Genomic DNA, 57376 nt, shown 5'->3' on the forward strand with positions numbered 1-57376 from the left:
CGACGGTCCTGTCCTACACGGCCAACGCCACGGTTGGCGGCAAGCTGGCGCAGATCGGGTCCCGTCTGGTCGACGCCACGGCGCGCAAGATGGCGGACGACTTTTTCAACCGCTTCACGGCGGTGGTCGGCGGGCCGCCGCCGGAACCGGTTGTCGGGCCGGCGTCCGAGAGCGTCGCTGCAGCGGTCTCCGCACCGGTCTCCGAAGCCGTTGCGCCGGCGGCCCGGAGCGCCGCCGCTCCGCAACCGGTGACGCCCGCCGTGGCGGCCCCGGCCCCGGAAATTCCCATTCCGCTGCCCGCCGCCCGGGGGCGGGGCGGCTTCTATGTTCCCTGGGCGGCGCTTGGAGTCGTGGCTGTTCTTGTGCTTCTTCTCGCCTGGATGAAATAACCCGTATTTGGTGTTTGTGTTTTGGGCGCGACACGTTGGGGGTTTGGCCTTAACCACAGAATGTGTATGCTGCGCCCGAACCTGCCGGCATCCGAATGCCGGCCTCATCCGGAAGGGGGAATCTGACCAATGAACAAGCATATCCTGGGCGCCGCCTTGATCGCCGGCATTGCCATGGGCGCGGGCGCCGCGCAGGCCGCTGACGCCGCCGCCGGTAAGGACGTCTTCAAGCAGTGCATGGCCTGCCACACCGCCGAGCAGGGCAAGAACAAGGTCGGCCCGTCGCTGTTCGGCGTCGTCGGCCGCCCGGCCGCCTCGATCGACGGCTTCAAGTATTCCAAGCCGATGCAGGAGAAGGCCGCCGGCGGTCTGGTCTGGACCCCCGACAACCTGAAGTCCTACATCACCGCCCCGAAGGAAGTCGTCCCGGGTGGCACGATGGCCTTCGCCGGGATCAAGGACGCCGGCAAGGTGGACGATCTGGTCGCCTTCCTGAGCGAGCAGAAGTAAAGACGCCCGCGTTTCGGCGCGGGGGTATGGACGGGCCGGAGGGGAAACCCTCCGGCCCTTTCCTTTTGCACCGGATTTTTCCGGTCAGCCCGCCGCCTCCAGGCTCTTGCTCGCCACTTCGAAGACGTCCGGCGACAGGCCCGGCGTGGCGACGATGCGTTCCAACTCGGCCTTCATCAGGGCACGGCGCGGCGCGTCGTAGCGGCGCAGGCGCGAGAAGGGGCCGACCATGCGGGCGGCCACCTGCGGGTTCATCGGGTCGAGCCGCAGGACCTGATCGGCCAGGAAGCGATAGCCCGCCCCGCTGGTGTCGTGGAAGCGCACCGGGTTGCCGCCCGCGAAGCCGCCGATCAGGGCGTAGACCTTGTTCGGGTTGCGGATCTCGAAGGCGGGGTGGGCGAGCAGCTCGGTTACCCGCTCCAGCGCGTCGGGCCGGTGCGAGGTCGCCTGCACGCCGAACCACTTGTCCACGACCAGCGCCTCGCCCTTCCAGCGCTCGTAGAAGCTGGCGATGGCCTCGTCCCGCTCCGGCGCGTTGGAATTGCTGAGGAACTGCAGCGCCGCCATCACGTCGGTCATCGCCTGGGCGCCACGATACTGGCCGAGGCAGAGGCCGAGCGCCTCCTCGTCCTCCAGCGCCATCAGATAGGCGAGGCAGAGATTCTTCAGCGCCCGCCGGCCGATGGCCGCGGCGTCGACCGAGAAGGGCTCGTTGCCCGCGTTGCGGCGGTGGGTCTCCAGCCAGCCGGGCCGCAACGCCTCGGCCAGCCGGCGGCGGGCGAACTCGCGCACGGCGTGGATGGCGTCGGGGTCGATCACCTCCATCTGCGTGCCGAGGTAGCTCTCGGTCGGCAGCACCAGGGCCTGCGCGGCAAAGGCCGGGTCCTGGTTGGCGTCCTCGAGGACGGCGCCCACCGCGTCGATGAAGCTCTGCGGCAACGCCAGTTCCCGCCCGGCCTGCCGGTCGGCGACCAGCGAGAGCAGCAGCCGGGTCGCCAGCGTCTGCCCGGCCTCCCAGCGGTTGAAGGCGTCGCTGTCGTTGGCCATCAGGAAGGTCAGGTCGCCGTCCGTCAGGTCGGCCCGCAGCTTCACCGGGGCGGAGAAACCGCGCAGCAGCGACGGCACCGGGCGGCCCGGAATGTCGGTGAAGGTGAAGGCCTGTTCGGCCTCGGTGATGTGCAGCGTGCGGCTGGTCCCGGCGGCTTCCGCCTCGCCGGTCAGGCGCAGCGGCAGGTCCGCCCCGTCCGGACCGAGCAGGCCCATGACCAGCGGGATGTGCATCGGCTCCTTCACCGGCTGGCCGGGGGTGGGCGGCACGGTCTGCTTGACGGTCAGCCGGTAGGTCTTGGCCGCCTCGTCATAGGCGCCGCTCACGTCCAGCTCGGGCGTGCCGGCCTGCCGGTACCAGCGCTTGAACTGGGTCAGGTCCACGCCGGTCGCGTCGGACATCGCCGCGGCGAAGTCGTCGCAGGTCACCGCCTGCCCGTCGTGGCGCTGGAAATACAGGTCCATGCCCTTGCGGAAGCCCTGCGGCCCCAGCAGCGTGTGGTACATGCGGATGACTTCCGACCCCTTGTCGTAAACGGTGGGGGTGTAGAAGTTGTTGATCTCCACATAGCTGTCCGGGCGGACGGGATGCGCCATGGCGCCGGAATCCTCGGGGAACTGCACGGTGCGCAGGCGCTGCACGTCGGCGATGCGCTTGACCGCCCGCGAGTTCATGTCGCTGGAGAATTCCTGGTCGCGGAAGACGGTCAGCCCTTCCTTCAACGAGAGCTGGAACCAGTCGCGGCAGGTGACGCGGTTGCCGGTCCAGTTGTGGAAATACTCATGCGCCACCACCGCCTCGATGCCGAGGAAGTCCTGGTCCGTAGCGGTCTCCGGCTTCGCCAGGATGTACTTCGTGTTGAAGACGTTGAGGGACTTGTTCTCCATCGCCCCCATGTTGAAGTCGCCGACCGCGACGATGTTGAAGATGTCCAGGTCGTATTCCAGACCAAACACCTCCTCGTCCCAGCGCATCGACTTGATGAGCGAACGCATGGCGTGGTCGACCTTGTCCTCGTTCCCCGGCTCGACATAGATGCGCAGGGTGACGTCGCGGCCGGACGCGGTGCGGAAGCGGTCCTCCTGATGCACCAGCGTGCCGGCGACCAGGGCGAACAGGTAGCAGGGCTTGGGGAAGGGGTCCTCCCACACCGCGCGGTGGCGTCCGTCGGGCAAGTCGCCGGATTCGATGAGGTTGCCGTTGGACAGCAGCACCGGATAGCGCGCCTTGTCCGCGGTGATCGTGGTGGTGTAGCGGGCCATCACGTCGGGCCGGTCGGCGAAGTAGGTGATCTTGCGGAAGCCCTCCGCCTCGCACTGGCTGCAGAAGTTGCCGGAGGACTTGTAGAGCCCCTCCAGCGCGGTGTTCTCCTGCGGCTTGATGCGGACGACGGTTTCCAGCGTGAAGCTCTCCGGCACGCTGTGGACGGTCAGATGGTCCGGCGTGACGGTGTAGTCGGCATCGCCCAGCGGCCGCCCGTTCAGCGCCACGGACACCAGTTCCAGCCGCTGCCCGTCCAACGTCAGCGGCAGCGCCGCCGCGTCGTCGCGCGCCGGGTTGCGTCGCAGCCTGAGCTGTGCGCGGACCGTGGTCACGTCCTCGCCGAGGTCGAAGAACAGATCGACCGTGTCGATCAGATGCGCGGGCGGGCGGTAGTCCTGCAGGCGGATGGCCTTGGGCGTGCCTTTGTCCATGGGGCTTTTCTCTAACCTTGTTTTGGCCGTGTCGGCGTCGCGGGGACGGACTCTAACATGGAGAGTGGGGACGCGGAGTGCCGTTGGACAGGGCCACCGTCACTCTCAGACGATCCATGAAAAAAGCCCCCATCCGTCAGGAAGGGGGCTTTCGTGGCTCGGTACGCCGCGTCGACCTCAAACGTGGAAGCTCTCGCCGCAGCCGCAGCGGCCCTTCTCGTTCGGGTTCTTGAAGACGAAGCCGGTCTGGAACTTGTCGTCGACGTAGTCCATCTCGCTGCCGATCAGGAACATCACGGCGGCGGGGTCGATCAGGACGGTGACGCCCTTGTCCTCGACCACCTCGTCGAACTTCATTTTTTCCTTGGCGTACTGCACGTCGTAGCTGAGGCCGGAACAACCCTTGGCCTTCACGCCGATGCGCAGGCCGATGTAGTCGTCGGTCGCCTTTGACATCAGAAGCCGCACGCGCTCCGCGGCGGCGTCGGTGATGGAAAGGGCCTTGGGGAGAGAAGCCGTAGAAGCCGTGGCCATGGGGATCTTCGCCTCCTTAAAACATGTCCAGTTGGACCCGCGCGACCTCGGACATCATGTCCTGGCGCCAGGGCGGTTCCCAAACCAGTTCCACCTTGCATGTGGTGACGTCCTCGACGGACTCAACCGCTTGCTGCACCTGCATCGGCAGTTCGCCGGCCACCGGGCACATGGGGCTGGTCAGCGTCATGTCGATCTCGACCTCGTTGTTCGGGCCGATGTCGACGCGGTAGATCAGCCCCAGCTCCCAGATGTCCACGGGGATTTCCGGGTCGTAGCAGCTCTTCAGCGCCGAGATCACCGCCTCGCTCAGCGCGGCGCGCGGGTCGTAGGCGGCCTTGGCCGCGGCCATGTCCGCTTCGGTCTGGTTCATCGGCCTGGCCTCCGCGGCGTCGGCGTCCTTGGAGATGGCGTCAGTGGGGGAGATCGCGTCATCGGGCATCGCGTTTCACCGTTTCCTGCAACTTACTCGCTGCTCGCCTTGTCCTCGCCTTCGATGGCCGCGTTCATCGCGTGCCAGGCGAGGGTGGCGCATTTCACGCGCACCGGGAACTGACGGACGCCGGACAGCACCATCAGCCGTTCCATGGCGTCCTCGTCCACCGGGCCGTGGTCGCCGTGGTCATGGTCGTCCTTGGTGCAGAGGTCGTGGAAGGTCTCGAACAGGGCCTTGGCTTCCGCCTCGGTCTTGCCCTTAACCACCTCGGTCATCATGGACGCGCTGGCGGTGGAGATGGCGCAGCCGCGGCCCTGGAAGGCCACATCCTCGACCACCCCGTCCTTCAGCTTCAGGTAGACCATGAAGCGGTCGCCGCACATGGGGTTCTCACCCTTGGCCTCCCGGTTGGCATCGTCGGGATGCCGGAAGTTCCGGGGGTTCTTGCCGTGGTCCAGGATCACTTCCTGGTACAGCTCGCGCAGTTCGTCCATCATGCTCCGAAGAACTCCTTCACCGCGATCACCGATTCGACCAGAGCGTCGGCTTCCGCCCGCGTGTTGTAAAGGGCGAAGCTGGCCCGCGCCGTGGCGCCGACCCCGAAACGCTCCATCAGCGGTTCCGCGCAGTGGCGGCCGACGCGGACGGCCACGCCGTACTGATCCACGATGGTGCCGAGGTCGTGCGGGTGCACGCCCTCCAGCGTGAAGGAAATGATCGGACCCTTGCCCGGCGCGGTGCCGTAGACGCGCAGGCCGTCGATCTGGGAAAGCTGCTGCGTGGCGTATTGGAGCAGGTCATGCTCGTGCGCCGCGATGGCCTCGCGACCCAGGGACTCCATGTAATCCAGCGCCACGCCCAGCCCGATCACCTCGGTGATCGCCGGGGTACCGGCCTCGAAGCGGGCCGGCGGGGCCTTGAAGGTGGTGCCTTCGAAGCTGACGCTCTCGATCATGTCGCCGCCGCCCTGATAGGGGGGCATCTTCTTCAGCAGATCGTACTTGCCGTACAGCACGCCGGTCCCGGTCGGGCCGTACAGCTTGTGGCCGGTCATGATGTAGAAGTCGGCGTCGATGTCCTGGACGTCCACCACGCCGTGCACCGCGGCCTGGCTGCCGTCGAACAGCACCGGCACGCCGCGCTCGTGCGCCATGCGGGCGATGAGCTTGGCCGGCGTCACCGTGCCCAGCACGTTGGAGCAGTGGGTCATCGCCACCAGCTTCGTGCGGTCGGACAGCAGGTCCTCGTAGGCGTTCAGGTCCAGCACGCCGTGCTCGTCCACCGGGACGACGCGGATGCGGATGCCCTTGTCCATCTGGAGGAGTTGCCACGGCACGATGTTGGCGTGGTGCTCCATGACCGAGACGATGATCTCGTCGCCTTCCGACAGGAAGGTCCGGCCATAGCTGTGGGCGACGAGGTTGACGGCCTCGGTCGCGCTGCGGGTGAAGACGATGTTGCGCTCCGACGGGGCGTTCAGGAAGCGGGCGACCTTGCGGCGGGCCTCCTCGAACTGGTCGGTCGCGGTCTGCGACAGGAAATGGACGCCCCGGTGGATGTTGGAATAATCCTCCTCCAGGAAGCGGGTCATGGCGTCGATGACCTGCCGCGGCTTCTGCGCGGAGGCGGCGCTGTCCAGATAGACGAGCGGCTTGCCAGGCTTGCCCTTCCGCTCGTGCACGGTGCGCGACAGGATGGGGAAGTCGGCGCGGACGCGCTCCACATCGAAGGTGGGGAGGGTGATCTGGGTGTCCATATCCGGGTCCCTCCTCAGCGCGCGTTCTGCCAGTCGGCAACGTAGCTCTGGAAGGCGTCGCGGACGCTTTCCTCGGCGATCTCCTCCAGCGCTTCGGACAGGAAGGCGCCGATCAGCAGGCCGCGGGCGGCCGCCTTGTCGATGCCGCGGGCGCGCAGGTAGAAGAGCTGGTCGTCGTCCAGTTCGCCCACCGTGGCGCCGTGGCTGCACTTCACGTCGTCGGCGTAGATCTCCAGCTCCGGCTTCGCGTCGATCTCCGCGGTGTCGGAAAGCAGGAGCGCGCGGTTCTGCTGGTAGCCGTCGGTCTTCTGGGCGTCGGGACGGACAATGATCTTGCCCTGGAAGACGGCGCGGGCCTGATCGTCGATCACGCCCTTGTAGACCTCGCGGCTGGTGCAGCAGGGCTTGGCGTGGTCGATGAAGGTCGTGGTGTCGACATGCTGGCCGCCGCGCACCATGTAGGCGCCGCTGACATGCGTGTCGCCTTCCTCACCGTCCAGGACACTGTTCACCTCGTTGCGCGACAGCTTGGCACCGATGGTGAGGATGAAGTTGTCGTACACGCCCTTGCCGGCCACCTTCGCCGTGGTGTGCGACAGGTGGAAGGACTCCGCGTGCTCGCGCTGGACCTTGTAGTGGTGGACCGACGCGCCCTCGCCGACGAAGACCTCGGTCACGCCGTTCGACAGGGTGGTGCAGGAGCCCAAGCCCACGTGATGCTCGACAATCACGGCGCGGGACTCCGCCTCCGCGACGATCAGGCCGCGCGGGTGGAAGGCGGTGGGTTGCGCCTCGGAACCGACGGAGACGAAGACCAGCTCGATGGTCTCCTCCACCGTGACGCCGCGCGGCACATGCAGGACCGGGCCGTCCGCCAGGAAGGCGGTGTTCAGCGCGACCAGCGGCTGATCGTCCGGGGCGGCGATGCGGCCCAGATGCTCGGCCACCAGATCGGGCTTGCGCGCCAGGGCGTCGGCGAGGTTCAGCAGTTCCACCCCCGCCGGCAGCCCGGCGGTGGAGGACAGCTCCGCCCGGAAGCGCCCGTCCACGAAGACCAACCGCGGGCCGGTCGCGCCGTCCGCGCGCACGGTCGGCAGCACGTCGAAGCGGGCGTCCGCCACAGAGGCGGGCTGGAAGGCCAGCTTGTCGAGCGCGCGCAGGTTCGTGTAGCGCCAGGACTCATTCTTGACGGTCGGCAGGCCCAGATCCGCAAAGCGGGCGCGGCCCTGGTCGCGCAGCCCGTCCAGCCAGGACAGGCCGGCGCCGGGCAGTCCGCCCTTCACGCGGTCGAGCTGCTCCAGGAAGGGCGTGGCCGCCGCCGGGTCATAGCCCCGCGGCGCCTTGGTGAGGGTCGTCGTCGCCATGATCAGGCCGCCTCGTTCACGCCGAACTCGGCGTAGCCGTTCTTCTCCAGTTCCAGCGCCAGTTCCTTGCCGCCGGAGCGCTGGATCTTGCCGAAGGCCAGCACATGGACATGGTCCGGCACGATGTAGTCGAGCAGGCGCTGGTAGTGGGTGATGACCAGCATCGACCGCTCCGGCGAGCGGAGCGCGTTCACGCCTTCGGCCACGATCTTCAGCGCGTCGATGTCCAGGCCGCTGTCCGTCTCGTCGAGGATGGCGAACTTCGGCTGGAGAACGGCCATCTGGAGCGTCTCGTTGCGCTTCTTCTCGCCGCCCGAGAAGCCGACATTGACCGCGCGCTTCAGCATCTCGTCGGTCATGCTCAGCGCCTTGGTCTTCTCGCGCACCAGCTTCAGGAACTGCATGGCGTCCAGCTCCGGCTCGCCGCGCTGCTTGCGGATGGCGTTCAGGGCGGACTTCAGGAAGGTGGTGTTGGCGACGCCGGGGATCTCGACCGGGTACTGGAAGGCCAGGAACAGGCCGGCGGCGGCGCGCTCCTCCGGCTCCATCTCCAGCAGGTCCTTGCCGAAGAAGCTCACCGAGCCCTCGGTGATCTCATAGCCGTCGCGGCCGGCCAGCACGTAGCTGAGCGTACTCTTGCCCGAGCCGTTCGGCCCCATGATGGCGTGCACCTCGCCCGGGTTGATCGTCAGGTCGATGCCCTTGAGGATTTCCTTGCCGTCCACCGAGGCGTGCAGGTTCTTGATCTCGATCATCGTTTCTTCTTCCTTCGCGATACGGTGGGCGGTCAGCCGACGCTGCCTTCGAGGCTGATGCCGACGAGCTTCTGGGCTTCCACGGCGAACTCCATGGGCAGCTCCTTCAGCACTTCCTTGCAGAAACCGTTGACGATCAGCGACACGGCGTCCTCTTCCGACAGGCCGCGCTGGCGGCAGTAGAAGAGCTGGTCCTCGCTGATCTTGGCGGTCGTCGCCTCGTGCTCGACGCGGGCGGTGCGGTTGCGGTTCTCGATGTAGGGCACCGTGTGGGCGCCGCACTGGTCGCCGATCAGCAGGCTGTCGCACTGGGTGTGGTTGCGCGCACCCTCCGCCTTCGGCAGGATCTTGACCAGCCCGCGGTAGGTCTGCTGCGCCCGCCCGGCGGAGATGCCCTTCGACACGATGGTCGAGCGGGTGTTCTTGCCGATGTGGATCATCTTGGTGCCGGTGTCGGCCTGCTGGAAGTTGTTGGTGATGGCGACCGAATAGAACTCGCCCACCGAATTGTCGCCCTGGAGGATGCAGCTCGGGTACTTCCAGGTGATGGCGGAACCGGTCTCCACCTGCGTCCAGGAAATCTTGGAGTTGCGGCCGCGGCAGGCGCCGCGCTTGGTCACGAAGTTGTAGATGCCGCCGACGCCCTCCGCGTTGCCGGGATACCAGTTCTGGACCGTCGAGTATTTGATTTGGGCGTCATCGAGGGCCACCAGCTCGACCACCGCGGCGTGAAGCTGGTTCTCGTCGCGCTGGGGCGCCGTGCAGCCTTCCAGATAGCTGACGTAGCTGCCCTCGTCGGCGATGATCAGCGTCCGCTCGAACTGGCCGGTGTTGGCCTGATTGATGCGGAAGTAGGTGGACAGCTCCATCGGGCAGCGCACGCCCTTCGGGATGTAGACGAAGCTTCCGTCGGTGAAGACCGCGCAGTTCAGCGTCGCGTAGAAGTTGTCGGTGTAGGGCACGACGGAGCCGAGATACTTCTGGACCAGCTCCGGACACTTGTGCACGGCCTCGGAGATCGCGCAGAAGATGATGCCCATCTCCTCCAGCTTGGCCTTGAAGGTGGTGGCGACCGACACGCTGTCGAACACGGCGTCCACGGCGATGGCCGGGCTCTTGCCCTCGGCCCCCTCGACGCCGGCCAGGATCTCCTGCTCGCGCAGCGGGATGCCCAGCTTCTCATAGGTCTTCAGCAGTTCGGGATCGACCTCGTCCAGCGACTTCGGGCGGTCCTTCATCTTGGGCGCGGCGTAATAGTGCGCGTCCTGATAGTCGATCGGCGGGAAGGACAGCTTCGCCCAATGGCGCGGCTCCTCCATCTCCTGCCAGACGCGGAACGCCTTCAGGCGCCATTCGAGAAGCCATTCCGGCTCCTCTTTCTTGGCGGAGATGAAGCGGACGATGTCCTCGTTCAGGCCCTTGGGCGCGACATCCGATTCGATGTCCGTCGTGAAGCCGTACTTGTACTTCTGCTCCGTGACGGCGCGGACCTGTTCGACGGTTTCGGTCGTGGCGGCCATGCTTGTCTCTCGTTCCCTGAAAGCGTTTCCGATGAAGGCGCCGAAACGTCAGACGGCGGCGCGCCGTGCCGGACCTGGGCCGGCTCCAATGCTGTCGAGTGGGCCGGGTGGGCCCTCCGCCCAGGCGGGCGGCCCCATCATGTCGGCCAGCGTCACCTGTTCGAGCGCGCCGCGGATGGCGCTGTTGACCTTTTCCCAGCCGCCGCGCATCGGGCACAGGCGCTGCACGCCGCACTGGCTGTCGCCGCCCTCCACGCAGGCGGTCAGAGCGATCGGGCCGTCGAGGGCCGTGATGATCTCGGCGATAGAGATTGCGTCGGCGGTGCGGCTGAGCGCATAACCACCGGCAGCGCCGCGGTGCGAGGTCGTGAGGCCCGCCGGGGTCAGCGTCTTCATGAGCTTGGCGACCGTGGGGGAGGGCACGCCCGTGCGCTCCGCCAGATGGGAAACGGTGTGAACCGTGCCCACATGGCGCGCCATTTCGCTCATCACGACGATGGCGTAGTCGGTCAGCTTGCTCAGCCGGATCATGACCACCCCGATACAGGACTAAATTGGTCCAGATTAAGTGGCCATCATAGGACCTTTGTCAAGCGGAACCGGAGCGGGATAACCGGGAAAAACACTCAGGTATAAGGATGGCAGGCCTGCGCCCGGCGCACGCTGCGGCGAACTGTCGCGGGCGTTCTCCACCCACGGGAAACCCTGCGCCGCGGTCGGACAACGAAAAACCGGCCCCGCGGTTGTGGCCGCGGGGCCGGTGCAGTCAGCGTGGAACCCGAAAGGAGCCCGTGTGCAAGGCCGGATCAGCCCGGCTTGCGCACCTCTTCCCGCGCCGCGTCGCTGGCCGCGCTCACCGCGTCGCCGACCTCCTCCTTGGCGGCCTCGACCGCCGCACGGGCGGCGCGGGTGCCACGATCCATGGCGTCGAGAGCCATCTCCTTGGCGCGGCTGGTCGCCTCGTCGGCGTAATCGCCGACCCAGCGGTCCTCATAGCGGGAGGCCGGGATGCTGGCGCCGAGCGCCGCGCCGAGGGCGACGCCCATCACGCCGGCGACCATCGGGTGGTCGTCGACCATCTCCCAGAACCGCCCGGTGGCGCTGTGCAAACGGTCCGAGGCCCGGAGGTGGCTGGCGCCGCCGTAGTTGCCGCCACGGTTGCCGATGTGGCTGTCCACGCGGCTGCTCATGTCGCGGCGCATGCCCTGCGCCCGGTCGCGGGCGTGGTCGGTGAGATCGTGCGCCCGGTCGCGAGCCTGATCGGCAAGTCCGCGCACGCGGTCGCCGGCGTCGTCCACGGCGTCGCTCGCCCGCTCATAGACGTGGCTCGCCGCGTCGCTGGCCCGCTCGTAGGCGTGGCTGGCGGCGTCGCGCACGCTGCTGCCGGCGCGGTAGAAGGTGTCGCGGGCGTATTGCGCGGCGCTGCCGGCGCGGTCGCGGACGTTGTGCATCGCGCCGCTGCGCGCGATGCGCCGGTCGTAGCCCGAGGCGGTGAGGGCCAGCCAGCCCAGGCCGATGCCGATCATGGCGAGCGGGATCGGGTTGCTGCGCATGGTGTCGCCGACCGAATGGGACCGCTGGTGGGTCTGGTTGCGGATCGGTTCGTAATAGCGGTCCTGGGCGCGCTCGCCGTAGCCGCCGGGGGTGGTGTGCATCCGGTTCATGGTCTGCTCCATCAGGTGACGGGGAGCGAGCCGCGCGGTCTTGCGCTTCAGCACCTGGATCGTGTCGCCGATCCGGGCTTGGCGTTCGCGGATCTCCCGTTGCATCGCGTCGTAGTCGCGGGGCGTTTCGCGCCCCTTCTCACCGCCGTTCATTGATCCGTCGCTCCTCGGCCGCCGCTCATCGCGCAAGCTGGGACCGGGCCCAACGCTTGTCGTCGCGCAGGGTCTCTATGGTGCGCTGCGGCTGGAGATTCTCCGGGCTGAGCCGCTTCTTGCCGATCATCGCCAGCACGCCGCCGATGACGAGCACGACGGCCCCGACAATGACGGCGGCGAGCCAAGGCTCGACCACCTTCGACAGGGCCAGCACCGCCGCGGCCAGCAGCACCAGGACGCCGGCAAAGGCGATCAGTCCGCCGGCGACCACATAGGCCGCACCCCCAGCCGCCTGACCGGCCTTCTCGGTCAGCTCGGCCTTGGCCAGTTCGATCTCGGTGCGGGCGAGGTTGGTGGTCTCGCGCGCCAGATCGGCGAACAGGCCGGAGATCGGTCGGTCTTGCCGCGGATCGTAGGAACGGTCCTCCGCAGCGCTCATGGTTTGATCCCCTGGATCGGCGTGCCGGCCACCGGCTTGGAGTCGGAGGTGCTACCCTGGGCGGTTCCGGGGGTGGACCCGGCGACCATCTCGGCGGCGTCACGGGTGCGGGCGGCGGTGGTCGCCGCGGTGGCGGTGTTCAGCGGACGCGGGCTCTCCTGGTTGCGGCCGACCCCGCCGCCGGCCGAGTTTATGGCCGTCGCCGATGTCATGCCGGAGGAGGCAAAGCCGGAGGACAGGCCGGACCGCGGCTGTCCCGCGCCGGTTCCCTCCATCGAGGCCGAGCCGCCAAACCCGGTGCGGCGATGACCGGCGAGGTCATGGTCGGTGCGCAGGGCTTCCTGTCCGGCGCGATCGGCGCCGCGGAGACCGAAATCGCGGTAGTCATGATGCTCCGGGTCATGGCCGCGGTGGCCGCGGTCGTGCCGGGCGTAGCCGCCGGTCAGGTGCGACGAGGACGCGCCGCGAAATCGCCGCTCTCCGGAGCTTTTGACGAAGCGGGCGAACAGGAAGCCGACGGCGAAGGCGGCGCCGACGAAGACCTCCGGCTGACGCCGCGCGAAGCGCTCCACCTGACCGACCATGTCGTCCACGGTGGAGTTGCGCAGCATGTCGGCCACCCGCTCCACGCGGTCGGCGGCCTGGCCGGCGTAATGGGCGGCGGTGCCGTTGTTCTCGTCGTTCAGCTGCTCCGCGGCCTTGTGCAGCGCGTTGGCGACGCTGCCGAGCTGGTCGGCGGCGCGGTCGGTCTGCGTCTCCAGAAGGGAGCGGATGCGGCCCTGGGCGGCGCCCAGGGTGTCGCGGCCGGCGTCAGAGGCCTCGCGGGCGGCCTCGCCGGCCATGCGGTTGATGTCATTGGAGGAACCCCGATTTTGCGAACGGTCGTTCCCCATTCCCGTGTTCGCCCCACGGTCGGCCATCGGGTCCGGCGTCTTGCGGTTCGGTTCGCCGGTGCCCAACGTATCGCGGTCTGCCATCTGTTTTCCTCCTCGGGGTCGGCAGCGGGCGTGTGCTGGCCCGCTGCCTGCGGCAATTCGCCGCGCTTTGCGGCGTCCGATGTCGGGAATCAAACACCCTCATGGGCATCGGAGTTCCGACGTGTGTATTGCGTTCCTGAGGAGCAACGCGGGGTTGCCGGTGTGCGGTCCGGTGTGCTGTCGGAATTGGACGGCCAGGGAAACTGTGCTAAACTTCCCCGCGAATTCGCGAAGGTTCAAACGAACCGGAGGAGGCGGCCGTGAACGGCATATTTTCCGCTCTGAGCAACGGCCAGAACAGCCTTTTCCAGCTCCAGAAGGCCAAGAAGGACTGGGAACGCGCGCTGGAAGCCATGGAGGGCAAGGACGCCAAGCAGGTCCTGACCGAGAAGGCCGACCAGGCGAAGCTGCCCTTCACCATGACTCCGGAGCAGCAGAAGAATTTCACCGCCGTGGTCAACGCGCTGGAGGAAGCCAAGCGCGTCGGCGGGCCGAAGGCCGTCGCCGCCCAACGGCTGGATGAGGTCGAGCGCAAGATCGAAGAACTGAAGATGATGATGCGCCACAGCCGTGGCGATCGGGAAAAGCTGGTGCAGCTGGCGCGCGAAGCCGCGATCCTTGCCAAGCAGGCCGGGCGGGCGGCCAAGGAGTATGGCGCCGGCGTGGCCGCGGCCGCGGAAATGGGACTCCCCGGCGGGGCGGGGGCGCCGTCGGTCGGCGGCATCACCGTCGAACGGACGACCACCCGCACCTCCATCACCATGGTCCAGACGGAGATCGCGGTCGATGTGACGGTAACCATCCGCGGCGACGGCGAGCCCAGTGAGGGCGCCCTGACCGACGGGGCGCCGCCGGACGCGTCCATGGCGCCGGCACCGGCTCCGTCCGTGCTGGCAACCGACGGCGCCGCCGCGGAGGGGACCACCGCCGCCGCGGATGCGGCAGCCAGGGACGAAGCGACGGAGGACGGGGAGGCGCGCTCCGCCGAGGCGGTGGCGGCGGAGGCGGCCGGTCTGGCCGGGCAGGTCTCCGTCCAGGGCGTGGCTTCGGATGGCAAGGCGTCTTCGGAGGACAAAGCGTCTTCGAATGACAAGGCCGCTGCCGAAAAGACGGAGCAAGAAAAGGAAAAAGACCGGGCGGAAGCGAAAGCCGACAAGGAGGCCGAGGAGCAGGCCGCGGACGGGCAGGGGAGCGACCTGGAGCGGTTGATGTCGGAGGCGGCGCCCAGCCTGAACGCCGCTCCCACCGCCCCTCAGGGCGACCGGATCCGCAACTACATCCAGCGGATGATGGCCGACAACGATCTGAAGATGTCGCGCTACCGCGAGGCCGACGAGTTCGGGCGCCGGGTGGAGGCCGTCCTTGCCACGGCGAAGTCGATCATTGCCGAAGCGAAGGCTGCCAACGAACTGGATCAGGCCGAAGAGAGACGCAAGGCGCGGCGGGAGTCCTTCAAGGATTACGACAAGATTGCCAAAGAGTCCCAGGACAACGTGAACGAACTGCGCCAGGCGGCCTTCGGGTCCAGCACGACCCTGAAGGACTTCGTGGAGGCCATGACCGACCCGAACGGTACGGGCGGCGGTTCCGGCGAGCCGGAAGGGTCCGCCGAGGGGGACGCGATCACGGCCTCGGCGGACAGTCTGCCGGCGTTCGGCGGAGGCGATCTGGGGACGCCCGCCCCGTCCGGTTCGGTCAATCTGCTCGCGTAGCGGCATTGCTGCCCCGGCGCCGGGGATGCCACCGGGCACCCCTTTTGTGCGCGTTGGCCGATTGCCTTCGGAAGTATCGCCATCAGAGTTAACCCAGCCCATTTCGCAGGCGGTGCAGTCTTGACGAAGGCGTCGGGCCGGGGCAGGATGGTGTCTGTGAAGGTTGATGCTCGAAAAGCATTGTACGCACAGTGCCGACCGGCGGTAACGCCGGCCGGATAGAAGGCTGGAGTTCAAGCGGCAACATCCTGTGAGACGCCATCACGGCGTTCTCATCTTACCGATACTGTTGCCCGTCCGGCTGACCGGCGGTGGGGCCATACCCGGGTGGCTCCGCCGCCGATTGTTTTTGGGGCTCTTTTTCGCCCTTTCCTTTTCCCTTCCCTCCCGCCGGTTTTCACGCCCATGGACGCACGGCGCCACGCGCCGTGTGTGCAAAACCCTTTGTGCGTCTCCCGTCACAGGTTAAGCCAAAGGAAAGTATGGGTATTTGAGGCGACCGGCGCCCTGTCACCTAGCCCACAAATAGGCAAATTAGTTCGAAATCCGACCTATCGATAGGAGTAGGAACAAAAATTGGCCGCAAATGTGCGCAAAAAGGGGGTATCAAACAGGGGTTTAACGCCACATTAACCAGACTGGACTGACCTTGATCTCACGGAGGCGGCAAGTGCAGGCATGGGGCCAGCAACACCGCCCGCGAATTCAACCACGTTGCTTGAAAGGCCCGACGATGACGATGACGGGTACCATATGCGAAGTGGCTGGAACCAATGCCGGAGTGGGGTGCCGGCGGCGGAAGGCGGGCCTTGTGCTGGCGGTTCTTCTGCTGGCCGGGTGCCCCGGCACCACGGTTCCTCCTGAAACGCAAACCGCCGGACCGACCGCCATGGCCGTTCCGGTGCCGAAGACGAAACCTGCTCCTCCGCGCGTCAAGACCGCGGGCAAGGATCAGGCGGCCATGCCGGCGGTGAACGGTCCGGGGACCGGATCCGCCGCCGCGGTCATCGCCATGGCTGGGACAGAGGTGGCGGGGCTGCCCCCCGTACCGTTCGGCGGCGCCAGCCCGCCCGCCACCCTGTCCCCCGAAACGCTCGTCGGCCTGGACCAAGTCCAGACCCGGCGTCTCCTGGGCACCCCTGCCGCAACGGAAGAGGCGCCACCTGCAAAGGTGTGGCATTACGCTAAGGGCGACTGTTCGCTCAAAGTCTTCTTCTTCATGGACATGACGTCCTCCCAGGACTTCCGTGCCCTTTCCTACGATATGAAGAGCAGCGAAAATGTCCCAGATGTCGATAAACGATGCTTCGCTCAACTCCTTGCCCAAGGCTGGGATGTCCGCAATGACTGAGGCCGCCGTCGCCCGCGTGGCGCTGGTCGACGACGACGACCTGTTCCGCGAATCCCTCAGCCTCAACCTCGCCGACGAGGGGTATGAGGTCATCACTTTCGACCGTGGCGAACCCGCGCTCGACTTCTTTGCCGAGGGCGGTTCGGTGGACATCGTCCTGCTGGACTGGCGCATGCCGAAGATGGACGGCATCGACGTTCTTCGCCAGATGCGCTCCCGCGGCATCGACCTGCCGGTGATCTTCCTCACCGTGCTGTCGGACCAGATTTACGAAGAGGCCGCCCTGGCCGGCGGCGCGCTCGACTTCGTCGAGAAGTCGCGCAGCCTGTCGATCCTGCTGAAGCGCATGCGCCTCATCGTGGACGGCTCGAAGGGCACGCCGGAGGAGGCCGAGGGGCCGAAGGAATCGGTCTACGCGCTCGGCAACCTCGACCTGCGCCTGGACAACAGCCGCGCCCTGTGGAACGGCAAGCGCATCGACCTGACGCTGACCGAGTTCAACATCGTCAAGCTGATGGCGACCCGTCCGGAAGAGGACGTGTCCTACCGCGAAATCTACGACCTCGTGCATGGCAAGGGCTTCCTGGCCGGCTATGGCCCGTCGGGCTACCGCGCCAACGTCCGCGCCTTCATCAAGCGCATCCGCCAGAAGTTCCGCGTGGTGGACGCCGAGTTCGATTGCATCGAAAACTATCCGGGCTTCGGCTACCGCTGGGGCAACGGCACGGGTGGCGCGGGCCGCACGCGCGACGACGACGCGGATGTGATGGCCGATGGCGCTGCTGCCGATTGAGGCCCGGGGGCCCGAGAGGGTGCCTGGCGGGGGGCCTGACGGCGCGCGGGACGGGGCGGAACTCACCAAGGGAGGCTTCTCCATGGCGGGTTTCCCCGGCGGCCGGCTGCGGTGGCTGTGGCACTCGCTGGCCAGCCGGCTGGCGCTGCTGACCATCGTCTTCCTGGCGGTCCCGGTGCTGATCTACGATCAGTTCCAGCGCGCCGACACCACGACGCAGACCCTGCTGCTGCAAAGCGCGCAGCGGCAGGGCGAGCTGATCGCCCGCGCTCTGGAGCCGGACCTGTCCCGCGCCAACCGCGCGGCCCTGCCGCAGCTCGGCCCCATCCTGCGCCGCTTCGCGGACGGGAACACGCGGCTGAAGCTGCTGGTGCGGCCGCGCGCCCTGGCCGGCAACAACCTGATGGGCAGCGACGGCTTCTACTACGTCGCCGCCGCCCCGTCGGTGCCCACCGACGACCTCGACGCCGAGCGGCACCAGCTCCTCGAACAGGGGGTGCTGGACCGGCTGGGCGCCTCCTGCGCCGGGAACGAGCCGCTGGCCCTGCGCCTGCCGCGCGCCTCGGGCGGCTATGAGATCCTGACCTCGGTCACGCCGATCAACACCGCCTTTGGCTGCTGGGCCCTGGTGACCAGCCACACCGCCGGCGGCTATCTGGAATCCTCCCTGGGGCGGCCCTACTGGAGCACGCCGGTCGTCCAGGCCGCGGCGATGATTTACATCGTCATGGCGGCGCTGGTGATGGCCGTGCTGCTTGGGGTGTGGCGCAACCTGCACCGCTTCGGCGATCTGGCCCGCGACATCGTGTCGGGCGGCATCGGCGAGGGCGGGCAGGGGTCCTTCACCAACCGCAACACCGTGCCGGAGCTGTCCGGGGTGGCCGAGGATTTCGACCGGCTGGTCGACACTCTGCGCGAGAGCGCGCGGTCGCTGCGCCGGGCGGCGGAGGACAACGCCCACGCCTACAAGACGCCCATCGCGGTCATCCGCCAGTCGGTGGAGCCGTTGCGCCGCTCGCTGTCCGCCGAAGACAACCGCAGCCAGCGCGCCCTGACCATGATCGAGAAGTCGGTCGACAAGCTCGACGGTCTGGTCTCCTTCGGGCGGCGCATGGACGAGGCCGCCGCCGACCTTCTGGTTCCGCCGCGCCGCCGGGTGGACCTGTCCGATCTGGTCGAGCGCATGGCCGGCGGCTACACCAGCCTGCTCGCCGAACGGCAGCTCCACATGCGCTCGCGCATCGAATCCGGGGTGGTCGTGCGGGCCAGCGATGACATCCTGGAAACCGTCATCGAGAATCTGGTGGAGAACGCCGTCAGCTTCTCGCCGCCGGACGGCACCGTCAGCGTGCGCCTGTCGCGCAACGGGGCCTGGGCGGAGCTGGTGGTCGAGGACGAGGGACCCGGCGTCGATCCGGCAAACCTGCCGCGCATCTTCGAACGCTACTTCTCCCAGCGTGAGCCGGGACGGGGCATGCCGGAGGACGCGGCGGCCCAGAACCAAGCCGAGGCGACCCATTTCGGCATCGGCCTGTGGATCGTGCGGCGGAACATCGAGGCCTTCGGCGGCAAGGTCCGCGCCGAGAACCGCTCCACCGGCGGCTTCCGCATGACGGTGACCCTGGCGGTGGCGTAAGCGGGGGCAGTTCCTGTACGCGCCACTCCGTACCGCTGTGGCCGGACCGTACGTCCGGTCACACGTACGGAACAGCTTTGTCCCTTATCCTGACCTTGCTCCCGCCCCAATCGGGCGATACCGTGCGCGCCGACCCCCAAGGGCCCCTCAGGGCAAGGCAGCCCCATGCACGTCATCGTCATCTATGTCCTCGCGGTTTCCGGCCTTCTGGCGCTGGTCAGCCTGCTGCCGCCACTGGCGGCCCGGCTGAGGATGCCCTACACGGTGCTTCTGGCCGCCGTGGGCGTGGCCCTGGGATTGGCGATCCAGACCTTCGCCGGGCAGGGCGGCACCGGACCCTTCCACGATTTCCTGAATTCCCTGGCCGAGATGGACATCTCGTCCGAGGTGCTGATCTACATCTTCCTGCCGGTGCTGCTGTTCGAAACGGCGCTGGCGGTGGACGTGCGGCGGCTGTTCGACGACGTCTGGCCGATCCTGCTGATGGCCGTGGTGGCGGTGTTCGTCTGCACCTTCGCTGTCGGCTATGCGCTCAACCTCTTCACCTCGATGGGGCTGATCGCCTGCCTGCTGCTGGGGTCGATCGTCGCGACCACCGACCCGGCGGCGGTCGTCAGCATCTTCCGCGACCTCGGCGCGCCGCGCCGCCTGACCATGCTGGTCGAGGGTGAAAGCCTGCTGAACGACGCCGCGGCCATCGCCCTGTTCACGCTGCTGCTCGGCATGCTGACCCGCAACGCCCATGGCGGGGCGACCGAAGCGGCGATGGAATTCCTGCGCGACTTCGCCGGCGGTGTGGCCACCGGCTATGTCTGCGGGCGCGTGGTCTGCATGATCGTCGAGCCGGTGCGCGACCAGCCGATGGCCGAGATCACGCTGACCGTGGCGCTCGCCTATCTCAGCTACGTTCTGGCGGAGCATTACGTCGGCGCGTCGGGGGTCGTGGCGGTCGTCACGGCGGCGCTGGTCGTCGGCTCGGTCGGGCGCACGCGCATCTCCCCGGCCACCTGGGGGGCGCTGGAGCATGTCTGGAAACAGCTCGGCTTCTGGGCCAATTCGCTGATCTTCCTGATGACGGCGCTGCTGGTGCCGCGCCTGCTCGGCGGCATCGGCTGGAGCGACGTCGGGCTGGTGCTGGTCGTGGTCGGGGCGGCGACGGTGTCGCGCGCGCTGGTGCTGTTCGGCCTGCTGCCGCTGCTGTCCGGCGCCGGTCTGGCCCAGCGGGTCAGCCACGCCTACAAGACGGTGATGCTGTGGGGCGGGCTGCGCGGCGCGGTGTCGCTGACGCTGGCGCTGGCCGTCACCGAGAACGGGCGCGTGCCCGACCGGGTGCAGGGCTTCGTCGCCGTGCTGGTCACCGGATTCGTCTTCTACACCCTTTTCATCAACGGCACGACGCTGCGCGCCGTCATCAACCTGTTGGGCCTCAACAGGCTGTCGCCGGTCGAGCACGCCATGCGCAACCGCGCGCTCGCCCTGTCGCTGGCCGGCGTGCGCGAGCGGGTGGAGGGTCTGGCCCATCGCTACGAGGTCGACGAGCAGGCCGTCGGATCCACCGTCTCCCAGTACAGCGACCGGCTCGACGCCATCGTCCGGGAGCGGTCGACCGAAGCGCCGCTGAACAACGAGGACCGCGTGACCATCGGCCTCGTCATCCTGGTGAACCGCGAGGAGGAGCTGTATTACGAGCACTTCCGCGAGGGCATCCTGTCGCGGGGCGTTGCGGAGCTGCTGAACCGCCGAACCGGTCGCTTGCTCGACGCGGTGAAGGCCCAGGGGCGCGCCGGTTACCGCGCCTTCGAGGAGCCCTTCATCTCCTTCACGCCCTGGATGCGGGTCGCCAGCCTGCTGCACCGCCGGCTGGGGATCCACGCGCCCTTGGCCCGCCGGCTCGCCTTCCGGTTCGAGATCCTTCTGGGCGTGCGCACCGTGCAGCGCGAGCTGCTGGAGTTCATCAACGACAAGGTCGGGCAGGTGCTGGGCACTGACGTTGCCTGCGAGCTGGAGGGCATCCTCACGGTGCGCCTCGCCATGGTCGAGCAGGCGCTGGCGGCGCTGAAGCTGCAATATCCCGACTACGCGCTGCTTCTTCAGAGCCGGTACGTCAGCCGCGCCGCCCTGCGGCTGGAGGAGGCCGATTACCGGGCGCTCTTCGCCGAGTCGATCATCAGCCAGGAGATTTTGAGCGACCTGCAACGCGATCTGGACGACCGCCGCCGCGCGCTCGATGCCCTGCCGAAGCTCGATCTGCGGCTGGACCTGATGGACCTCGTCGGACGGGTGCCGCTGTTCGAGGGGCTGGAGGGCGACCGCCTGCGCGGCATCGCCACCCTGCTGAAGCCGCGGCTGGTCCTGCCGGGGGAAACCATCGTCCGGCGCGGCGAGCGCGGCGACGCCATGTTCTTCATCGCGTCCGGCGCCGTGGAGGTGCTGGTTCCGGGTCTGGACGAGCCGGTCCAGCTCGGCACCGGGGAGGTGTTCGGCGAGATGGCCCTGCTGACCCGCCAACGGCGCAACGCCGATGTGCGTGCGATGGGCTATTGCCAACTGCTGGTCCTGGATGTGAGAGACTTCCATCGGCTGGTGAAGAAGGACGCAAGCCTGCGCGCCCATCTCCAGTCGGTGGCCGAAACGCGGCGCAACCCGCCGCCGAAGCCGGCCGAGGCCGTTCAGGAGGTCGCGGCGCCGGTGGCGGGCGCCCGTGCGGTGGAAGCGCCCAGGCCGGACCCGTCCGGCGTTGCGGCGCCCGCCCCGGACGTTCCGCCCGCGGTGGCCGAGGCCCCCACCGTCGAAAGCGCGCAGGCACGGGGATAGGAGATGACGAGAGACGATGACCGTGCAAGCGACCACCGCCGCCACGGGCGGGCGGCCCGATTGGGTGCGCCTGATGCCGGGCGTGTTCGTGCTGCTGTGGAGCACGGGATTCATCGGCGCTAAATACGGCCTTCCCTACGCGGAGCCGTTGACCTTCCTGCTGGTCCGACTGGGGCTGGTCGCGGTCATTCTCGGGGTGGTCGCCCTGGTCACCGGCGCCCCCTGGCCGAAAAGCTGGGCCGAGGCCGGGCGCATCGCGCTGGCCGGTCTGCTGGTGCACGGCGTCTATCTGACCGGGGTGTTCTGCGCCATCGCCAAGGGCATGCCGGCGGGGGTGACCGCGCTGATCGTCGGCATCCAGCCTCTGCTGACCGCCGCCCTCTCCGGTCCGCTGCTGGGCGAGCGGGTGAGCGGGCGGCAGTGGATCGGCTTCCTGATGGGGCTGGCCGGAGTCGGGCTGGTGGTTGGCGAGAAGCTGCACTTCGACTCGACGGACGCGCTGGGCATCGGGCTGGCGCTGGCCGCCTTGCTGGGCATCACCTTCGGCACGCTCTACCAGAAGCGCCACGGCACGGCGATGGACCTGCGCAGCGGTGCGGCCATCCAGTATGCGGCGACCGCGGCGGTGCTGGCGGTGCTCGCCCCGCTGTTCGAGACCATGCGCATCGACTGGACCGGCGAGTTCGTCTTCGCCCTGCTGTGGCTCAGCTTCGTCTTGTCGGTGGGAGCGATCTTTCTGCTGTTCCTGCTGATCCGCCGCGGCGCGGCGGCGCGCGTGGCGAGCCTGTTCTATCTGGTCCCGCCGGTGACCGCGGTGATCGCCTGGGCGATGTTCGGGGAACGGCTGGGGCTGCTGGCCCTGTCCGGCATGGCGCTGGCGGTGGCCGGGGTCGCCCTGGTGAACCGGAGCGCCAGGCGTGCGGCCTGACGGTCTGACTTAGTGCGCATTGCCTCGGCGGGGCGCTCCGACTATGCTTCCTCGCACCGGCAAAAGATCCGGCGGTGTCTCCGCCGGTTCAACCACGCTTCGGCAAACCACATCGGAAGTGAGTGTCATGGACGGCCTGGAGCCCATCTCGCTCGATGACAACCAGACCCTGCAGGCCATCGGCATCCTGGCCGATGTTCTGGATGGTGTGGACGGCCCCGGCGGGCTCGACACGGTTCTGGTTTCCAAGGCGCTGCGGCAGGTGATCGCCACCAAGTCCCAGCCGGCCTTCGAATTCGCCACCCGCGCCTTCAACACGCTCGACGCCGACGTGCGCCGTCAGGTGGCGGAGACCGCCGACCAGGCCGCCCACGATTCGGTCGAGTTGCGCGCCCGCGTCGGCGGCTTCCTGGCGACCTCGGCCAAGGCGCCGACGGGTGGCCCGGCCACGCCGGCGCAGGCCACCAGCTTCCTCAACGCGCTCAACCTGCGCAACCGCCGCCGGTCGCCGCCGTCGGAGTGAGCCGGCGGCTTCGGACAACCGGGCTCAGATCACCTGGGTGTAGCGGTTCGGTTGGCCTTCGGCGGACCAGCGGGCGTGGATCTGCCCCTTGCCGTCGAAGATCAGCGACAGCCAGTTGCGCTGCCGGATGATGCGTTTTCCCGATTCGGGGAAGGCCGGCATTTCGAAGACATAACCGTTGTCCAGCGTCTCCTTGCGGCTGGCCAGCCATTCCAGGGCGAAGGCCGTCGCTTTGGCAGGCGGCGGGTGAACGACCCCCGACGCGATGAGCTGCCAGATCTCCACGCCGCCGCCGCGCAGCACGGCCCGCGCCCCCGCGTGGATTTCACCCGACACGGAGGTGATCCGGCACCCGGTGCGCCGCGAGAATTCCGCCAGTTGGCCGAGCAGGCGCAGCCATTCCTCGGCGTGGGCCGGGCTGCGCCACTGGTCGCGCAGATCGTCCTCGATTCCGACGCGGACGGGCGACAGGCCGACCGCCCGCTCCATCACGCCGGTGTCGAGGTAGAGCAGCGGCACGCTGGACATCAGGATCAGGTGACGGCAGCCCTTGAAGCGCTCCAGCCACTCCGGCAGGGCATCCCACACCCGGTCCGACAGGACGCGGCGGGGCGTGCGGTCGCTGCGCATGTCGAGAGCCAGGACGCCGATGTCGCCCAGCCGGAAGCCCTGGCTGAAGGAGTTCAACGGGGCGCCCCACACGCATTCCGGCTGGGCGTCCTCCATGGCGGCCAATTGGAACAGCGAGAAATGGCGGCGAGCGGCGGTGTAGACGCCGCGCCAGGCCGGGGACATCATCTCCTCGTCGGGGTGGGAGCCCCAGCCGTCGAAGATGTCGTGATCGTCCCACATCATCACCGAGGGAATGCGGGCGGTCACCGCCGCGGTTTCCGGCTGGCCCCAGACCCGCAAATAGAGGTCGAAGTAGAAGTCCGCCGCCTCCTCCGCCATCGCCGGGGTGAAGGGTTCTTCCAGGCGGGCGTCGTCGGTCCGCTTCTTCCAGGCGGTGAGCAGGGGCGGCTGGCGCCACACCGCGTCGGCGTAGAGCTGGTCACCGCCTTGCAGCAGAAGATGGAAGCGTTCGCTCTCGTGGCGGCGCCGCAGGTCGCCCCACAGGGCGTTGCGCGGCGCGTTCAGCCCGGCGATCTTCTCCTCGTCCTCCACACCGTTGCAGGAGACGTAGGCGATCCGCGGCGGCGAGGCGCGCCCCGGCACGGTCACCGCCCAGATGTCCCCCGGCGACGCGCCGTCGGTGAAGCCATAGGCGGCTTCGACATCGCGGGCGCCGCGCGGAATGGCGAAGTCGAACCGCCAGACGTGCCGGTTGCGCCATTGCGCGAGGTGGCGGGGCGGAACGGGCAGCGTCACGCCATCCACCCTCAGATCATGGGGTTCGGCGTCTCCCTCCAGGACGAAGAGGGCCGACAGCCACCAGCGGTCGCCTTGCTCTCCCCGGAAATAAAGGACGGGACCCAGAATGATGTTCGGTGCCGGCCTGCCGCGCGCCATGGACGCTGTTTATCCTCTTCGTTCCCGCCGGTCCGGGCGCCCATGGCCCAGCTTCCGTTTCCGCGGCTCCTGTTTATGGGAAAAGCCGCCGGTCTGTAAAAGGGGCAAGCGTTGATCCGAAGGGAGAAGTCGCCTGGAAATGCGGGAGAGCCCGCGTTGGCGCCCGCCCCTGCGATGACGACGCGGGGGGTGCGCAAAAAAAAGCGGGCGGCCGGGTCGCCCGGTCGCCCCTCATGTGACGATGGAACGCGGGAATCGGGGGGCTAGCTCTTGCGGCGCTGCCTCAGCAGTTCGAGCATGCGCGCCGGTACCGGTTCTTCCAGCACGGGATCGTAAAGGCGGTGAAGCTCGTCCACATGGCTTCTGTGGAAGGTCACCACGGCCTTTGCGTCGGCGTCGTCCTCTACGGACTGCTCGAACTCCTGACGCTCCTTATCGTCCAAGGCACCGTCAAGATATGCGTTGATATGGTTCATCGTCACACGCTTCATATCTTTTGATCCCGGAACGTCCCCGGAGGCCATCCCCCTGAGACGGAAACGATCCGCGACGCAGAGTTCAATATAGTACGGCGGGCACGGCGTCGGGAGTGGTGACATACCTCTTCTTATGGGGATGGGACCGTTACCGCCAAATGGTTGGCGACGTGTATCCGTTCGTACCCCTGGGGTGTTCGGCCACTCCGCAGCAGCCCTGCTCGTTTCGCACGGGGGATGTAACAGCCGCTCCCATCGGTTGTTCCGGCCACGAACGGTCCGGATGCAATGGAAAGATCAACCTGTTGTACGGTTGCCATACCCCGCGACGCTTTCCCTGCCTCGTCTCAGGCGGCCATCAGGTTGTTCAGCCGCTCGCGGGCCCGGCACAGGCGGGAGCGGATGGTGCCGATGGAGACGTTCAGCTTCTCCGCGGCCTCCTGGTAGGGACGGCCTTCGATGGCGACGAGCTTGACGACCTTGCGCTGGCTGGGGGTGAGGGCGCCAAAGGCACGGTCGACGTCGCGGAAGACGAGCCGGGCGATCTGGGACGCTTCGACCGACATGGCGCCGTCCCACAACTCGACCTTGGTGACGTGCTTTTCACGCTGGAGGTTGTTGAAATGCAGATTCTTCAGCATCGTGGTCAGCCAAGCCTGCATGTTGGTGCCGGGTTCGAAACGATGCTGGCGGGACAGGGCGCGGGCAAGACAATCCTGGGTCAGATCTTCGGCGGCGCTGGCGTCGCGAGTCAACTTGCAAGCATAACGCTGCAGGTTCGGCATGCAACGGATCAGTTCGGCTTCGAAACAATACGCCATTGTTGCTCTTCCTCCAGCTTCTCTTGATTCGGCGGGGCTGCCGGTCTGTGGTGACGGCGCCCCAGGCCCGAGATTTCAGTGCCGAGATTTCAGGTTCCGGGAGTCCGGCTCCCGCGGCTTTGCCGGGAGTCGGTCCCTTTTTCGACGCGTGGTCCCCTCCGGCGGCGGTCCTGTGGCCGTGCCGGTCCTTCGGTTCGTGTCGGTGTTTTAGAATCCGGTGGTGCTGCCTAGCAGTGTCCGGGTGTCGGTCCGGCGCAGCACATCGAGCAGTTCGTCGTCATCAACGGTCTCCCGCTCTCCAGCCTGGGCAACTCCAAAGCATTGATGCGCTTCGGTGTTGCTCCCGTTCGTGGTGACGTTGAATTCATAACGCGGCGGGAAGAGGCTTGTTCCCCGGCGGCCACAGCCGAAAACATCTTAGGAGGAGAGGTGGTTGGAATCAGGGGGGTATCCGAACGGATGGCGGAACTGCCCGAAAGGGGATTTCAGGCCGCGGAACCGGGTTTGCGCGGCCGGGATTCCAGGCGACGCAGGAATTCGCCCATGATGAGACGGTACAGCCCGTCCTTCAGCTTGGCGTCCTCGACTCCGAGGTCGATGCTGGGGTTGTCGTTGATCTCGATGACGAAGACGCCGCGCTCGTTCTGCTTCACGTCGACGCCGTAAAGCCCGTCGCCGATCAGACCCGCCGCTTTGACCGCGGTCTCGATGACCTCGCGCGGCGCCTCCTCGACGGCCAGGGTACGGGAGGAGCCCTGTTCGGCCCGGCCGTTGCCGCCGTGCTTGACGATCTGCCAGTGCTTCTTCGCCATCAGATATTGGCAGACATAGATCGGCTGCCGGTTCAGCACGCCGACGCGCCAGTCGAACTCCGTGTACATGAACTCCTGGGCCAGGATCACGTCGGACTGCTCGAACAGGCTTTCCGCCGTCGCCTCCAACTCGCTGCGGGTCTGCACCTTGAAGACTCCGCGCGAGAAGGAGCCGTCCGGAATCTTCAGGACGATTGGGTAGGGGATCTCCTGGTCCAGCGTCGCCAGCCCGCGCTTGTCGAAGATCACCGTCTTCGGCGCCGGGATGCGGTTGGCGCGCAGGAGTTCGGCCAGATAGACCTTGTTGGTGCATTTCAGGATCGAGTTCGGGTCGTCGATCACCGGCAGCCCTTCCTTCTCCGCCTTCTTGGCGAAGCGGTAGGTGTGGTGGTCGAGGTTCGTCGTCTCGCGGATGAACAGCGCGTCGAACTCGGCGAGGCGGGCGTAATCCTTCTTTTCGATCAGCTCGACCGCGATGCCCAGGCTCTCCCCGGCCTTGACGAATTTCTGGAGCGCGCGCGGGCTGGAGGGCGGAAGCTCCTCCTTCGGGTTGTGCAGGATGGCCAGCGTGTAGCGCGGCGTCGCCTTGGCCGTGGGCTCTCGCCAGGAGGTGCGGGTGTAGGCGTCGAGCGCCGCCTGGAACAGCGCCTCCTGGTCGGGCCGCAGGTCGGCCAGGGACAGCGGCTCCAGGGCGTGGACGGTCCAGCCGTCCTTCAGCCGCACCTGGACCTTCAGCAGGGGGCAGCGGAACAGGTCGAAGATCGTGCGGGCGATGTCCTGGAACCGCGCGTCGTCGGCGTGGCCGAAGAAAAGCGTCAGGTTGAAGGACGCCTCCGGCGGGTGGTCCATCCGCTTGATCGCCTTGCGCAGCGCCTCCTCCACCTCGGCCAGCTGGGCGCGGTAGAAGGTCTTCTGTGACAGGTCCAGGATGGTCCGGACGGAGGGAATCACCCGCTCGCCGCGCGCCTCCGCCAGCAGCGAGACGTAGTAGCCGGTGCCCAGATAGCGGTAGCTGCGCGACAGGTTGAGCACCCGCGCGCCGCGCGGCGTTTGCTCCGGATGGGCGATGTAGTCGCGGGCGCTGACCACCGGCAGCCCGTCCTTCGCCCACTTCACGTCCGCCCGGCGGTCGACGACCAGCAGATGCGCGGGCATCAGTCGGCGGACCCGTCAGAGAGTTGGGGACGGAGGAGCAGGGCGGCCTTCAACTGGGCCTTGCCGTAGCGGGCCATGCGCTCGAAGTCGGCTTTCGGGATCGGCATGTTCATCCGGTCGATGTGAGCGTGGTGACGGTCGTACACAAGCGGATCATGAACATAGAGAAAGCGGTCGTCGGCACCGGTCACGACGACCCAATGCGGAAATTTTTCGTGATAGATCCGGTAGGAGCTGATGAGCACGATGGGGATGGCCCCGCCCGCCACCGCGTCGGCCATGTCCTGGGCGCTCAGCGTGTTGTGGCGGACGGTGGCGCCGCTGCCCTCCAACTCGTCGAGGAAGTCCTCGTGCACGATGCGCATGACCTCCTTCTTCTCATCGCTGCGCACGCTGTCCAGGAAGGGGGTGGCGTTGTCCTTGATGTGGATGTCCACCGCGAAGCCGCGCCGCGCCGCCGCCAGCGCCAGCCCGAAGGGGCCGCAGCCGCCATGGCCGGAGGTCATGAAGACCGTGGTGGACTCCCGCCACAGGCGGATCTCCAGCTTCCGCCCCAGTTCGATCTCTGTGGGCTTCAGCGCCTTCATCGCCATCATCAGGGCCGACGGGCCGCAGGTGAAGTCCAGGGTCTGCTGATAGTAGGGGACCAGGGGCCCGCCCAGCGGCGCGCTGGGACCGCTGTGGCCGAGGCGCTTTTCCAGCCGCAGCGCCTCCATGTGGTCTTCGTAATAATCGGTGTAGACGCCGAACTCGCGGTAGCCGGCCTTCTTGTAGAGATCGATCGCCGCGGCGTTATCGCGCCGCACCTCCAGCCGCAGGTAGATGCAGTCCCGCGAGCGGGCCGCCTGCTCCGCCGCGGCGAGGAGGCGCTTGGCGACGCCCTGGCCGCGGTGGCCGGGATCGACGGCGAAGGAGTAGAGCCGGGCAAGCGAGGTCCCGGAATGGAAGGACACCAGCGCGTAGCCGACGACCGCGCCGCTGTGGACTTCCACAAGACCTGTGGCCTTGGCTTTCGTGAGCAAATAATGAAAACTACGTCGGGTCAGGCGATCGGTGGCGAAACACCGCTCCTCGATGGCCAGCAGCGCGGGGATGTCCGCCGGCTGGGCCTGACGGAGCAGGATGGTGGCGTCGCCGGGAAGCTCCTGGCGGGAGTCCGCAGATACGGTATTGTCGAGCATCGGGAGGTTCAAAGAGGCTGACACGGACGCCATCTTACTCCCTCCAGCGGGGCTTCGCAGCGATTACCGGCATCCGGTGCGCCGCGGGGATGGTTTCCATTTTGGCACAGCGCGTGTGGCACAAGGGCAAGTCTTGGCTGTTGCTCTGGACGAACGGCCTAGGCAATTCGACAGGCCGATTCGACTGGTTGGCGCAGCGACTTAAACGTTGCTTAACCATGGACCCCGGAAACTGCCGCCGATGGAAGACCGGCTGAATAACCGCCGCTCCAGTTGGCCCTGGAAAGAAGAAAGTCAAGACATGGACGCTCGGTATAAGTCCCGCGAGATCGAACGCCGCAGTCTGGATGTCGACGGGCTGAAGCGCTCGTTTCTGGAGTGGCTGGTCTATTCCGTCGGCAAGGACGCGCGGGCGGCGACCCGGCGCGACTGGTTCCACACCGTGGCGCTCGCCGTGCGCGACCGGCTCGTGGACCGCTGGATGGACACGACGCGGACCTATTACCAGCAGGACGCCAAGCGCGTTTACTACCTCTCGCTGGAATTCCTGATCGGCCGCCTTCTGACGAACAGCCTCGCCAACCTCGGCATCACCGACCAGTGCCGCCAAGCGCTCGACCGCATCGGCCTGAACCTCGACGACGTGGTGGAGGCGGAGCCGGACGCGGCGCTCGGCAACGGCGGCCTCGGCCGTCTGGCCGCCTGCTTCCTCGACAGCATGGCGTCGGAAGCGCTGCCCGGCTACGGCTACGGCATCCGCTACGAGTTCGGCCTGTTCGAGCAGCGCTTCGAGCATGGCTGGCAGGTCGAGTATCCGGAGCAGTGGCTGCAGTTCGGCAATCCGTGGGAGTTCCCGCGTCCGGAGGTGCTGTACCCCGTCCAGTTCTACGGCCGCGTCGAGGAGTTCCGGGATTCGGTGGGCGAGCGCGCCTACCGCTGGGTTGACGCCGAGCGCGTGCTGGCCATGGCCTACGACACGCCGGTGGTCGGCTACGGCGGCGACACGATCAACACGCTGCGCCTGTGGTCGGCCCGCGCCACGCGCGACTTCAACTTCGGCCACTTCAACGACGGCGCCTACATGAAGGCGGTCGAGCAGAAGGTGCTGACCGAGAATCTGAGCCGCGTCCTCTACCCGAACGACGCGACGGAGGGCGGCAAGGAGCTGCGGCTGAAGCAGGAGTATTTCTTCACCTCCGCCTCGCTGCAGGACATCCTGCGCCGCTATCTGCAGCACCATTCCAATTTCGACAGCCTGCCCGACAAGGCGGCGATCCAGCTCAACGACACCCACCCGGCCATCGGCATCGCCGAGCTGATGCGGCTGCTGGTGGACCAGCACGGCGTCACCTGGGACAAGGCGTGGGACATCACCCGCGCGACCTTCTCCTACACCAACCACACGCTGCTGCCGGAGGCGCTGGAGGCGTGGCCGGTCCGCATGATGGAGCGCGTGCTGCCGCGCCACATGCAGATCATCTACGAGATCAACGCCAAGTTCCTGAACCGCTCCAAGGCGCGGGCGGCGGGCGACAACGGACGGCTGTCCCGCCTGTCGCTGATCGACGAGCGCGGCGACCGCCGGGTGCGCATGGGCAATCTGGCCTTCCTCGGCTCGCACAAGGTCAACGGCGTGTCGGCCCTGCACACCGAGCTGATGAAGCAGACCGTCTTCGCCGACTTCCACGCGGAGTTCCCGGAGCGCATCAACAACAAGACCAACGGCATCACGCCGCGCCGCTGGCTGCATCAGGCGAACCAGCCGCTGGCCGCGCTGATCACCAGCCGCATCGGCAACGGCTGGATCAAGGATCTCAGCCAGATCAAGGCGCTGGCCGAGAAGGCCGACGATCTGGTCTTCCGCGAGGAGTTCCGCCGCGCCAAGCGCAAGAACAAGAAGCGGCTGGCCGCCTACATCGCACGCCAGACCGGGGTGGACGTGCAGGTCGACAGCCTGTTCGACGTGCAGGTCAAGCGCATGCACGAGTACAAGCGCCAGCTCCTGAACATCCTCCAGGCGATCGCGCTGTACAACGAGATGCGCGACAACCCGACCGTGTCCTGGGTGCCGGTGACCAAGATCTTCGCCGGCAAGGCGGCGCCGAGCTATCACATGGCCAAGCTCATCATCAAGCTCATCAACGATGTGGCGAAGGTGGTGAACCATGACCCGTCGGTGCATGACAACCTGAAGATCGTGCTGCTGCCGAACTACAACGTGACGGCGGCGGAGATCATCATGCCGGCGGCCGACCTGTCGGAGCAGATCTCCACCGCGGGCATGGAGGCGTCGGGCACCGGCAACATGAAGCTTGCGCTCAACGGCGCGCTGACCATCGGCACGCTGGACGGCGCCAACGTCGAGATCCGCGAGCATGTGGGCGACGACAACATCTTCATCTTTGGCCTGACCGCCGAGGAGGTGAACGACCTGCGGGCCAGCGGCGGCTTCAACCCGCGCGACGTCATCGCGTCGAACCCCAGCCTGAAGCGGGCGCTGGACATGATCTCCACCGGCGTCTTCTCGCCGGACGATCCCCACCGCTATCACCCGATCCTCCAGGCGCTGACCGACGGCGGCGACCATTTCCTGGTGACGGCGGACTTCTCCGACTACTGCCAGGCGCAGCAGGCGGCCATGGACCTCTACCGCGACCAGGAGGAATGGACGCGCAAGGCCATCCTGAACACGGCCAACATGGGCTGGTTCTCCTCCGACCGCACCATCATGGAATACGCGACGGAGATCTGGGACGTGCATCCCGTGAAGCCGGAGCACCCGGCCGAAACCGAGACCTGACGCGGCCCCGTCCGGACCCGGACAAAAATTGTGTTGCGGGGGCGCGGGCGCTTTACAAGCCCCGCGCCTTTCGTTTATCTAGCGGGTTATGAATCGCTCGCTCGCCATCACCACCACCACTACCAAAACGACCCGCTCCGGCGGGCCGTCGGACGGTGGCGTGCGTTGATCGAGTAAGACGCTTCACCCACCACGAAGGCCCCGCCGGACACGGACGGGGCCTTGGTGCATCTGGGGCCGCCGTCCACGCTCGATCCGGGCAAGACCAAAGGACGGACCACACCCATGAGCACCTCTTCTCCTTCTCCTCGCCGCGTTGCCATCGTTGGTGCCACGGGCGCCGTCGGCCGCGAGATGGTCGATGTTCTTCACCGCCGTTCGTTCCCGGTCGCGGAACTCGGGCTGTTCGCGTCGGAGCGCAGCGCCGGCCGGACCGTCGAGACTCCGTTCGGCGAGAAGACCCTCGTGGCGTTCGACGTCGAGAAGGTGAAGGGTTACGACATCGTCCTGCTCGCCGTGTCCGGTGATTTCGCCAAGGAACACGCGCCGGCCATCGCCGCTGGCGGAGCGCTGGTGATCGACAACTCCTCGGCCTTCCGTTACGACGACAACGTCCCGCTGATCGTCCCGGAGATCAACGCCCACGCCATGGGCGACGCCAAGCTGGTCGCCAACCCGAACTGCACGACTGCCATCGCCGTCGTGGCGCTCGGCCCGCTGCACAAGGCCTTCGGCCTTCGCCGTGTCATCGTCTCCACCTATCAGGCGACCAGCGGCGCCGGTGCGGAGGGCATGGCCGAGCTTGAGGAGCAGACCCGCAACCAGCTCGACGGCAAGCCGGTCGTCAACAGCGTGTTCCGCCACCCGATCCCCTTCAACCTGATCCCCCAGATCGACGCCTTCCAGGAGAACGGCTACACGAAGGAGGAGATGAAGGTGACCTGGGAGACCCGGAAGATCCTGGAGATCCCGGACCTGCCGGTGAGCTGCACGGCGGTGCGCATCCCGACCTACCGCGCCCATTCCGAGGCGATCACGGTCGAGACGCTGTCGCCGGTCACCCCGGACGCCGCCCGCGCCGTTCTGGCCGACGCGCCGGGCGTGGTGGTGAAGGACGTGCCGGCCGACGGCGTCTACCCGATGCCGATCAACGCCACCGGCCAGTTCGACGTCGAGGTCGGCCGCATCCGCACCAGCCTGATCTTCGGCGACCACGGCCTGGACCTGTTCGTCTGCGGTGACCAACTGCTGAAGGGCGCGGCGCTCAACGCCGTGCAGATCGCCGAGCTCAGCCTGTAAGGCAGGCTGGAACAGGCCGGTCTTCGCTGCTATCTATACGTCCGAACGAAGAGGGCCGTGGGGCGTTCCGCCTCCCGGCCCTCTTCGCCGTTGTTTGCACCGCTGAGTTACGGGAACGCGCATGTCCGAGCTTCTGGACGCTGTTTCCCGGCGTCGAACCTTCGCGATCATCGCGCACCCCGACGCCGGCAAGACCACCCTCACCGAAAAGCTGCTGCTGTTCGGCGGCGCCATCCAGATGGCCGGCGCCGTGAAGGCCCGCGGCGAGCAGCGCCGCGCCAAGTCGGACTGGATGAAGGTGGAGCGCGAGCGCGGCATCTCCGTGACCGCCTCCGTCATGACCTTCGATTACGAGGGGCGCACCTTCAACCTGCTGGACACGCCGGGCCACGAGGACTTCTCGGAGGACACCTACCGGACGTTGACCGCGGTCGACAGCGCCGTCATGGTGATCGACGGCGCGAAGGGCATCGAGAGCCAGACCCTGAAGCTGTTCGAGGTCTGCCGCCTGCGCGACGTGCCGATCATCACCTTCTGCAACAAGATGGACCGCGAGGCCCGCGACCCCTTCGACCTCATTTCCGAGATCGAAAGCTCGCTGGCGCTGGAGGTCACCCCGGCGAGCTGGCCCATCGGCATGGGCCGCGACTTCCTGGGCTGCTACGACCTGATCCGCGACCGCCTGATCCTGATGGATCGCACCAAGGGCGACGAGATCGACGACGGCATCGAGTGCAACGGCCTCGACGACCCGCGCCTCGACGAGCTTCTTCCGGACCACGCGGTGGCGAAGCTGCGCGAGGAGGTGGAGATGGCCCGCGGGCTGATGCCGCCCTTCGACCTGGAAGCCTACCGCGCCGGCCATCTGACGCCGATCTATTTCGGGTCGGCGATCAACAACTTCGGCGTGCGCGAGCTTCTGCAGGGTCTGGCCGAGAACGCCCCGCCGCCGCGTCCGCAGCCGGCGGAGCAGCGCTCCGTGCAGCCCGACGAGGGCAAGTTCAGCGGCTTCGTGTTCAAGGTCCAGGCCAACATGGACCCCAACCACCGCGACCGCATCGCCTTCGTGCGCATCTGCTCGGGCAAGTTCAAGCGCGGCGCCAAGCTGAAGCATGTCCGTTCGGGCAAGCTGATGGCGGTGAACAACGCCGTGCTGTTTCTGGCCCGCGACCGCGAGTTGGCGGAAGAGGCCTGGCCCGGCGACATCATGGGCATCCCGAACCACGGGTCCTTGCGCATCGGCGATACGCTGACCGAGGGCGAGGATTTGCGCTTCACCGGCGTGCCGAGCTTCGCACCGGAGCTGCTGCAGCGCGTCCGCCTGGAAGACCCGATGCGCGTGAAGCACCTGCGCAAGGCGCTGGAGCATTTCGCTGAGGAGGGCGCCTCGCAGGTGTTCAAGCCGCTGACCGGGGCGGATTGGGTGGTCGGCGTGGTTGGCCAGCTGCAGTTCGAGGTGCTGGCCGCCCGCATTGAGGCGGAGTACGGCCTCGCCGCCCGCTTCGAAGGGGCGGGGGTGGATGCCGCCCGCTGGATCGAGACGGACGACGAGGACCAGCTCAAGAAGTTCCTCGACCTCAACCGCTCGGCGGCGGCGGAGGACCATGACGGAGCGTTGGTGTTCCTGGCGCGCAACGCCTGGCACCTGAACCGCACGCAGGAGGATTTTCCGGCCCTGCGCTTCCTGAAGACCCGCGAGCAAAACCGTAAGGTGCACACCGCGGCGTAACACTCATCCGGAACCATGCGGAGCGCGCTGACCAAAGGCTGGTATCGCGTTCCGCGTGTTGCTCCGCCCCTCTGATTCGAGTAGCGTTCGCGGATGCAGCCTCCGCGGCATGGTGCCGCAAGGCATTGTGCTTCAAGGTTTTGTGGCGAGATCAGAGAAACGGCGGCGTTTCCGGACCCAGCGGGGCCGCGGGCGGTGACCGAAAAATGAGGGGCGGCATGTTCGGTGGCGTGGAAGCCTTCTTCGACACCAGCGCGTACTTGCCTCACGGCGTGTGCCTGTTCTGGCGTCCGGAAATCCTCACTCTGCACATCGTGTCCGATGTGCTGACTGGCCTTTCCTATTATTCGATTCCCGTGGCGCTGCTTTATTTCATTTTGAAGCGCCGTGACGTCGCCTTCACCTGGATGGTCTGGCTGTTCGCCGCCTTCATCCTGGCTTGCGGCACGACGCATTTCTTCAGCCTCTGGACCCTGTGGTACCCCGACTACGCCGTCGAAGGCATCATCAAGGCGATCACCGCGATGGTGTCTGTGCTGACCGCAGTCGCCTTGTGGGTGCAGATGCCCAAGGCCCTCGCCCTGCCCAGCGCCACGCAGCTCGCCGACGCCAACGGAGCCCTTCAGCGCGAGATCGAGATCCGGCGTCAGGCCGAGCTGCGCTACGCCAGCTTCTTCAACAATTTAGCCGAAGGTCTGTTCGTCGTGACGGTGCTGCCGGACGGGGACTTTGCCTTCGACACGCTGAACCCCGCCCACGCGCGGGCGACGGGGATCGACCCGGAGACCATCCGCGGCCGGTTGGTCCGTGAGGCCGTTCCGCAGGAAACCGCCGAGGCGGTGATCGAACGATACAGCGCCTGCGTCGCCGCGGGCGGCCCGATCGATTACGAGGAGACGCTGGATCTTCCCGTCGGGCGGCGCACCTGGCACACCGTCCTGGTGCCGGTGCGCGGCGAGGATGGCCGGGTGGTGCAGATCCTGGGCAGCTCCCGCGACATCACCGACCGCAAGAGGCTTCAGGAGGAGCTGGTCCAGACCTCCAAGCTGGCGACCCTGGGCACGCTCGCGGCCGGCATGGCCCATGAGATGAGCCAGCCCCTGAACATCATCCGGATCTGGGCCGAGAACGCCCTGTCCCGCCTGCGCGACGGCGACACCGACACCGCGCGCCTGGACAAGGTGCTGACCATCATGTCCGAGCAGGCGGAGCGCATGGGCCGCATCATCGACCATATGCGCACCTTCAGCCGCCGCGACGGCGCGACCCAGCGCTTCGAACCCGCGGCCTGCGTCCGCTCCGCCGTCGAGTTGGTGTCCAACCAGTTCGCCCTGGAAAACATCGAGGTGGTGAGCGACGTCCCGGCCGTCGACTGCGTCACCCGCGGGCGTCCCCTGCAGCTGGAGCAGGTGCTGGTCAATCTGCTGTCCAACGCGCGCGACGCCATCCTGGAATGGCGCGCCGACCCCGACGGGTCGCCCGCGGCCGGGCGGATCACCGTCGGGATGCGCTGCGACCTGACCGCCGGGCGGGCCGTCATCATCATCACCGACGATGGCGGCGGCATCGATCCGGACATCCTGCCGCGCATCTTCGACCCCTTCTTCACGACCAAGGAGGTCGGCAAGGGGTCCGGGCTCGGTCTGTCCATCGGCTATGGCATCATCGATTCCATGGGCGGCCGGATCGACGCGGCAAACGTGACCCATAACGATGGGAACCGCGGCGTCCGTTTCACCATCACCGTGCCGGTGTCCCATCCCTCCGTTCAGGACGTGGAGCGCGCTCATGCCTGACCCCGTCACCGCTCCGTTGCATGTCCTGGTGGCCGAGGACGAATCCCTCGCCGCCATGGCTCTGGAGGATTTCCTGTCTCGCAAGGGATACCGTGTGACCCTGGCCCAGGACGGGCAGGAGGGTCTGGAGCGCTACAGCGCCGATCCGGCCGACCTCGTCATCACCGATCTGCGCATGCCGCGCATGGACGGTCGCGCCCTGATCCGCGAGCTTCGGACCCGGGCGGCCGATCTGCCGATCCTGGTGATGACCGGATTCCTGTCGATGGAGGCGGGGGAGGACGACCTGACCGCCGACCGCTGGCAGCCGCTGGTGGTGTTGCGCAAGCCGGTCAGCCCGCAGGTCATCCTGGACACGCTCGCCAGCCTCGCCGAAGCGGCGAAGCTGCGGCCGGCGTGATCCTTCCCTTTTAGAAGCGGTCGCGCAGGTCCGGCAGGGGGACGATGCGGACCCCCTTGGCCTCCAGCGTGCGGCGCAGGTTCCCGGCCATGGCGACCGCGCTCGGCTCGTCGCCGTGGACGCAGACGGAATGCACGGTGCAGGGGATGCGCGTGCCGGTGACCGACAGGATCACCCCCTCCTCGAGCATGCGCAGAACGTTGGCGGCCGCCACGTCCGGGTCGTGGACCATCGCGCCGGGCTGGCCGCGCGGCACGAGGTTGCCGTTGTCGTCGTAGGCGCGGTCGGCGAAGACCTCCTCCGCCGTGGGCAGGCCCAGCGTCCGCCCGGCCCGCGCCATTTCCGACCCGGCGGTTGCAAGGTAGATCAGGTTGGGATCGACGCCCTTGATCGCCCGCCCGATCGCCAGGGCCAGCCCCTCGTCGACCGCCGCCATGTTGTTCAGCGCGCCGTGCGCCTTCACATGGGTGACCGCGCCGCCGCTGGCGGCGGCGACGCCCATCAGCGCGCCGATCTGATAGGCGACCATCGCCTCGACCTCCGCCGCCGACATCCGCAGCGGGCGGCGCCCGAAGCCCTGGAGATCGGGGTAGGAGGGGTGGGCGCCCAGGCTGACGCCCTTGGCGACCGCGTTCCGGACGGTCCGCGTCATCACCAGCGGATCGCCGGCGTGGAAGCCGCAGGCGATGTTGGCGGAGGCGACGATGCCGAGCATGGAGTCGTCGTCGCCGATGTCGTAGGCGCCGAAACCCTCGCCCAGGTCGGCGTTCAGGTTCACGGTGATGGTCATGGTGCCCTCCCGCACATCTCTTCTCGGTTCAGGATGTCGCCGTTGCCGTTGACGATGTCGACGACCCCGGACACGAGGTTTTCCGCATAGAGCGCCTCCAGATCGACGCCGCCCGCCGGGCGCACCGGGCGGATGGCGCGGATCCAGGCGACGATGGTCTGTTCCTGGCGCCGCCGGATGGCCTCCGCCTCCTCCACCGTGACGGCCCGGAAGCTGAGGGTGCCGCCGGGGCTCAGCCGGCCGACGCGGGGCAGGTCGGCGGAGATCACCGTGGCGATCTTGGCGTAGCCGCCCGCCGTCTGGTGGTCGTTCAGCAGAAGGATCGGCTGACCGTTGCCCGGAACCTGGATCGAGCCGGTGACCAGCCCGTCCGACGGAATGTCGGCGGAGCCGGTGTGGGCGAGCGCCGGCCCGTCGAGACGCAGGCCCATGCGGTCGGCATCCTTGCCGACGCGATAGGTCGCCGACAGGAAGGTCTCCACCGCCTCCGCCGTGAAGCGGTCCTCCTGGGGGCCAAGCACCACCCGCACCGGCCCGCCGCCATAGTCGGGCGGTTCCGGCAGCTCCACGTCGGTGCCCGGTGGGGCGTCGTTGCGGTTGAGCGGCAGGCGCGCCCCGTCGCCCAGCGGCTTGCCGCCGAGCGGCCCGATGCCGGCGCGCACATAGGTGGACAGGCTGCCCAGGAAGGGCTCCAGCGCGAAGCCGCCGGCCACCGCCAGATAGGCCACCGCTGCCCCGGTGACGGCGCCCAGCTTCAGCACGTCGCCGCGCGCCAGCGTGTGGCTGCGGTGGGGTTCCAGCGGCTGCGGCGATTGCCCTTCGCGTTCCAGACTCAGCGCCATCGGGCCGACGACGGCGACGCGCACGCCGTCAGCCTCCACCTTCAGGGCGGGGCCGAGCAGGGCGATCTCCACCCCCGCGGTGCCCGCCGGGTTGCCGACCAGCGCGTTGGCGAGGCGCAGGGCGATGGGATCGAGCGCGCCGGCCACCGGCATGCCGAGTTCCTGATGGCCGAAGCGGCCGAGGTCTTGGATGGTGGCGAACAGCCCCGGCCGGACGATGGTGAGGCAGGGGGTAGGGGAGGGCGCGCTCATGACGCGGCCCTCAGCGTGTCGGGATCGAAGCGGCCGGCGGCGGCGGCGGCCGACAGCGCGTCGAAGCGGGCGCGGTCCACCGCCTCGAACCGCACCCGGTCGCCGGCGGCGAGCAGGACCGGGGCAGGGCGGGCGCCGTCGTAGAGCGGCACCGGGCAGCGCCCGATCAGGTGCCAGCCGCCGGGGCTCTCCCAAGGATAAACGGTGGTCAGCCGCCCGGCGGTGGCGACGGAACCCGCCGGCACGCGGACCCGCGGCTCGCTGCGCCGCGGTTTCTCCAGTTCGGCCGGCAGGTCGCCCATGTAGGCGAAGCCCGGCATGAAGCCCAGCATGTAGACGAAATACTCGGTCGACCCGTGGAGGTCGATCAGCCGCTCCGCCGACAGGCCGAGCGAGGCGGACAGTTCCGCGAGGTCCGGTCCCAACTCCGCGTCGTAGCAGACGGGCAGGCGCCACAGGGCGCCTTCGGCCGGCGCGTCCCCGGCGTGGGCCAGTTCCGCCTCGACGGCGGCCTGGACATCCCGGCGGCTGGTGACCGCTGGGTCGTAGACGACCTGGAGCGAACGGAAGGTTGGCACCGTCTCCACCAGACCCGGCAGCGCGGCGGCCTTCAGCCGGGCGTGCAGGGCCATGACGCGGGCGTTGGTCGGGCGATCGATGCCCTCGCCGAACTCCACGTTGAAGGCCGTGTCGCCCGCTGTGGTGAAACGGACGTCCATGATGCCGCTCCTCACCCGATCATCAGCGAGGGCAGCCACGTCACCATGCCCGGGAAGATCCAGAGCAGGGCCACCATGACGATCATCATCAGGAAGAAGGGCAGGCTGGCCTTGGCGATGGTGAAGATGTTCTTGCCCGTCATCGATTGCAGGACGAACAGGTTGAATCCCACCGGCGGGGTGATCTGGGCCATCTCCACCACGATGATGATGTAGATGCCGAACCACAGCAGGTCGATCCCGGCGTGCTGCACCATCGGCAGGATGACCGAGGTGGTCAGCACCACCATCGAGATACCGTCGAGGAAGCAGCCCATGACGATGAAGAACAGCGTCAGCACCACCAGCAGCGACGCGGTGGTGAGCTGCATGGAGGTGATCCATTCCGCCAGCAGGCGCGGAATGCCGGTGTAGCCCATGGCCACGGTCAGGAAGGCCGCCCCCGCCAGGATGAAGCCGATCATGCAGGAGGTGTGCGCCGCCCCCAGGACGCTGTCGCGGAAGGTTGCCCAGCTCATCGTGCCGGTAACCAGCGCCAGCAGCAGCGATCCCAGAACGCCGATGCCCGCGGCCTCGGTCGGCGTGGCGATGCCCGCGTAGATGGAACCGAGCACGCCGGCGATCAGCAGCATGACCGGGATCAGCGACCCGGTGTCGCGGATCTTCTCCATGAAGCTCTGGCGCGCCTCGCGCGGCGGCACGCGGCCGGGGTTCAGCAGGGACCAGCCGCCGACATAGAGCATGAACAGGCCGGTCAGCACGATGCCCGGGATAACGCCGGCGATGAACAGCCGGGCGATCGACACGTCCGCCGCCACGCCGTAGACGATCATGATGATCGAGGGCGGAATCAGCAGGCCCAGCGTGCCGGCGCCGGCCAGCGAGCCGACGATCATCATCGGGTCGTAGCCGCGCCGGGTCAGTTCCGGGATGGTCATCCGCCCGATGGTGGCGGCGGTCGCAGCCGAGGAGCCGGAGACGGCGGCGAAGATCGTGCAGCCGACGATGTTGACGTGCATCAACCGCCCCGGCAGCCAGCCCGTCCATGGCGCCAGTCCCTTGAACATGTCCGACGAGATTCGCGTTCGGAACAGGATCTCGCCCATCCAGATGAACAGGGGCAGGGCGGTCAGGGTCCAGCTCGTGCTGGCGCCCCAGATGTTGGTCGCCATGACCATGCCGACAGGGCGGGTGGTGAACAGCGCCATGGCGACGAAGCCGACGCCGGCGAGCGCCAGCGCCACCCAGATGCCGGTTCCCAGCATCAGGAGCATCGTCACGACGACGACGATGGAAGCGGTCGTCTGGTCCATCGGTCAGCCCTCGCTCTGCATGCCGGCGCTTTGGTAGGACGCCTCGCGCCCCTGGATCACCGCCAACAGGTCGTCCAGAAAGGCAACCACGAGGATCACCAGCCCGACGCCCATGGCGGCCTGCGGAATCCACAGCGGGATGGGCAGAACGCCCTGTCCCAGATCGCCGAAATCGTAGGAATCGTAGGTCATGCGCAGCCAGTACCACGCGAAGTAGCCGCTGAGCGCCGTGCCGAAGCCGAGGCAGAGCAGCTCCACGGCACGGCGGGGGCCGCCGCGCAGCCGGTCGACCAGGACGCCGACGCGGATGTGCGCGCCGCGGCGCAGCGCCGGACCGAGCATCAGGAAGAAGGAGGCGGCCATGCAGTAGCCGGCCAGCTCGTCGGCTCCCGGCACCATGCGGTTGGCCAGTCGGGCGAAGACCTGGGACACGATCAGCACGGCGATCAGCACCAGGAACACCGCGCCCAGGATCTCGGCGGCGCGGTAAAGGACGGTCAATGCGGTGCGCATGGCGCGACCACCTCCGGGTAGGGCGGGCGGGGGATGTCTTTTTTTTGGGGTAGCTTTGCCCCCTCCCTAACCCTCCCCCGCCTTTGGCGAGGGAGGGGATCAGTCTCCCTCTCCCGCGAAGCGGGGGAGGGTCGGGGAGGGGGCAAGGAGCGCCGCTTACTTCCGGAAGGCCGAAATGATCGCCTCGCCGTCGGCGCCGGCGGCCTTGGTCCATTCCTCGGTCATCGTCTTGCCGATGGCGGCGAAGCCGTCCTTGATCGCCGGGGACGGGGTCAGCACCTTCATGCCGTTGCCGGACAGCGTCTGGTTCAGCTCCGCCGTCTTCTTCTCCCACTCGGTCCAGCCGGTGGCCTCGGCCTTGGCGGCGGCCTGCTCGACGGCCTTCTTCGTGGCGTCGTCCAGGCCCTTCCAGACCTCGGTGCTGACAAACACCATGTTGCGCGGCAGCCAGGCCTGCACGTCGTAATAGACGTTCACGAAGTCCCACGCCTTGGTGTCAACGCCGGTGGCGGCGGAGGTCATCATGGCGGTGACGATGCCCGTGCCGAAGGCCTGCGACACTTCGGCGGCCTCGATCTTGGTCGGCACGGCGCCGGCCAACTCGGCGATGCGGGTGGTCGCCGGGTTGTAGGCGCGGAACTTCTGCCCCTTCAGGTCGGCGACGGAGCTGATCTCCTGCTTCACGTAGAGGCCCTGCGGCGGCCACGGAATCGAATAGAGGAGCTTCAGGCGCTGACGCTCCAGCTTCTTTTCCAGGTAGGGCTTGGACGCCTCGTAGAGCTTCTTCGACGCGGCGAAGTCGGTCGCCAGGAAGGGCACGGAATCGAGGCCATAGAGCGGGTCCTCGTTCGCCCAGGAGCTGATGAGCACCTCGCCGATCTGGGCCTGCCCGGACTGGACCGCGCGCTTGATCTCCGGATGCTTGACCAGCGAGCCGTTGGAATGGACGGTGATCTGGATCTTGCCGTTGGTCGCCGCCTTCACGTCCTCGGCGAACTGGCGCACCGTGATGGTGTGCAGGTTCGTGTCGGGATAGGGGGTCGGCATGTCCCAGGTCTCGGCGAAGCCCGCGACCGGGGTGGCGCAGAGGCCGATGCCGAAGGCGGCGGCGGCGAGGCGGGTCCGCAGGGTGATCGCGGTCATGGTTGGAAAGCTCCCTGTTCTTATCGAAAAAGTTGCGCGACCGAAGGGGACACGCCCTCCAGCTCGGCGTTCAGCCGGTCGGTGACCAGCATGTGGCCTGGGCTGTGGGCGATGGCGAAAGGCAGGCGGGCGGCGGCGAGCGCCATCTGGGGGGTGACCCCGCAGGCCCAGAAGACGGGGACCTCGCCGTGGGCGAGCGGAACGGCGTCGCCGAATTCCGGCCGGGCGAGGTCGCGGATGCCGAGCGCCGCCGGGTCGCCGATGTGCACCGGCGCGCCGTGCACGGCGGCGTAGCGTCCGGTCACCGCGGCGGCGCGCTCGGCCTGGGCAGGCGTCATCGGGCGCATCGACACCACCATGCGCCCGGCGAAGGGCGGAACGGCCACGCAGTCCCGGTCGGTCACGTACATCGGCACGTTGCAGCCGCGCTCGATGTGGCGGACCGGCAGGCCGGCGGCGAGCAGCGCTTCTTCAAAGGAGAAGGAGCAGCCGATGGCGAAGGCGACCAGATCGTCGCGCCAGACCGACAGCAGGTCCTCCGGCTCCTCGGCCAGAAGGCCGTCGCGGTAGACGCGGTAGCGCGGGAAGTCGGTGCGCAGGTCGAGGTCCGCGCCCAGCTCCGCGAAGCGGTGACCGCCCGGCGTCGACACGGCGAGCAGCGGGCAGGGCACGGGGTTGGCGCGGCAGAAGCGTTCGAAGGCGGGGGCCGCATCGGCGGGGACGATGGCGAGGTTCGCCTGCACATGGCCCGGCGCCAGTCCGGCGGTCGGCCCGCGATGCTCCCCCCGGCGGATCGCCAGACGCGCCAGCAGGGCGGCGGACGCGGCGCCGGTCGGGGACGGGGTGCTTGGGGTCACGGACTGCATGGCCGGCAAAACCTCGGTGACCGAACTGTTGTGTCCTAAGGGTTCACGCATCGGACCGATCCGTCAAATTTTCATTTTGGATCGTTTGCGATAAACGGCGTTTATCAGTGGGCGCCCCGTGCCGCTGCGCCCGCACGATCTCCAATGCCATATCCGCCACGATGGGCACCAGCGGGTTGTCGCTGTCCACCGGGTGGCAGATGGTGAAGTCAAGGTCGGGCAACGGGTCCTCCGCCGGGATCAGCCGCAGCAGCCCCTCGGCCAGTTCGCGCTCGATCACCGCGGGCGGAATGGCGCTGATGCCGATGCCGTCCAGGGTCATCCGCACGATGCTGGCGAGCGAGCTGTTGCCGTAGAAGCGCAGCGGCGGCAGGCCGGGCCGCTTGAACATCTGCTGGATGGCCACAGACGGCTTGGTCTGCCGGGAAAAGGTGATGACCGGATACCGCGCCAGATCGGCCAGCCCCAGCCGCCCGGCGGGGAGGTCGAGCGATGGGCTGGCCACCCAGGCCATGGAATAGCTGCTCAACGCCTCGTTGCGCATGTCCGGCTCGGCCACCGGTCCCAGCATGAAGGCGATGTCGAGGTCGTGGGCCAGCAGCCCGTTGCGCAGATGGATGGAGGTGTCGACCTCGATCTCCAGGCTGACCAGGGGGAAGCGGTTGTGCAGCCGCTCGATCAGGCGGCTGAGCCATGTGTGCACGATGGTCTCGGCCACGCCGAGCCGGATCAGCCCGCGCAGGGTCGTCGATTCGGCCACCGCGTGCACCAGCTCGGCCTGGAGCGTCAGCATCCGCTCGGCGTGGTCCAGCAGCTCCATGCCCTTCAGCGTCAGCGTCACCCGCCGCGTGCCACGGTTGAACAGCTGGACGCCCAACTCCTTTTCCAGCTGGGCGATGCGGGCCGAGATGGCCGGTTGGGTGGTGTTCAGCCGCCCGGCCGCAGCGCGGAAGCCGCCCAAACGGGCGATCCACACGAAGGCTTCCAAATTCTTTAGGTCCAGCATCGCCGAATCGCTCCGCAGCCCATACCCGCTGTTACAGTCTGTTACCAAATGGCTGTAGGATGGACATTAACCTGCAAAGCCTCTCCTGCGATAATGGGCCGCATTGCCTTATGGCGGGATGGCGCGCTCCGGCCGGACCGGGCAGCCCCACCGGGAGTTCGATGTGACGAAACGCATAGCGCTGTTTGCGCTCCTGCTGGCCGCGCTGATGGGCGGCGGTTACTGGTACACGCACCGGGCGGGCGGGGCCGACGCGCAGACGGCGAAGGCCGCCGCCCCGGCCGGACCACGCGCCCTCCCGGTGGTCATCCGCCAGGTCGAGCAGCGCGCGGTGCCGGAGCGGCTGGGCACCATCGGCTCGGTCCAGCCGGTGGCGGCCATCGCCATCAAGGCGCGCGTCGATTCGGTGGTCGAGACGGTCCACTTCACCGAGGGGCAGGAGGTGAAGGCGGGCGACCTGCTGTTCACCCTCGACTCCCGCGCCCTGGAGGCGCAGCTCCGTCAGGCCCAGGCCAATCTGGAGCGCGACCGCGCCAACCTCGACAAGGCGCGGGGCGATGTGAAGCGTTACGAGCAGCTCGTCCGCTCCAACACCGTCGCTCGCCAGCAGTATGACGCGGCGGTGGCCGCCGCCGATGCGCTGGAGGCCACGGTGAAGGCCGGGCAGGCGGCCATCGAGGCGGCCAAGGTCTCGCTCAGCTTCACCCGCATCGCCGCGCCCATGGACGGGCGCACCGGTGCGGTGAACGCCAAGCCCGGCACGATGGTCCGCGCGGCGGACGCCACGCCGCTGGTCACGCTGACCCAGCTCCGCCCGATCACCGTCGCCTTCAACGTGCCGGAACGCCACCTGCCGACCATCCGCGCGGCGATGGAGACAAGCAAGCTGTCCGTCACCGCCGGCATCCCAGGCGCTGCCGTGCCGCCCGCCGAAGGCGTTCTGAATTTCGTGGACAGCCAAGTCGATCAGCAGACCGGCACGATCCTGGTGAAGGGCCAGTTCGAAAACGCCGACACCCGGCTGTGGCCCGGACAGTTCGTCGACGTGGTGCTGACCCTGCGGGTCGAGCCGCAGGCGCTGACGCTGCCGGAGGAGGCGGTGCAGACCGGCCAGCAGGGCCGCTTCGTCTATGTGGTCAAGCCCGACGACACGGTGGAGATCCGCAACGTCGCCGTGGCGCGCAGCCAGGAGGGCATCGCCGTCATCGCCGACGGGGTGCAGGCCGGTGAGCGCGTGGTGGTGGACGGCCAGTCCCGCCTCTATCCCGGCGCCAAGGTCGCCGCCGCCAAGAACGGCGGCAAGGATGGCGCCAACGGCAAGGCTCCGCTCACCGGAGGCGCGTCATGACCCTCTCGGAACTGTGCATCCGCCGTCCGGTGATGACCATCCTGCTGACGGCGGCGCTGGTTCTGGGGGGCCTCGCCGCCTACCGCCAACTGCCCGTCGCGGCGCTGCCGCGGGTCGATTTCCCGGTCATCAACGTCTCCGCCACGCTGCCCGGCGCCAGCCCGGAAACCATGGCGGCCTCGGTCGCCAGCCCGCTGGAGCGCGAATTCTCGACCATCGCCGGCATCGACACGATCACCTCGACATCGAGCCTCGGCAACACCTCGATCACCATCCAGTTCGTCCTGGAGCGCGACATCGACGCCGCCGCCCAGGACGTGCAGGCGGCCATCGCCCGCACCCAGCGCCGTCTGCCGGCGGAGATGACCACCGCGCCCAGCTACCGCAAGGTGAACCCGGCCGACCAGCCGGTGCTGATGCTGGCCCTCTCCTCGCCGACTCTAACGCTGTCGTCGCTGAACGACTTCGCGGAAACCGCGGTCCAGCCCAAGGTCGCCACCCTGCCGGGCGTTGCCCAGGTGCAGATCTACGGCGCGCAGAAATACGCCGTGCGCGTCCAGGTGGACCCCAACGCGCTGGCCGTGCGCGGCATCGGCATCGACGAGCTTCAGAAATCGCTGGCCGCCGCCAACGCCAACACCCCGGTCGGCACGCTGTCCGGCGCCAGGCAGCAGCTCGTGCTGGCCGCCAACCCGCAGCTTCCCGACGCCGAAGCCTTCCGCGGCCTGATCGTCGCCTACCGCAACGGCGCCCCGGTCCGGCTGGGCGACGTGGCGACCGTGCTGGACAGCGTCGAGAACGCCCGCACGGCGAGCTGGCACAACGGCACCCGCGCCATCGTCATGGCCGTGCAGCGCCAACCCGACGCCAACACGGTGGACGTGGTCGACCGGGTGCGCAACCTGCTGCCCAGCTTCCGCGCGCAGCTTCCGCCCAGCGCCAAGGTCGAGGTGGTGAACGACCGCTCCACCTCGATCCGCGAGGCGGTGGAGGACGTGCAGTTCACGCTGGGCCTGACCATCGCGCTGGTCGTTCTGGTCATCTTCCTGTTCCTGCGCCGCCTGACGGCGACGATGATCCCGGCGCTGACCGTGCCGATCTCGCTGATCGCGACGGCGGGCGGGATGCATCTGATGGGCTTCTCCATCGACAACATCTCGCTGATGGCGCTGACGCTGGCGGTCGGCCTCGTCGTCGACGACGCCATCGTGATGATGGAGAACATCGTCCGCTACGTCGAAGAGGGGATGAAGCCCTTCGAGGCGGCCCTCAAGGGCTCACGGGAGATCGGCTTCACCATCATCTCGATCACCGTGTCGCTGGTGGCCGTCTTCATCCCGATCCTGCTGATGGGCGGTGTGGTCGGGCGCGTCTTCCACGAGTTCGCGCTGGTGGTGACCATGGCGATCAGCGCCTCGGCCTTCGTGGCGCTGACGCTGACGCCGATGATGTGCGCGCGCCTGCTGACCCACGAACCGCACGGTGCCAAGGAGGGCTGGTTCGGCCGCGTCCTGGAGGGCGGGTTCAGCGCGCTGCACCGCGGCTACGCCGTGACGCTGCGGATGGCGCTGAGGCACCGCCCGGTGATGGGGCTCGTGATGATCGCGACGGTGGTCGGCTCCGCCCTGCTGTTCCAGGCGATTCCCAAGGGCTTCTTCCCGACCGAGGACATCGGCCAGATCACCGTCTCGACGGAGGCCGCTCCCGACATCTCCTTCCCGGCCATGGCAGAGCGGCAGCAGGAGGTGGCGCGGATCATCCAGGCCCACCCGGCGGTGGCCGACATGACCTCGTCGGTCGCCATCGGCGGCAATTCGGTCAACACCGGCCGCATGTTCGTCGTGCTGAAGCCGCGCGCCGAGCGGCCGCCGGCCGGCGAGGTGATCCAGCAGCTCCGCCGCCAGCTCGCCGGGATTCCCGGCATGGCGGTGTACATGCAGCCGGTGCAGAATCTGCGCATCGGCGGCCGTTCGTCCAAGAACGAGTTCCAGTACACCATCCAGGGCCTGAACCCGGAGGAGCTGTACGCGTGGTCCGCAAGGCTGGAGCGGGCGATGCACGACATCCCGATCCTGCAGGACGTGACCAGCGATCTTCAGCTCAACAGCCCGCAGGCCTATGTGCATGTGGACCGCGAGAAGGCGGCGACGCTGGGGATCGGCGTCGATCAGGTGCGCTCCACCCTCTACAGCGCCTTCGGCCAGCGGCAGGTCTCGACCATCTACACGCCGACCAACGACTATCAGGTGCTGATCGAGCTGGCGCCGAAATACCAGCAGGACGACAACGCGCTGTCGCGAATCTATGTGCGCTCCGGCTCCGGCAAGCTGGTGCCGCTGGACGCCTTCGCCAGCGTGCAGCGCACCGCCGGTCCGCTGACGGTCAACCACCAGGGCCAGTTGCCCGCCGTCACCCTGTCCTTCAACGTGGCGCCGGGCCATTCGCTGGGCGAGGCGGTGAACGCCGTCCGGCAGGCGGAGATGGAGATGGCCCTGCCGCCGGGCATCACCACCGGCTTCGCCGGCACCGCCCAGGTGTTCGAGGACGCGCAGAAAAGCCAGGGACTGCTGCTGCTCGCCGCGGTTCTGGTGATCTACATCGTGCTCGGCGTGCTGTACGAGAGCTTCATCCACCCGCTGACCATCCTGTCCGGCCTGCCGTCCGCGGCCATCGGGGCGCTGGCGACGCTGATGGTGTTCGGGCAGGAGCTGAGCGTCATCGCGATCATCGGCATCCTGATGCTGATCGGCATCGTGAAGAAGAACGCGATCATGATGATCGACTTCGCCATCGACGCGCAGCGCAACCAGGGCATGACCGCGCGCGAGGCGATTGAGCAGGCCTGCCTGCTGCGCTTCCGCCCGATCATGATGACGACCATGGCGGCGATCATGGGCACCCTGCCCATCGCCGTCGCCCACGGCGCCGCCGCGGAGCTTCGCCAGCCGCTCGGCCTCGCGGTGGTCGGCGGCCTGTGCGTGTCGCAGATCCTGACGCTCTACATTACGCCGGTGCTGTTCCTCTACATGGAGGACGCTGGCAACGCCGTCTCCCGCCTGTGGAAGCGCCGTCACGGCGCCGCCCCGGAGGCGCCGCAGCCGGTGCCGGGCGCGGAATGAGGGCTCCACAAGGCTGTTTTCCCTCTCCCCTCCGGGGAGAGGGTTAGGGTGAGGGGGTTGCGCGTGGCGATGCGTTCGGCAAAAGCGCACCCCCCTCACCGGCCCTCCGGGCCACCCTCTCCCCAGAGGGGATCGGGTTGAACAGCGCCGGCCAGCCGCGTCACCAGTTCGCGGCTGTGGCCGGGCAGCGCGTCCAGCCGGCGGACGCAGACGACCAGCGAGCGGACCGCCCAGGGGTCGGTCAGGCGCACCGCACGGATTTTCGTGAAGCGGCGGCAGCGCTTCGCCGAGGCTTCCGGGACGATGCCGAGCCCCACCCCTTGCTCGACCATCCGGCAGATCCCGTCGAAGCCACGCACCCGCACGCGCAGCTTCAGCGGGCGGCCGGCGCGGATGGCGTGCTCGTTGATGTGCTGCTGAAGGGCGTTGCGCGTCGCCAGCCCGACGAAATCCTCTTCCAGAACCTCGCGCAAGGCGACGCTGCGGCGGTTGGCCAGCGGGTGGCCGTGCGGCGTGACCAGCACCATGCGGTCGGTGCGGAAGGGAAACACCTCCAGTCCCGACAGGTCGGCGTGATCGGACACCACCCCGGCGTCGGCCAGCCCCTCCGCCACCGCCCGCACGATCTCGTGGCTGGGCCTTTCCTCCAGGTCGATGTCGATGTTGGGGTGAGTGGCGAGGAAGGGCCCCAGGGCCTCGGGCAGGAATTCCGCCAGGGCGGCGGTGTTGGACAGCAGCCGCACATGGCCCTTCAGCCCCTTCGCGTAATCGCCCAGCTCGCCGCGCATCCGCTCCACCTGCTGGAGGAGGAGGCGGGCGTGATGGACCAGCGCCTCACCCGCCGGGGTCGGGCGGACACCACGCCGCCCGCGCTCCAGCAGCGGCACGCCGAGCGTCTCCTCCATCCCGCGGATGCGCGCGCTCGCCGAGGCGAGGGCGAGGTGCGTGCGCTCCGCGCCGTGGGTGATGCTCTCCGCCTCCGCCACGTTCAGGAACAGCCGCAGGTCGGTCAGGTCGAAGCGCATGGGCGGGTCTCCGGCAGGGCAGCAGCCTTCGTCAAACCCGAAGGCTGGCTGCGTGACATCCACATTGCCGCAAGACGTGGTCGGGCTTCAACTGGTGGTCATGACCGACCTTCCCCTCTTCATTGTCGCCGCCATGGCCCTGACCTTCCTGCTCGCCGGGTTCGTCAAGGGCATGATCGGCCTGGGCCTGCCGACCGTTGCCATGGGTCTGCTCGGCCTCGTCATGCCGCCCGCCGAGGCGGCGGTGATCCTGATCGTGCCTTCGCTGGTGACGAATCTCTGGCAGTTGGCCTTCGGCCCCGGCCTCGGCGCCACCATCGAGCGGTTCTGGCCGATGATGCTGGGGATCACGCTGGGCACCTGGGCCGGGGCGGGGCTGCTGGCCGGCGCCTCGTCGGGGCAGGCCGCGGCGGCTCTGGGCGGAGCGTTGGCGCTCTATGCGGTGGCCGGGCTGGTGAAGCTGCCGCTGCGGGTGCCGCCCGCGGCGGAATCCTGGCTGTCGCCGTTGGTCGGCGTGGCGACCGGTGTGGTGACGGCGGCCACCGGCGTCTTCGTCATCCCCGCCGTGCCCTACCTCCAGGCGCTGGAGCTGGAGCGCGACCGGCTGATCCAGGCGCTCGGCCTGTCCTTCACGGTGTCCACGCTGGCTTTGGCCGCCGGTCTGGCGCAGCATGGGCTGTTCGACGGCACGCTGGCCTGGGGCTCGCTGGCCTCGCTGCTGCCCGCCCTGGCCGGGATGGCGCTCGGCCAGAGCCTCCGCCGGCGAGTGCGGGCGGAGGTGTTCCGGCGCTGCTTCTTCCTCGGCCTACTGGCGCTCGGACTGTTCCTGATGCTGGAGCATCTGGGGTGAAGAGTTACTCTGCAGAGGCACCGTGCGCCACCGCGTCCGGGTCCTTGTGGGCGAACCAGCGCTTGAAGCGCCGGGACAGCGCGTCGAGGTAGGTCAGGATCACCGGCACCACCAGCAGGGTGAGCAGGGTGGAGCTGATGAGGCCACCGATCACCGCGTGGGCCATGGGTGCGCGCTGCTGCGCGCCTTCGCCGATGCCGAGCGCCAGCGGGATCATGCCGAAGATCATCGCCATGGTGGTCATGATGATGGGGCGCAGGCGGATGATGCCGGCCTCCACCACCGCGTCGCGCAGGTCCACCCCGCGGGCGCGGGCCTGGTTGGCGAAGTCGACCAGCAGGATGGCGTTCTTGGTCACCAGACCCATCAGCATGATGAAGCCGATGGCGCTGAAGATGTTCAGCGTAGAGCCGGCGACCAGAAGCCCCAGGAACACCCCGACCAGCGACAGCGGCAGCGACATCATGATGGCGATGGGCTGGAGGAAGCTGCCGAACTGCGAGGCCAGGATCAGGTAGATCAGGATCACCGCCAGCAGCAGCGCCTGGGTGGCGTAGGCCGACGTTTCGGCGATGTCCTTGGTCGAGCCGCCGAAGACGATGCGGTAGCCGGGCGGCAGCTTGATCTCCGCGATGGCCGCCTGAAGCTCCTTGCCGGCGTCGCCGGCCGGGCGCCCCTGGACGTTGGCCTGGACGTTGACCTCGCGGGACAGGTCGCGGCGGTTGATCTGCGAGGCGCCGAGCGTCGTCTCGACCCGGCTGACCTGCGACAGCGGCACCATGCGCGGCGCCCCCTCGGCGTCGTTGGAGCCGGTCAGGTAGATGCGGTCGAGGTCGGCGCGGCCCACCCGGTCGCTTTCCGGCAGACGCACCAGTACGTCGTAGGTCTCGCCGTCCGGCGCCTTCCAGGTCGACACCTTGTCGCCGGCGAAGAGGGGACGCAACGTGTTCGCCACCTGGGCCGTACCGACGCCGAGGTCGCTCGCCAGATCGCGCTCCAGCCGCACCGAGAGGGTCGGCTTGGCGGCCTTCAGGCTGACGTCCACGTCCACAAAGCCGCGGATGCCGGCCATGGCGGCAGTCACCTGCTTGCCGATGCGGTCCAGCTCCGCGATGTCGCGGCCCTGGACGGACACCTGGATCTGCTTCTGCACGCCGCCGACGCCGGGAATGCCGATTCCGATCTGGACGCCGGGGATCGCCGACAGCCGGTCGCGCAACGGCGGCGCCAGCGTGTTCGGGGTGCGGGTGCGCTGGTCGATCGGCTTCAGCCGGACATAGACGCTGCCCCGATTCTTGCCGACCGACGCGCCCGTGTTCACCGTGGAGTAGGTGTAGGCGACCTCCGGGAACTCGCGGATCGCCGCCTCCACCTGCCGCAGCTTGGCCGCCGTGTAGTCGAGGGACGAGCCGACCGGCGTTTCCACGTCGACGATGGATTCCCCGAGGTCGGCGGCGGGCACAAACTCGACGCCGATGCGCGGCACCAGGAAGAAGCTGCCGACGAAGATCCCCAGGGCCATCAGCAGGACCAGCCAGCGCCAGCGCAGCGCCCAGCGGAGCGTCCGGCCGTAGACCCGCGCCAGCGCGTCGAAAGCGCCCTGGAAGCCGGCCGCGAAGCGGCCGAAGACGCCGCGCCCGTGCCGTCCGTGGGCCGCCGGGTCGTACCACAGGCTGGACAGCATGGGGTCCAGCGTGAAGGACACGAACAGCGAGATCAGCACCGCCGCGGACACGGTGATGCCGAATTGCAGGAAGAAGCGCCCGATGATGCCGCCCATGAAGGCCACGGGCAGGAACACCGCCACGATGGTCAGCGTCGTCGCCAGGACCGCCAGACCGATCTCCTTGGTGCCGTCCAGCGCCGCCTGCCGGTGCCCCTGGCCCTTGCCGAGGTGGCGCATGATGTTCTCGCGCACTACGATGGCGTCGTCGATCAGGATGCCGATCGCCAGCGACAGCGCCATGAGCGTCATCGTGTTCAGGGTGAAGCCGAAGGCCGCCAGCACGCCGAAGGTGCCCATCACCGCCACCGGCAGGGTCAGCGCGGTGATCACCGTGCTGCGCCAAGAGCCCAGGAAGACCATGACGATGGCGATGGTCAGCACGCCGCCCTCGACCAGCGTGCGCTGGACGTTGGTCAGCGAGTTGGTGATCCCGCGCGAGGTGTCGCGCACCACCTCCAGGGCGACGTCGGAGGGTAGGGAGCCGTCGCGGCGCAGTTCGTCCAGCGCCTTGTAGAGGCCGCGCGCCACCTCCACCGTGTTGGAACCCTGGATCTTCACCACATCGACGGCCAGCGCCGGCTGCCCGTTGAACAGGGCGACGGAGTCCTGTTCCTCCTGGCCGTCGAGCACCTCGGCGACCTGGCGCAGCCGCACCGGTTCGCCGCCGCGGCGCGCGACGATGATGTCGAGCAGTTCCCGAGGGTTGATGACGCGGCCATCGACCTGGACGACGCGCTCCGCCCCGTTGCCGGAGACGGTGCCGGCGGGGATGTCCTGGTTCTCGTCGCGGATCGCCTTGAGGACCTGATCGACGCCGACGCCCAGCGCCTCCAGCCGTTCGGGGCGCAGCCGCACCTGGACCTGCCGTTTCACCCCGCCGGCGATGGTCGCCCGCCCGACGCCGCGCACGTTCTGCAGGCGCTTCAGGACGATCTGGTCGGTCATGGTGGTCAGGTCGCGCAAAGACCGGATGTCCGACTTGACCGCGAGGGACAGGATGGGCTGGTCGTCCGGGTTGAAGCGGGTGATCTGCGGGTCCTTGACCTCGTCGCGGAACTTGGGACGCAACGCCGACACCTTCTCGCGCACGTCCTGCAACGCCTGGGTGGAGGCGGTCTTCAGGTCGAACTCGGCGATTACCACCGACTGGCTCTCGTAGGAGCGGGAGGTCAGCGTCTTGATGCCGGCGATGGTGTTGACCGCGTCCTCGACGGGACGGGTGACGTCGGTCTCGACCGATTCAGGGCTGGCGCCGGGATACTCGGTCGAGATGACGACCAGCGGGAAATCCACGTCGGGAAACTGGTCGACGCCCAGCCGGTTGTAGGAGAACAGGCCTAGCACCATCAGCGCCACCATCATCATGGTGGCGAAGACGGGGTTGTCGACGCTGATGCGGGTGATCGGCATGGCGTGGCCCGCTCCCTTACGAACCCATGACCGTGACGGCCCGCCCGGCGGTCAGACCGGGCAGGGGGGCGGTCACCGCCAGATCGCCATCGGCCAGCCCGCGCACCTGCACGAGATCGCCGCGCGCCCAGGTGCCCAGCACCTCGACCTTGCGGCGCTCCACCCGTCCTCCGGTGACGACCAGCACGAAGTCGCCGTCCTGGTCGTGGCGGACCGCGGCGGGGGGCAGGGCGAAGGCGCCCTCCACCTCGTCGACCACCGCGTCGCCCGCGGCGAACATGCCGCCGCGCAAGGCTCCATCAGCGTTGTCGAGGACGATGTAGACGGGGATGGCGCGGGTGCCGGCGCGGGCCATCGGGTTGATGCGGGCGATCCGGCCGGCGAAGTCGCGCTCGCCGAAGCCCTCCACACGCAGCCGCACGGTCTGGCCGGGCTTCAGCCGGGCCACGTCGTCGGCGGGCACCGCCGCCTCGACCTCAACCCGGCTGAGATCGACGACGGAGAACATCTTGACGTTGACCGCCAGCGTCTCGCCGGGGTTGACCGCCCGCTCGGCGACCGTGCCGTCGATCGGGCTCGCCACCACCGCGTCGCGCAGCGCCTTGCGGGCGAGGTCCACCTGGGCCTCCAGCGCCGCGACGGTGGCCTGCTGGAAGCGGAAGGTGCTCTGCGCCTGGTCCATGTTGGTTTCCGAGACGATGTCTTTCTGGCGCAGCGCCAGATTCTTGGCGCGGGTCTTGTCGGCCAGGACGAGCTGCGCCTTGGCGCCTTCCAGGTTGCTCAGCTTCTCGTCCAGCTTGGCCTGAAGCTCCACCGTGTCGAAGCGGGCCAGAACCTCGCCCTTGCGGACGGCCTGCCCCTCGCGCAGCGGCACCTCGACCAGCCGGGCGGCGACCTCCGACTTCACCATGGACTGCTCCATCGGCTTCACGGAACCGCTGAGCCGCACCAGCTCGGTCAGGCGGTGCGGGGCCATGCGGGTCAGCTCGACGGGCGACAGCTCCACCGCGCGCTCCGCCGGGGGCAGGCTGGCCGCGGCCGGCGACACCGCGTCGTGGCTGCTCGTCACCTTCCAGGCGACGCCGCCCGCGGCCAGAGCCCCGACGATCAGCAGGGGCAGCAGCAGGCGGCGCCGCGGCTTGGCGGCGGGACCATCGGAACGGGCAGCGTCGATCATGGGGTGCGGTCCTTGGGTTCGGCCCTCAGCCCGTTGAGGACGAGGTCGAGATAGGCGTCGAGGTAGGATTCGGCGGAGGCCGCGGCGGGGTCCGGCTCGAAGGGGCGCAGCGAGTGGTTCCACAGCGAGAGCATGCTGAGCGGAGCGGCGATGACGCGGGCCATCTGCTCCACGTCAACCGGCCGGAATTCCCCACGCTCGATGCCGCGGCGCAGGATGCGCATGAAGAAGCGCCGCCCGCGCAAAACGACCTCCTCCATGTAGAAGCGGGCGAGGTCGGGGAAGTTCTGCGCCTCGGCGATGACCAGCTTCGACAGCCCGGCGTTGGGGCTCTGCTCCATCTCCCAGAAGCCGCGGGCGAGGCCGCGCAGAAACTCCTCGCTGCTGCCGGTGAAGCTGTCCAGCAGGTCCTCGCCCATCTGGAACTGCGGCAGGATGGATTGCCGGACGACCGCTTTGAACAGCCCTTCCTTGTTCTCGAAATAGAGGTAGGGCAGCCCGACGCTGACGCCGGCCCGGCGGGCAACATGCTCCAGCTTGGTTGCGGCAAATCCGCGCGAGATGAACAGGTCGCGCGCCGCCTCGATCACCTCGGCGGGGCGGGCCTCCTTGCGCCGGGACCGCCGGGACGGGGGAAGGGGAGAGCTGTCGGGCATCGCTGCGTGTCTATAAATGAACGTTCATTCAATATGAAATGGACTCTGAAAAGTCAAGCGGTTGCCCGGGCTGCGGCGATTGGTCGTGCAAGTTTAGGGCGTGACAGGAATGGGTCTCTCGCCCGCGCCGGCAAAGACCGCAACAGTGTCAAATGGGGCAGAAAAAGGGCGAATACGGATGAACAGCATTTGGCTGAAAACCATTCCAATGGGCTATGAAAAAGGGAAAGGCCGTGGAATCAGGACATTACACCCGCCTTGTTGCTTGACAGCCGACACCATTACATCGCAAAGAGAGGGTAACGCTTTCGATCTTTGTGCAACAAGCACGGACCCCTCCTCGTGGCTTATCGCGACTTCACCGCGGCCCGCGCCGCCGGTGCCGCCCTGATTCTCGCCCTCGGCTTGGCGGGTTGCGCCTCGAACGCTCCGGAAACGGCGGAGCTCGTCGTCAAGGCCCCGGAGGTGGCCGAAGTCCCGATTGATCCGAAGGACCCGCTCGGCCGTTGGGTGCCCCACATGCGCGAGGCGTCGGAACGGTTCGACGTGCCGGAGAAGTGGATCAGGGCCGTGATGATGCGCGAGAGCGGCGGACGTTCCGTCGTGAACGGCCGCACCATCACCAGCCATGCCGGCGCCATCGGGCTGATGCAGGTGATGCCCGGCACCTACGACATGATGCGCACGCAATACGGGCTGGGGTCCGATCCGTCCGATCCGCGCGACAACATCCTGGCCGGCACGGCCTATCTGCGCGAGATGTACGACCTGTTCGGCGCGCCGGGCTTCCTCGCCGCGTACAATTGCGGCCCGGCCTGCTACGCCTCGCATCTGGCGGGCAAGCAGCGGCTGCCGCGCGAAACCCGGATGTACATCGCCGCCCTGACGCCGAACCTGCGCGGCGCCGCGCCGCGCGAACCTTCGCAGGCGGCGGGCGCCAGCGCGATCGAGGTCGCCATCGTTCCGGCGAGCGCTCCCGCGCCCCAAACCGCGCCGACGCCAGTGGCGGTGGCCGCCAAGCCCGCCACCAAGCCGGCGGCGCCGGAACCGATCGCCGTCGCCGCGGTGGTGCCGGAACCGGTGGCGCCGGTGCCGCAGACCCCGGCCGCTCTCGCGCCGGTCGCCGTGGCCGCCCTGGAGCCCCGCCCGGCGCCGTTCGTGGTGGAGCCGATCGGTCGTGGCGACGCCCGCCCGCCCGCGGAATTCGTCGCCGCCACCGACCGGGACGCGCCGGTCGCCGCCCGCTCCGGACGGACGCCGTCGCGGACGGTGGAAACCCTGGTCGCCGAGGCGATGCTGCCGCCCCACGCGGTCGGTAAGGGCGAGCGGGTGGTCATCCGCTTCGTCTCCCAGCGCAGCGGCGGCTGCGGCAGCCTGGAAGGCCGCGACCGCGTCTGCGTCGCCTTGGCCGGAGGAGAGGGCGCGGGTCTGTAACAGTTTCGCCCGTTCCGTTTTTCACAGCATCGGCAACAACCAGAGGCGGCGCCCACCGGACGGTCGGGCGCCGTCTTCGGTTTTCCACAATAGCCTCACACCCACATCCCCGAGCATATAGGTACTCAAACAATAAAGCCCCGGAGGAGCCGCCCTGCGCAGCCCATCCGGAAGAATGAAGAGTTCGGGGGAACGCTGCGGATGAGGTGC

47 protein-coding genes (1 of these 47 running past the window's edge) are annotated in these 57376 nt (G+C 68.1%); 18 read left to right on the plus strand and 29 right to left on the minus strand.

Annotated features, from left to right (window positions below; genetic code table 11):
• Together ACWPN5_RS19285 and ACWPN5_RS19290 are read left to right on the plus strand one after the other, a co-directional pair.
• A protein-coding gene (locus ACWPN5_RS19285) for an SRPBCC family protein (RefSeq protein WP_492296908.1) crosses the window boundary here: on the plus strand, positions 1-389 show its 3' portion. Its footprint begins 307 nt before the window's first position; the window shows 389 of its 696 coding nt (coding positions 308-696); its start codon lies off the left edge, out of view; it ends in the stop codon at positions 387-389.
• A 129-nt stretch (positions 390-518) separates the two neighbouring features.
• Positions 519-899, plus strand: coding sequence for a c-type cytochrome (locus tag ACWPN5_RS19290; protein WP_145671894.1), 381 nt, complete (start codon positions 519-521; stop codon positions 897-899).
• Between the two features lie 84 nt (positions 900-983).
• Here ACWPN5_RS19290 and pepN read toward each other — a convergent pair whose 3' ends face one another.
• The 12 genes from pepN to ACWPN5_RS19350 all read right to left on the minus strand — a co-directional run bounded on the left by pepN (position 984) and on the right by ACWPN5_RS19350 (position 13242).
• Positions 984-3641 carry an aminopeptidase N gene (gene pepN / locus ACWPN5_RS19295; RefSeq protein WP_492296910.1) on the minus strand — a complete coding sequence of 886 codons (2658 nt, stop codon included), beginning with the start codon at positions 3639-3641 and terminating at the stop codon, positions 984-986.
• Positions 3642-3818: 177 nt separating this feature from the next.
• Positions 3819-4175 (minus strand): HesB/IscA family protein, encoded by a 357-nt coding sequence (locus tag ACWPN5_RS19300; RefSeq protein ID WP_145680574.1) that lies wholly within the window; start codon positions 4173-4175, stop codon positions 3819-3821.
• A 16-nt stretch (positions 4176-4191) separates the two neighbouring features.
• Complete coding sequence (locus ACWPN5_RS19305; RefSeq protein ID WP_145680575.1) at positions 4192-4617, minus strand: iron-sulfur cluster assembly protein; 426 nt, start codon at positions 4615-4617, stop codon at positions 4192-4194.
• 23 nt (positions 4618-4640) lie between these two features.
• Entirely contained in the window at positions 4641-5108 is a 468-nt protein-coding gene (gene sufU, locus ACWPN5_RS19310) for a Fe-S cluster assembly sulfur transfer protein SufU (RefSeq protein ID WP_014197141.1), read from the minus strand.
• Positions 5105-6367, minus strand: coding sequence for a cysteine desulfurase (locus ACWPN5_RS19315; RefSeq protein WP_145680576.1), 1263 nt, complete (start codon positions 6365-6367; stop codon positions 5105-5107). The genes sufU and ACWPN5_RS19315 overlap by 4 nt, the downstream gene beginning before the upstream one ends.
• A gap of 14 nt (positions 6368-6381) precedes the next feature.
• A complete protein-coding gene (sufD, locus tag ACWPN5_RS19320; protein WP_492296912.1) occupies positions 6382-7731 on the minus strand; it encodes a Fe-S cluster assembly protein SufD in 1350 nt (449 codons plus the stop codon).
• 2 nt (positions 7732-7733) lie between these two features.
• Positions 7734-8486: a Fe-S cluster assembly ATPase SufC gene (gene sufC / locus ACWPN5_RS19325; protein WP_492296913.1), complete on the minus strand. Its 753-nt coding sequence runs from the start codon at positions 8484-8486 to the stop codon at positions 7734-7736.
• A 32-nt stretch (positions 8487-8518) separates the two neighbouring features.
• Positions 8519-10006 carry a Fe-S cluster assembly protein SufB gene (gene sufB / locus ACWPN5_RS19330; protein ID WP_014197137.1) on the minus strand — a complete coding sequence of 496 codons (1488 nt, stop codon included), beginning with the start codon at positions 10004-10006 and terminating at the stop codon, positions 8519-8521.
• A gap of 48 nt (positions 10007-10054) precedes the next feature.
• On the minus strand, positions 10055-10537 hold the full coding sequence (locus ACWPN5_RS19335; protein WP_145671907.1) for an SUF system Fe-S cluster assembly regulator: 483 nt from the start codon (positions 10535-10537) through the stop codon (positions 10055-10057).
• A gap of 275 nt (positions 10538-10812) precedes the next feature.
• Positions 10813-11823 carry a hypothetical protein gene (locus ACWPN5_RS19340; RefSeq protein ID WP_492296915.1) on the minus strand — a complete coding sequence of 337 codons (1011 nt, stop codon included), beginning with the start codon at positions 11821-11823 and terminating at the stop codon, positions 10813-10815.
• A 25-nt stretch (positions 11824-11848) separates the two neighbouring features.
• A complete protein-coding gene (locus ACWPN5_RS19345) occupies positions 11849-12265 on the minus strand; it encodes a phage holin family protein (RefSeq protein WP_145671909.1) in 417 nt (138 codons plus the stop codon).
• Positions 12262-13242 (minus strand): hypothetical protein, encoded by a 981-nt coding sequence (locus ACWPN5_RS19350; protein ID WP_492296917.1) that lies wholly within the window; start codon positions 13240-13242, stop codon positions 12262-12264. The genes ACWPN5_RS19345 and ACWPN5_RS19350 overlap by 4 nt, the downstream gene beginning before the upstream one ends.
• 260 nt (positions 13243-13502) lie before the next feature.
• Between ACWPN5_RS19350 and ACWPN5_RS19355 the strand changes: the two genes are divergently transcribed.
• The 7 genes from ACWPN5_RS19355 to ACWPN5_RS19385 all read left to right on the plus strand — a co-directional run bounded on the left by ACWPN5_RS19355 (position 13503) and on the right by ACWPN5_RS19385 (position 22999).
• On the plus strand, positions 13503-14954 hold the full coding sequence (locus ACWPN5_RS19355) for a hypothetical protein (protein ID WP_492296919.1): 1452 nt from the start codon (positions 13503-13505) through the stop codon (positions 14952-14954).
• 811 nt (positions 14955-15765) lie between these two features.
• Positions 15766-16305 carry a hypothetical protein gene (locus ACWPN5_RS19360; protein WP_145680580.1) on the plus strand — a complete coding sequence of 180 codons (540 nt, stop codon included), beginning with the start codon at positions 15766-15768 and terminating at the stop codon, positions 16303-16305.
• Positions 16298-17098, plus strand: coding sequence for a response regulator transcription factor (locus tag ACWPN5_RS19365; protein WP_172428359.1), 801 nt, complete (start codon positions 16298-16300; stop codon positions 17096-17098). Before ACWPN5_RS19360 ends, ACWPN5_RS19365 begins: the two co-directional genes overlap by 8 nt.
• 82 nt (positions 17099-17180) lie before the next feature.
• Positions 17181-18734: a sensor histidine kinase gene (locus ACWPN5_RS19370; protein ID WP_247888069.1), complete on the plus strand. Its 1554-nt coding sequence runs from the start codon at positions 17181-17183 to the stop codon at positions 18732-18734.
• 165 nt (positions 18735-18899) lie between these two features.
• Positions 18900-21548 (plus strand): cation:proton antiporter, encoded by a 2649-nt coding sequence (locus ACWPN5_RS19375; RefSeq protein WP_492296922.1) that lies wholly within the window; start codon positions 18900-18902, stop codon positions 21546-21548.
• Positions 21549-21564: 16 nt separating this feature from the next.
• Positions 21565-22476 (plus strand): DMT family transporter, encoded by a 912-nt coding sequence (locus tag ACWPN5_RS19380; RefSeq protein ID WP_200477059.1) that lies wholly within the window; start codon positions 21565-21567, stop codon positions 22474-22476.
• Positions 22477-22603: 127 nt separating this feature from the next.
• The gene (locus ACWPN5_RS19385) at positions 22604-22999 is read left to right on the plus strand and encodes a hypothetical protein (protein ID WP_145680584.1); all 396 of its coding nucleotides are present in this window, start codon (positions 22604-22606) and stop codon (positions 22997-22999) included.
• 24 nt (positions 23000-23023) lie between these two features.
• On the opposite strand, the gene ACWPN5_RS19390 is transcribed toward ACWPN5_RS19385, so the two are convergent.
• The 5 genes from ACWPN5_RS19390 to ACWPN5_RS19410 all read right to left on the minus strand — a co-directional run bounded on the left by ACWPN5_RS19390 (position 23024) and on the right by ACWPN5_RS19410 (position 28953).
• Positions 23024-24508, minus strand: coding sequence for an alkaline phosphatase D family protein (locus ACWPN5_RS19390; RefSeq protein ID WP_145680585.1), 1485 nt, complete (start codon positions 24506-24508; stop codon positions 23024-23026).
• Positions 24509-24771: 263 nt separating this feature from the next.
• On the minus strand, positions 24772-24999 hold the full coding sequence (locus tag ACWPN5_RS19395; protein WP_247877067.1) for an anti-sigma factor family protein: 228 nt from the start codon (positions 24997-24999) through the stop codon (positions 24772-24774).
• Positions 25000-25331: 332 nt separating this feature from the next.
• On the minus strand, positions 25332-25769 hold the full coding sequence (locus tag ACWPN5_RS19400; protein WP_247882918.1) for a sigma-70 family RNA polymerase sigma factor: 438 nt from the start codon (positions 25767-25769) through the stop codon (positions 25332-25334).
• Positions 25770-26290: 521 nt separating this feature from the next.
• Complete coding sequence (locus ACWPN5_RS19405) at positions 26291-27772, minus strand: RimK family ATP-grasp domain-containing protein (protein WP_200477061.1); 1482 nt, start codon at positions 27770-27772, stop codon at positions 26291-26293.
• Positions 27772-28953 carry a peptidase C39 family protein gene (locus tag ACWPN5_RS19410; protein ID WP_492296926.1) on the minus strand — a complete coding sequence of 394 codons (1182 nt, stop codon included), beginning with the start codon at positions 28951-28953 and terminating at the stop codon, positions 27772-27774. Before ACWPN5_RS19410 ends, ACWPN5_RS19405 begins: the two co-directional genes overlap by 1 nt.
• Positions 28954-29254: 301 nt before the next feature.
• Between ACWPN5_RS19410 and ACWPN5_RS19415 the strand changes: the two genes are divergently transcribed.
• The 5 genes from ACWPN5_RS19415 (at position 29255) to ACWPN5_RS19435 (ending at position 36977) form a co-directional block, all read left to right on the plus strand.
• Entirely contained in the window at positions 29255-31753 is a 2499-nt protein-coding gene (locus ACWPN5_RS19415; RefSeq protein ID WP_492296928.1) for a glycogen/starch/alpha-glucan phosphorylase, read from the plus strand.
• 285 nt (positions 31754-32038) lie between these two features.
• Positions 32039-33052 (plus strand): aspartate-semialdehyde dehydrogenase, encoded by a 1014-nt coding sequence (locus ACWPN5_RS19420; protein ID WP_035676141.1) that lies wholly within the window; start codon positions 32039-32041, stop codon positions 33050-33052.
• 121 nt (positions 33053-33173) lie between these two features.
• Positions 33174-34781, plus strand: a complete 1608-nt coding sequence (locus ACWPN5_RS19425) for a peptide chain release factor 3 (protein WP_103039104.1) — start codon at positions 33174-33176, stop codon at positions 34779-34781.
• Between the two features lie 218 nt (positions 34782-34999).
• Entirely contained in the window at positions 35000-36577 is a 1578-nt protein-coding gene (locus tag ACWPN5_RS19430) for an ATP-binding protein (RefSeq protein WP_145680589.1), read from the plus strand.
• Complete coding sequence (locus ACWPN5_RS19435) at positions 36570-36977, plus strand: response regulator (protein ID WP_186465939.1); 408 nt, start codon at positions 36570-36572, stop codon at positions 36975-36977. The genes ACWPN5_RS19430 and ACWPN5_RS19435 overlap by 8 nt, the downstream gene beginning before the upstream one ends.
• 10 nt (positions 36978-36987) lie before the next feature.
• On the opposite strand, the gene ACWPN5_RS19440 is transcribed toward ACWPN5_RS19435, so the two are convergent.
• The 8 genes from ACWPN5_RS19440 to ACWPN5_RS19475 all read right to left on the minus strand — a co-directional run bounded on the left by ACWPN5_RS19440 (position 36988) and on the right by ACWPN5_RS19475 (position 44421).
• Positions 36988-37767 (minus strand): LamB/YcsF family protein, encoded by a 780-nt coding sequence (locus tag ACWPN5_RS19440; protein ID WP_145680590.1) that lies wholly within the window; start codon positions 37765-37767, stop codon positions 36988-36990.
• The gene (locus ACWPN5_RS19445; protein ID WP_492296931.1) at positions 37764-38861 is read right to left on the minus strand and encodes a 5-oxoprolinase subunit C family protein; all 1098 of its coding nucleotides are present in this window, start codon (positions 38859-38861) and stop codon (positions 37764-37766) included. Before ACWPN5_RS19445 ends, ACWPN5_RS19440 begins: the two co-directional genes overlap by 4 nt.
• Positions 38858-39580 (minus strand): 5-oxoprolinase subunit PxpB, encoded by a 723-nt coding sequence (gene pxpB, locus ACWPN5_RS19450; protein ID WP_492296933.1) that lies wholly within the window; start codon positions 39578-39580, stop codon positions 38858-38860. Before pxpB ends, ACWPN5_RS19445 begins: the two co-directional genes overlap by 4 nt.
• Before the next feature lie 11 nt (positions 39581-39591).
• Positions 39592-40893 (minus strand): TRAP transporter large permease, encoded by a 1302-nt coding sequence (locus ACWPN5_RS19455; RefSeq protein ID WP_492296934.1) that lies wholly within the window; start codon positions 40891-40893, stop codon positions 39592-39594.
• A gap of 3 nt (positions 40894-40896) precedes the next feature.
• Positions 40897-41406, minus strand: a complete 510-nt coding sequence (locus ACWPN5_RS19460; protein WP_492296936.1) for a TRAP transporter small permease — start codon at positions 41404-41406, stop codon at positions 40897-40899.
• Between the two features lie 156 nt (positions 41407-41562).
• Positions 41563-42549, minus strand: a complete 987-nt coding sequence (locus ACWPN5_RS19465; protein WP_492296937.1) for a TRAP transporter substrate-binding protein — start codon at positions 42547-42549, stop codon at positions 41563-41565.
• A 20-nt stretch (positions 42550-42569) separates the two neighbouring features.
• Complete coding sequence (locus ACWPN5_RS19470) at positions 42570-43415, minus strand: putative hydro-lyase (RefSeq protein WP_145680596.1); 846 nt, start codon at positions 43413-43415, stop codon at positions 42570-42572.
• A gap of 43 nt (positions 43416-43458) precedes the next feature.
• The gene (locus ACWPN5_RS19475; protein ID WP_492296939.1) at positions 43459-44421 is read right to left on the minus strand and encodes a LysR family transcriptional regulator; all 963 of its coding nucleotides are present in this window, start codon (positions 44419-44421) and stop codon (positions 43459-43461) included.
• A 163-nt stretch (positions 44422-44584) separates the two neighbouring features.
• Here ACWPN5_RS19475 and ACWPN5_RS19480 point away from each other — a divergent pair, with 163 nt between their 5' ends.
• Complete coding sequence (locus ACWPN5_RS19480) at positions 44585-45769, plus strand: efflux RND transporter periplasmic adaptor subunit (protein WP_247888071.1); 1185 nt, start codon at positions 44585-44587, stop codon at positions 45767-45769.
• Complete coding sequence (locus ACWPN5_RS19485) at positions 45766-48888, plus strand: efflux RND transporter permease subunit (RefSeq protein ID WP_492296940.1); 3123 nt, start codon at positions 45766-45768, stop codon at positions 48886-48888. The genes ACWPN5_RS19480 and ACWPN5_RS19485 overlap by 4 nt, the downstream gene beginning before the upstream one ends.
• Positions 48889-48983: 95 nt before the next feature.
• Here the strand turns inward: ACWPN5_RS19485 and ACWPN5_RS19490 are convergent, their stop codons facing one another.
• Positions 48984-49913 (minus strand): LysR family transcriptional regulator, encoded by a 930-nt coding sequence (locus ACWPN5_RS19490; protein ID WP_492296942.1) that lies wholly within the window; start codon positions 49911-49913, stop codon positions 48984-48986.
• Between the two features lie 100 nt (positions 49914-50013).
• Here ACWPN5_RS19490 and ACWPN5_RS19495 point away from each other — a divergent pair, with 100 nt between their 5' ends.
• Positions 50014-50763, plus strand: coding sequence for a sulfite exporter TauE/SafE family protein (locus tag ACWPN5_RS19495; protein ID WP_145681149.1), 750 nt, complete (start codon positions 50014-50016; stop codon positions 50761-50763).
• Positions 50764-50767: 4 nt separating this feature from the next.
• Here the strand turns inward: ACWPN5_RS19495 and ACWPN5_RS19500 are convergent, their stop codons facing one another.
• From ACWPN5_RS19500 to ACWPN5_RS19510, 3 genes are read right to left on the minus strand one after another with little or no spacing between them, the layout of a single operon-like run.
• A complete protein-coding gene (locus ACWPN5_RS19500) occupies positions 50768-53899 on the minus strand; it encodes an efflux RND transporter permease subunit (protein ID WP_492296944.1) in 3132 nt (1043 codons plus the stop codon).
• Between the two features lie 16 nt (positions 53900-53915).
• Entirely contained in the window at positions 53916-55076 is a 1161-nt protein-coding gene (locus ACWPN5_RS19505; RefSeq protein ID WP_492296946.1) for an efflux RND transporter periplasmic adaptor subunit, read from the minus strand.
• Positions 55073-55732, minus strand: a complete 660-nt coding sequence (locus ACWPN5_RS19510; RefSeq protein ID WP_145680603.1) for a TetR/AcrR family transcriptional regulator — start codon at positions 55730-55732, stop codon at positions 55073-55075. The genes ACWPN5_RS19505 and ACWPN5_RS19510 overlap by 4 nt, the downstream gene beginning before the upstream one ends.
• Positions 55733-56074: 342 nt before the next feature.
• Between ACWPN5_RS19510 and ACWPN5_RS19515 the strand changes: the two genes are divergently transcribed.
• A complete protein-coding gene (locus ACWPN5_RS19515) occupies positions 56075-57166 on the plus strand; it encodes a lytic transglycosylase domain-containing protein (RefSeq protein ID WP_492296948.1) in 1092 nt (363 codons plus the stop codon).
• The last annotated feature ends 210 nt before the right edge of the window (positions 57167-57376 follow it).

The organism is Azospirillum sp. UENF 211521, from assembly GCF_058780535.1.

Bases quoted from the DNA above. Each gene is read 5' to 3' on its own strand.
- ACWPN5_RS19290 (WP_145671894.1), top strand. From the start codon at position 519: ATGAACAAGCATATCCTGGGCGCCGCCTTGATCGCCGGCATTGCCATG.
- ACWPN5_RS19395 (WP_247877067.1), bottom strand. From the start codon at position 24,999: ATGAAGCGTGTGACGATGAACCATATCAACGCATATCTTGACGGTGCC.
- sufC (WP_492296913.1), bottom strand. From the start codon at position 8,486: ATGATCGAGATCAAGAACCTGCACGCCTCGGTGGACGGCAAGGAAATC.
- ACWPN5_RS19465 (WP_492296937.1), bottom strand. From the start codon at position 42,549: ATGACCGCGATCACCCTGCGGACCCGCCTCGCCGCCGCCGCCTTCGGC.
- ACWPN5_RS19415 (WP_492296928.1), top strand. From the start codon at position 29,255: ATGGACGCTCGGTATAAGTCCCGCGAGATCGAACGCCGCAGTCTGGAT.
- sufD (WP_492296912.1), bottom strand. From the start codon at position 7,731: ATGGCGACGACGACCCTCACCAAGGCGCCGCGGGGCTATGACCCGGCG.
- ACWPN5_RS19350 (WP_492296917.1), bottom strand. From the start codon at position 13,242: ATGGCAGACCGCGATACGTTGGGCACCGGCGAACCGAACCGCAAGACG.
- ACWPN5_RS19425 (WP_103039104.1), top strand. From the start codon at position 33,174: ATGTCCGAGCTTCTGGACGCTGTTTCCCGGCGTCGAACCTTCGCGATC.
- ACWPN5_RS19390 (WP_145680585.1), bottom strand. From the start codon at position 24,508: ATGGCGCGCGGCAGGCCGGCACCGAACATCATTCTGGGTCCCGTCCTT.
- ACWPN5_RS19365 (WP_172428359.1), top strand. From the start codon at position 16,298: ATGACTGAGGCCGCCGTCGCCCGCGTGGCGCTGGTCGACGACGACGAC.
- ACWPN5_RS19400 (WP_247882918.1), bottom strand. From the start codon at position 25,769: ATGCCGAACCTGCAGCGTTATGCTTGCAAGTTGACTCGCGACGCCAGC.
- ACWPN5_RS19485 (WP_492296940.1), top strand. From the start codon at position 45,766: ATGACCCTCTCGGAACTGTGCATCCGCCGTCCGGTGATGACCATCCTG.
- sufU (WP_014197141.1), bottom strand. From the start codon at position 5,108: ATGATGGACGAACTGCGCGAGCTGTACCAGGAAGTGATCCTGGACCAC.
- ACWPN5_RS19385 (WP_145680584.1), top strand. From the start codon at position 22,604: ATGGACGGCCTGGAGCCCATCTCGCTCGATGACAACCAGACCCTGCAG.
- ACWPN5_RS19495 (WP_145681149.1), top strand. From the start codon at position 50,014: ATGACCGACCTTCCCCTCTTCATTGTCGCCGCCATGGCCCTGACCTTC.
- ACWPN5_RS19490 (WP_492296942.1), bottom strand. From the start codon at position 49,913: ATGCGCTTCGACCTGACCGACCTGCGGCTGTTCCTGAACGTGGCGGAG.
- ACWPN5_RS19345 (WP_145671909.1), bottom strand. From the start codon at position 12,265: ATGAGCGCTGCGGAGGACCGTTCCTACGATCCGCGGCAAGACCGACCG.
- pepN (WP_492296910.1), bottom strand. From the start codon at position 3,641: ATGGACAAAGGCACGCCCAAGGCCATCCGCCTGCAGGACTACCGCCCG.
- ACWPN5_RS19445 (WP_492296931.1), bottom strand. From the start codon at position 38,861: ATGAGCGCGCCCTCCCCTACCCCCTGCCTCACCATCGTCCGGCCGGGG.
- ACWPN5_RS19470 (WP_145680596.1), bottom strand. From the start codon at position 43,415: ATGCAGTCCGTGACCCCAAGCACCCCGTCCCCGACCGGCGCCGCGTCC.
- ACWPN5_RS19335 (WP_145671907.1), bottom strand. From the start codon at position 10,537: ATGATCCGGCTGAGCAAGCTGACCGACTACGCCATCGTCGTGATGAGC.
- ACWPN5_RS19405 (WP_200477061.1), bottom strand. From the start codon at position 27,772: ATGCCCGCGCATCTGCTGGTCGTCGACCGCCGGGCGGACGTGAAGTGG.
- ACWPN5_RS19420 (WP_035676141.1), top strand. From the start codon at position 32,039: ATGAGCACCTCTTCTCCTTCTCCTCGCCGCGTTGCCATCGTTGGTGCC.
- ACWPN5_RS19410 (WP_492296926.1), bottom strand. From the start codon at position 28,953: ATGCTCGACAATACCGTATCTGCGGACTCCCGCCAGGAGCTTCCCGGC.
- ACWPN5_RS19300 (WP_145680574.1), bottom strand. From the start codon at position 4,175: ATGGCCACGGCTTCTACGGCTTCTCTCCCCAAGGCCCTTTCCATCACC.
- ACWPN5_RS19380 (WP_200477059.1), top strand. From the start codon at position 21,565: ATGACCGTGCAAGCGACCACCGCCGCCACGGGCGGGCGGCCCGATTGG.
- ACWPN5_RS19505 (WP_492296946.1), bottom strand. From the start codon at position 55,076: ATGATCGACGCTGCCCGTTCCGATGGTCCCGCCGCCAAGCCGCGGCGC.
- ACWPN5_RS19430 (WP_145680589.1), top strand. From the start codon at position 35,000: ATGTTCGGTGGCGTGGAAGCCTTCTTCGACACCAGCGCGTACTTGCCT.
- ACWPN5_RS19315 (WP_145680576.1), bottom strand. From the start codon at position 6,367: ATGGACACCCAGATCACCCTCCCCACCTTCGATGTGGAGCGCGTCCGC.
- ACWPN5_RS19475 (WP_492296939.1), bottom strand. From the start codon at position 44,421: ATGCTGGACCTAAAGAATTTGGAAGCCTTCGTGTGGATCGCCCGTTTG.
- ACWPN5_RS19455 (WP_492296934.1), bottom strand. From the start codon at position 40,893: ATGGACCAGACGACCGCTTCCATCGTCGTCGTCGTGACGATGCTCCTG.
- ACWPN5_RS19305 (WP_145680575.1), bottom strand. From the start codon at position 4,617: ATGCCCGATGACGCGATCTCCCCCACTGACGCCATCTCCAAGGACGCC.
- ACWPN5_RS19500 (WP_492296944.1), bottom strand. From the start codon at position 53,899: ATGCCGATCACCCGCATCAGCGTCGACAACCCCGTCTTCGCCACCATG.
- pxpB (WP_492296933.1), bottom strand. From the start codon at position 39,580: ATGGACGTCCGTTTCACCACAGCGGGCGACACGGCCTTCAACGTGGAG.
- ACWPN5_RS19435 (WP_186465939.1), top strand. From the start codon at position 36,570: ATGCCTGACCCCGTCACCGCTCCGTTGCATGTCCTGGTGGCCGAGGAC.
- ACWPN5_RS19340 (WP_492296915.1), bottom strand. From the start codon at position 11,823: ATGAACGGCGGTGAGAAGGGGCGCGAAACGCCCCGCGACTACGACGCG.
- ACWPN5_RS19440 (WP_145680590.1), bottom strand. From the start codon at position 37,767: ATGACCATCACCGTGAACCTGAACGCCGACCTGGGCGAGGGTTTCGGC.
- ACWPN5_RS19510 (WP_145680603.1), bottom strand. From the start codon at position 55,732: ATGCCCGACAGCTCTCCCCTTCCCCCGTCCCGGCGGTCCCGGCGCAAG.
- ACWPN5_RS19375 (WP_492296922.1), top strand. From the start codon at position 18,900: ATGCACGTCATCGTCATCTATGTCCTCGCGGTTTCCGGCCTTCTGGCG.
- ACWPN5_RS19460 (WP_492296936.1), bottom strand. From the start codon at position 41,406: ATGCGCACCGCATTGACCGTCCTTTACCGCGCCGCCGAGATCCTGGGC.
- sufB (WP_014197137.1), bottom strand. From the start codon at position 10,006: ATGGCCGCCACGACCGAAACCGTCGAACAGGTCCGCGCCGTCACGGAG.
- ACWPN5_RS19370 (WP_247888069.1), top strand. From the start codon at position 17,181: ATGGCGGGTTTCCCCGGCGGCCGGCTGCGGTGGCTGTGGCACTCGCTG.